52 protein-coding genes (2 of these 52 cut by a window edge) are annotated in these 55127 nt (G+C 66.4%); 26 read left to right on the top strand and 26 right to left on the bottom strand.

What is annotated here, in order from left to right; genetic code table 11:
- On the top strand, nt 1-336 hold the 3' portion of the coding sequence (locus tag AC1RB9_RS27995; protein ID WP_003457889.1) for a LysE family translocator. The gene continues 285 nt to the left of window position 1, outside the view; only the last 336 of its 621 coding nucleotides appear in the window; the start codon falls outside the window, past its left edge; its stop codon occupies nt 334-336.
- A 6-nt stretch (nt 337-342) separates the two neighbouring features.
- Here AC1RB9_RS27995 and AC1RB9_RS27990 read toward each other — a convergent pair whose 3' ends face one another.
- The 6 genes from AC1RB9_RS27990 to AC1RB9_RS27965 all read right to left on the bottom strand — a co-directional run bounded on the left by AC1RB9_RS27990 (nt 343) and on the right by AC1RB9_RS27965 (nt 5630).
- Nucleotides 343-1074 (bottom strand): hypothetical protein, encoded by a 732-nt coding sequence (locus tag AC1RB9_RS27990; protein ID WP_003096611.1) that lies wholly within the window; start codon nt 1072-1074, stop codon nt 343-345.
- Nucleotides 1075-1128: 54 nt separating this feature from the next.
- A complete protein-coding gene (locus AC1RB9_RS27985) occupies nt 1129-1509 on the bottom strand; it encodes a RidA family protein (RefSeq protein ID WP_003096609.1) in 381 nt (126 codons plus the stop codon).
- A gap of 61 nt (nt 1510-1570) precedes the next feature.
- Nucleotides 1571-3676, bottom strand: a complete 2106-nt coding sequence (gene spoT / locus AC1RB9_RS27980) for a bifunctional GTP diphosphokinase/guanosine-3',5'-bis pyrophosphate 3'-pyrophosphohydrolase (RefSeq protein ID WP_003096603.1) — start codon at nt 3674-3676, stop codon at nt 1571-1573.
- 65 nt (nt 3677-3741) lie between these two features.
- Nucleotides 3742-4008: a DNA-directed RNA polymerase subunit omega gene (rpoZ, locus tag AC1RB9_RS27975; RefSeq protein WP_003096602.1), complete on the bottom strand. Its 267-nt coding sequence runs from the start codon at nt 4006-4008 to the stop codon at nt 3742-3744.
- A gap of 88 nt (nt 4009-4096) precedes the next feature.
- Nucleotides 4097-4708 (bottom strand): guanylate kinase, encoded by a 612-nt coding sequence (gmk, locus tag AC1RB9_RS27970; protein ID WP_003098317.1) that lies wholly within the window; start codon nt 4706-4708, stop codon nt 4097-4099.
- Between the two features lie 58 nt (nt 4709-4766).
- Nucleotides 4767-5630 carry a YicC/YloC family endoribonuclease gene (locus AC1RB9_RS27965; protein ID WP_003096599.1) on the bottom strand — a complete coding sequence of 288 codons (864 nt, stop codon included), beginning with the start codon at nt 5628-5630 and terminating at the stop codon, nt 4767-4769.
- Between the two features lie 180 nt (nt 5631-5810).
- Here AC1RB9_RS27965 and rph point away from each other — a divergent pair, with 180 nt between their 5' ends.
- Together rph and AC1RB9_RS27955 are read left to right on the top strand one after the other, a co-directional pair.
- Nucleotides 5811-6530, top strand: a complete 720-nt coding sequence (gene rph / locus AC1RB9_RS27960; protein WP_003096595.1) for a ribonuclease PH — start codon at nt 5811-5813, stop codon at nt 6528-6530.
- Nucleotides 6531-6576: 46 nt separating this feature from the next.
- A complete protein-coding gene (locus AC1RB9_RS27955) occupies nt 6577-6948 on the top strand; it encodes a DUF4870 domain-containing protein (RefSeq protein WP_003096590.1) in 372 nt (123 codons plus the stop codon).
- Nucleotides 6949-7006: 58 nt separating this feature from the next.
- Here the strand turns inward: AC1RB9_RS27955 and AC1RB9_RS27950 are convergent, their stop codons facing one another.
- Nucleotides 7007-7786 (bottom strand): exodeoxyribonuclease III, encoded by a 780-nt coding sequence (locus tag AC1RB9_RS27950; RefSeq protein WP_003098313.1) that lies wholly within the window; start codon nt 7784-7786, stop codon nt 7007-7009.
- Between the two features lie 80 nt (nt 7787-7866).
- On the opposite strand from AC1RB9_RS27950, the gene pyrE reads away from it, so the two are divergent.
- Together pyrE and AC1RB9_RS27940 are read left to right on the top strand one after the other, a co-directional pair.
- Complete coding sequence (gene pyrE / locus AC1RB9_RS27945) at nt 7867-8508, top strand: orotate phosphoribosyltransferase (RefSeq protein WP_003096586.1); 642 nt, start codon at nt 7867-7869, stop codon at nt 8506-8508.
- A 20-nt stretch (nt 8509-8528) separates the two neighbouring features.
- Nucleotides 8529-9146, top strand: coding sequence for a hypothetical protein (locus tag AC1RB9_RS27940; protein WP_003121308.1), 618 nt, complete (start codon nt 8529-8531; stop codon nt 9144-9146).
- Here AC1RB9_RS27940 and AC1RB9_RS27935 read toward each other — a convergent pair.
- Nucleotides 9126-9590 carry an acyl-CoA thioesterase gene (locus tag AC1RB9_RS27935; RefSeq protein ID WP_003098308.1) on the bottom strand — a complete coding sequence of 155 codons (465 nt, stop codon included), beginning with the start codon at nt 9588-9590 and terminating at the stop codon, nt 9126-9128. The genes AC1RB9_RS27940 and AC1RB9_RS27935 overlap by 21 nt on opposite strands.
- A gap of 173 nt (nt 9591-9763) precedes the next feature.
- Here AC1RB9_RS27935 and AC1RB9_RS27930 point away from each other — a divergent pair, with 173 nt between their 5' ends.
- The 3 genes from AC1RB9_RS27930 to AC1RB9_RS27920 all read left to right on the top strand — a co-directional run bounded on the left by AC1RB9_RS27930 (nt 9764) and on the right by AC1RB9_RS27920 (nt 12850).
- Entirely contained in the window at nt 9764-10153 is a 390-nt protein-coding gene (locus tag AC1RB9_RS27930; RefSeq protein ID WP_003457882.1) for a c-type cytochrome, read from the top strand.
- Nucleotides 10154-10230: 77 nt separating this feature from the next.
- Complete coding sequence (locus tag AC1RB9_RS27925) at nt 10231-11559, top strand: D-arabinono-1,4-lactone oxidase (protein ID WP_003457880.1); 1329 nt, start codon at nt 10231-10233, stop codon at nt 11557-11559.
- A gap of 82 nt (nt 11560-11641) precedes the next feature.
- Nucleotides 11642-12850, top strand: coding sequence for a DSD1 family PLP-dependent enzyme (locus tag AC1RB9_RS27920; protein WP_003146627.1), 1209 nt, complete (start codon nt 11642-11644; stop codon nt 12848-12850).
- A 70-nt stretch (nt 12851-12920) separates the two neighbouring features.
- On the opposite strand, the gene AC1RB9_RS27915 is transcribed toward AC1RB9_RS27920, so the two are convergent.
- Entirely contained in the window at nt 12921-13871 is a 951-nt protein-coding gene (locus AC1RB9_RS27915) for a SphA family protein (protein ID WP_003114361.1), read from the bottom strand.
- A 224-nt stretch (nt 13872-14095) separates the two neighbouring features.
- On the opposite strand from AC1RB9_RS27915, the gene sphR reads away from it, so the two are divergent.
- Nucleotides 14096-15166 (top strand): AraC family transcriptional regulator SphR, encoded by a 1071-nt coding sequence (gene sphR, locus AC1RB9_RS27910; RefSeq protein ID WP_003114360.1) that lies wholly within the window; start codon nt 14096-14098, stop codon nt 15164-15166.
- Between the two features lie 44 nt (nt 15167-15210).
- Here sphR and argB read toward each other — a convergent pair whose 3' ends face one another.
- Genes argB through coaBC form a run of 4 tightly spaced genes read right to left on the bottom strand, consistent with a single transcriptional unit; the run spans nt 15211 to nt 20447 of the window.
- Nucleotides 15211-16116, bottom strand: a complete 906-nt coding sequence (gene argB, locus AC1RB9_RS27905) for an acetylglutamate kinase (protein WP_003096572.1) — start codon at nt 16114-16116, stop codon at nt 15211-15213.
- Nucleotides 16117-16132: 16 nt separating this feature from the next.
- Nucleotides 16133-18739, bottom strand: coding sequence for a phosphomannomutase/phosphoglucomutase (locus AC1RB9_RS27900; RefSeq protein WP_003457877.1), 2607 nt, complete (start codon nt 18737-18739; stop codon nt 16133-16135).
- 36 nt (nt 18740-18775) lie between these two features.
- Complete coding sequence (dut, locus tag AC1RB9_RS27895; RefSeq protein ID WP_003098293.1) at nt 18776-19231, bottom strand: dUTP diphosphatase; 456 nt, start codon at nt 19229-19231, stop codon at nt 18776-18778.
- A 7-nt stretch (nt 19232-19238) separates the two neighbouring features.
- Nucleotides 19239-20447, bottom strand: coding sequence for a bifunctional phosphopantothenoylcysteine decarboxylase/phosphopantothenate--cysteine ligase CoaBC (gene coaBC, locus AC1RB9_RS27890; protein WP_003098292.1), 1209 nt, complete (start codon nt 20445-20447; stop codon nt 19239-19241).
- Nucleotides 20448-20586: 139 nt separating this feature from the next.
- Here coaBC and radC point away from each other — a divergent pair, with 139 nt between their 5' ends.
- Entirely contained in the window at nt 20587-21261 is a 675-nt protein-coding gene (radC, locus tag AC1RB9_RS27885) for a RadC family protein (RefSeq protein ID WP_003096559.1), read from the top strand.
- Nucleotides 21262-21277: 16 nt separating this feature from the next.
- Here the strand turns inward: radC and AC1RB9_RS27880 are convergent, their stop codons facing one another.
- On the bottom strand, nt 21278-21826 hold the full coding sequence (locus AC1RB9_RS27880) for a hypothetical protein (RefSeq protein WP_003098290.1): 549 nt from the start codon (nt 21824-21826) through the stop codon (nt 21278-21280).
- A 25-nt stretch (nt 21827-21851) separates the two neighbouring features.
- Nucleotides 21852-23432, bottom strand: a complete 1581-nt coding sequence (locus tag AC1RB9_RS27875; RefSeq protein ID WP_003098288.1) for an ABC transporter substrate-binding protein — start codon at nt 23430-23432, stop codon at nt 21852-21854.
- Between the two features lie 354 nt (nt 23433-23786).
- Here AC1RB9_RS27875 and rpmB point away from each other — a divergent pair, with 354 nt between their 5' ends.
- Nucleotides 23787-24023 (top strand): 50S ribosomal protein L28, encoded by a 237-nt coding sequence (rpmB, locus tag AC1RB9_RS27870; protein WP_003096556.1) that lies wholly within the window; start codon nt 23787-23789, stop codon nt 24021-24023.
- Nucleotides 24024-24034: 11 nt separating this feature from the next.
- Nucleotides 24035-24190 carry a 50S ribosomal protein L33 gene (rpmG, locus tag AC1RB9_RS27865; RefSeq protein ID WP_003096555.1) on the top strand — a complete coding sequence of 52 codons (156 nt, stop codon included), beginning with the start codon at nt 24035-24037 and terminating at the stop codon, nt 24188-24190.
- 133 nt (nt 24191-24323) lie between these two features.
- Here the strand turns inward: rpmG and AC1RB9_RS27860 are convergent, their stop codons facing one another.
- Together AC1RB9_RS27860 and aptA are read right to left on the bottom strand one after the other, a co-directional pair.
- Complete coding sequence (locus AC1RB9_RS27860; RefSeq protein ID WP_003096551.1) at nt 24324-24686, bottom strand: cupin domain-containing protein; 363 nt, start codon at nt 24684-24686, stop codon at nt 24324-24326.
- Nucleotides 24687-24751: 65 nt separating this feature from the next.
- Nucleotides 24752-26086, bottom strand: a complete 1335-nt coding sequence (gene aptA, locus AC1RB9_RS27855) for an omega-aminotransferase AptA (protein WP_033873880.1) — start codon at nt 26084-26086, stop codon at nt 24752-24754.
- 229 nt (nt 26087-26315) lie between these two features.
- On the opposite strand from aptA, the gene AC1RB9_RS27850 reads away from it, so the two are divergent.
- Together AC1RB9_RS27850 and AC1RB9_RS27845 are read left to right on the top strand one after the other, a co-directional pair.
- A complete protein-coding gene (locus AC1RB9_RS27850) occupies nt 26316-27809 on the top strand; it encodes an aldehyde dehydrogenase (protein ID WP_003098285.1) in 1494 nt (497 codons plus the stop codon).
- 146 nt (nt 27810-27955) lie between these two features.
- Complete coding sequence (locus tag AC1RB9_RS27845; protein WP_003114355.1) at nt 27956-29119, top strand: MFS transporter; 1164 nt, start codon at nt 27956-27958, stop codon at nt 29117-29119.
- A 3-nt stretch (nt 29120-29122) separates the two neighbouring features.
- Here the strand turns inward: AC1RB9_RS27845 and AC1RB9_RS27840 are convergent, their stop codons facing one another.
- The 3 genes from AC1RB9_RS27840 to dadR all read right to left on the bottom strand — a co-directional run bounded on the left by AC1RB9_RS27840 (nt 29123) and on the right by dadR (nt 32783).
- Complete coding sequence (locus AC1RB9_RS27840; protein WP_004347289.1) at nt 29123-30712, bottom strand: phospholipase D family protein; 1590 nt, start codon at nt 30710-30712, stop codon at nt 29123-29125.
- An 85-nt stretch (nt 30713-30797) separates the two neighbouring features.
- Entirely contained in the window at nt 30798-32117 is a 1320-nt protein-coding gene (locus AC1RB9_RS27835; RefSeq protein ID WP_003098280.1) for an NAD(P)/FAD-dependent oxidoreductase, read from the bottom strand.
- A 177-nt stretch (nt 32118-32294) separates the two neighbouring features.
- A complete protein-coding gene (dadR, locus tag AC1RB9_RS27830; protein ID WP_003096535.1) occupies nt 32295-32783 on the bottom strand; it encodes a transcriptional regulator DadR in 489 nt (162 codons plus the stop codon).
- 153 nt (nt 32784-32936) lie between these two features.
- Between dadR and AC1RB9_RS27825 the strand changes: the two genes are divergently transcribed.
- From AC1RB9_RS27825 to AC1RB9_RS27785, 9 genes are all read left to right on the top strand, one after another.
- Nucleotides 32937-35504 (top strand): intermembrane phospholipid transport YdbH family protein, encoded by a 2568-nt coding sequence (locus tag AC1RB9_RS27825; protein WP_023085871.1) that lies wholly within the window; start codon nt 32937-32939, stop codon nt 35502-35504.
- A 20-nt stretch (nt 35505-35524) separates the two neighbouring features.
- Nucleotides 35525-35716 (top strand): YnbE family lipoprotein, encoded by a 192-nt coding sequence (locus tag AC1RB9_RS27820; protein ID WP_003096523.1) that lies wholly within the window; start codon nt 35525-35527, stop codon nt 35714-35716.
- 12 nt (nt 35717-35728) lie between these two features.
- Complete coding sequence (locus AC1RB9_RS27815; protein WP_003098276.1) at nt 35729-36073, top strand: YdbL family probable chaperone protein; 345 nt, start codon at nt 35729-35731, stop codon at nt 36071-36073.
- A gap of 356 nt (nt 36074-36429) precedes the next feature.
- Complete coding sequence (gene dadA, locus AC1RB9_RS27810; RefSeq protein WP_003098274.1) at nt 36430-37728, top strand: D-amino acid dehydrogenase; 1299 nt, start codon at nt 36430-36432, stop codon at nt 37726-37728.
- On the top strand, nt 37703-38056 hold the full coding sequence (locus tag AC1RB9_RS27805; protein WP_003098273.1) for a RidA family protein: 354 nt from the start codon (nt 37703-37705) through the stop codon (nt 38054-38056). The genes dadA and AC1RB9_RS27805 overlap by 26 nt, the downstream gene beginning before the upstream one ends.
- A 90-nt stretch (nt 38057-38146) precedes the next feature.
- Nucleotides 38147-39220 carry an alanine racemase gene (gene alr / locus AC1RB9_RS27800; protein ID WP_003114351.1) on the top strand — a complete coding sequence of 358 codons (1074 nt, stop codon included), beginning with the start codon at nt 38147-38149 and terminating at the stop codon, nt 39218-39220.
- Between the two features lie 150 nt (nt 39221-39370).
- A complete protein-coding gene (locus AC1RB9_RS27795) occupies nt 39371-39919 on the top strand; it encodes a cupin domain-containing protein (protein WP_003096513.1) in 549 nt (182 codons plus the stop codon).
- 203 nt (nt 39920-40122) lie between these two features.
- Entirely contained in the window at nt 40123-40551 is a 429-nt protein-coding gene (locus AC1RB9_RS27790) for a c-type cytochrome (RefSeq protein ID WP_003096511.1), read from the top strand.
- 209 nt (nt 40552-40760) lie between these two features.
- Nucleotides 40761-42620, top strand: coding sequence for an acetyl-CoA hydrolase/transferase C-terminal domain-containing protein (locus tag AC1RB9_RS27785; RefSeq protein ID WP_003141992.1), 1860 nt, complete (start codon nt 40761-40763; stop codon nt 42618-42620).
- Between the two features lie 7 nt (nt 42621-42627).
- On the opposite strand, the gene AC1RB9_RS27780 is transcribed toward AC1RB9_RS27785, so the two are convergent.
- From AC1RB9_RS27780 to rep, 3 genes are all read right to left on the bottom strand, one after another.
- Entirely contained in the window at nt 42628-43200 is a 573-nt protein-coding gene (locus tag AC1RB9_RS27780) for a xanthine phosphoribosyltransferase (RefSeq protein ID WP_003096508.1), read from the bottom strand.
- A 163-nt stretch (nt 43201-43363) separates the two neighbouring features.
- Nucleotides 43364-45082, bottom strand: a complete 1719-nt coding sequence (locus AC1RB9_RS27775; protein WP_003098265.1) for a thiamine pyrophosphate-dependent enzyme — start codon at nt 45080-45082, stop codon at nt 43364-43366.
- Between the two features lie 133 nt (nt 45083-45215).
- Nucleotides 45216-47225 carry a DNA helicase Rep gene (gene rep, locus AC1RB9_RS27770; protein WP_003110454.1) on the bottom strand — a complete coding sequence of 670 codons (2010 nt, stop codon included), beginning with the start codon at nt 47223-47225 and terminating at the stop codon, nt 45216-45218.
- A gap of 187 nt (nt 47226-47412) precedes the next feature.
- On the opposite strand from rep, the gene AC1RB9_RS27765 reads away from it, so the two are divergent.
- On the top strand, nt 47413-49089 hold the full coding sequence (locus tag AC1RB9_RS27765; RefSeq protein ID WP_033873879.1) for a putative bifunctional diguanylate cyclase/phosphodiesterase: 1677 nt from the start codon (nt 47413-47415) through the stop codon (nt 49087-49089).
- Here AC1RB9_RS27765 and AC1RB9_RS27760 read toward each other — a convergent pair.
- Nucleotides 49001-50467: a NorM family multidrug efflux MATE transporter gene (locus AC1RB9_RS27760; RefSeq protein WP_003457845.1), complete on the bottom strand. Its 1467-nt coding sequence runs from the start codon at nt 50465-50467 to the stop codon at nt 49001-49003. The genes AC1RB9_RS27765 and AC1RB9_RS27760 overlap by 89 nt on opposite strands.
- 148 nt (nt 50468-50615) lie before the next feature.
- On the opposite strand from AC1RB9_RS27760, the gene AC1RB9_RS27755 reads away from it, so the two are divergent.
- Together AC1RB9_RS27755 and pchP are read left to right on the top strand one after the other, a co-directional pair.
- Nucleotides 50616-51533, top strand: coding sequence for a LysR substrate-binding domain-containing protein (locus tag AC1RB9_RS27755; protein WP_003098255.1), 918 nt, complete (start codon nt 50616-50618; stop codon nt 51531-51533).
- A 150-nt stretch (nt 51534-51683) separates the two neighbouring features.
- Nucleotides 51684-52733: a phosphorylcholine phosphatase gene (pchP, locus tag AC1RB9_RS27750; RefSeq protein WP_003110458.1), complete on the top strand. Its 1050-nt coding sequence runs from the start codon at nt 51684-51686 to the stop codon at nt 52731-52733.
- Between the two features lie 42 nt (nt 52734-52775).
- Here pchP and betT read toward each other — a convergent pair whose 3' ends face one another.
- Complete coding sequence (gene betT / locus AC1RB9_RS27745; RefSeq protein ID WP_003096496.1) at nt 52776-54761, bottom strand: choline BCCT transporter BetT; 1986 nt, start codon at nt 54759-54761, stop codon at nt 52776-52778.
- Nucleotides 54762-54885: 124 nt separating this feature from the next.
- A protein-coding gene (locus tag AC1RB9_RS27740; RefSeq protein WP_003457843.1) for a YifB family Mg chelatase-like AAA ATPase crosses the window boundary here: on the bottom strand, nt 54886-55127 show its 3' portion. It continues 1252 nt past the right edge of the window; 242 of the gene's 1494 nt are visible here — the last part of the coding sequence; the start codon falls outside the window, past its right edge — the gene reads right to left on this strand; it ends in the stop codon at nt 54886-54888.

Raw genomic sequence — 55127 nt, 5'->3', positions numbered from 1 at the left:
CTGGAAATGCCGGCGCAGCGCGACGTCCCGTCCCGCGGCGGCTATCTGCGCGGGCTGCGCGACGGCCTGCTGGCGAGCAGCCTGAATCCCAAGCTGCCGATCTTCTATGCGGGGCTGTTCGGCGTGCTGGCGCGCTTCAGCCTGCCGGGCTGGGCGCTGGCCCTGTGCCTGGCGTGGATGAGCCTGGCGGTGCTGTGCTGGGACATGGCGCTGGTGCGCCTGCTGGACAGGCCGCGCTGGCGCGGCTGGTTGCAACGGCGGGTAGGTGCGCTGGACCGGCTGTGCGGCGTCCTGCTGCTGGCGCTGGGCGGCTGGCTGGTGCTGGCCGCCCTCTGAGAGGCGTCAGCGCTCCAGCAGCCAGACGCGCTTGCCGGGCACGTAGCTGGGCATCTCGTTGGCGCCGGCGGTGTTGACCGCCTCGAACAGTTGCAGCTCGTCGTCGTCGAGGCTGAACAGCAGTTCGCGGCCGCGGTTGCCTTGTTGCAGCCAGATGCTGTCGTTGTCGCCGCTCATCGCCGCGCAATCGCCGGCCAGGCACAACGCGTAGCGTTCGGCGCCGGGCAGACCGCTGACCAGGCCATTGGCCTGGAACTCGACCTTGCCGCCCTGGCCCTGGCCTTCGCGGATCTTCCAGCTGCCCTTCAGATAGCTGCCGTACAAGGCCCGCTCGAAACCGCTGCCGGCAGGGCTGTTGGCCGCGGGTTGCGGGTCGAGACGGCGGAAACGCTGTTCCGGGCCGTTGGCGCTGGCCTGCTGGATCAGCTCCTTGCCGTCCAGTTCGAGGCTCTCCTGGTTGTCGTCGCCATAGAAGGCAACCTTCCAGTGCTCGTCATCGCTCTTGCTCAGGGTCCCTTCGCCCAGTTCGAAGCCGTTGCTGAAGGTGGCTTCGCCTGCCTTGCTGTCGAGCTTCCACTCCAGGTTCGGGCCATAGGCGAGCAGGGCCTCGCGCAGCTTGCCGTCCTTGCTCGCGGCGTCGATGGCGGCCTGGTTGATCCAGGTGCCGGACGGATCGGCCGTGCCGGCGCAGCCGGCCAGCAGGGTGGCGGCTGCGGCGAGGAAAATCACGCGGCGCATCGTGCTACTCCATGCAGAGCGACGGGGCCTTGGGCCCCGTCGCGAACATCCGGCTTATTCGAGGACGACGATGGCGTCCATTTCCACCTGTGCGCCCTTCGGCAGGGCGGCTACGCCGATAGCGGCGCGCGCCGGGTAGGGCTGGGTGAAGTAGCGGCCCATGATCTCGTTGACCTTGGCGAAGTGCGACAGGTCGGTGAGGAAGATGTTCAGCTTGGCGACGTCGTGCAGGTAGCCGCCGGAAGCCTCGATCACCGCCTTGAGGTTCTCGAACACCTGGACGGTCTGCTCCTCGAAGCCCTCCACCAGTTCCATGGTCTTCGGGTCCAGCGGGATCTGCCCGGACACGTAGACGGTATTGCCGGCCTTGATGGCCTGGGAGTAGGTGCCGATGGCGGCCGGGGCGTTGTCGGTGTGGATAACGGTCTTGGTCATGGGAACTCCTTGCTGAAATCGAGTGGGCGCGGGGGCGCCGGATGACACAGGAAAAAGCGGGTCAGCTACGCAGGCGGGTGATCCGGATCACTCCCTTGAGGGCGCGCAGCTTCTTGATGACGCGGGCCAGGTGGACGCGATCGTGCACGCTGACGACCAGCTGGACCACGCTGATGCGACCGTCGCGCTCGTCCATGCTGATCTTCTCGATGTTGCCGTCGGCCGCGTTGACGCTGGTGGCGAGCAGGGCGATCAGGCCACGCTGGTGCTCCAGCTCGACGCGCAGTTCGACATTGAATTCGCCGGTGACATCCTTGGCCCAGCTGAGCTGGATGCATTTTTCCGGGTTGTGGCGTACTTCGCTGATGTTCTTGCAGCTTTCCAGGTGCACCACCATGCCCTTGCCGGCGGACAGGTGGCCGACGATCGGGTCGCCGGGAATCGGCGTGCAGCACTTGGCGTAGCTCAGGACCAGGCCTTCGGTGCCGCGGATCGCCAGCGGACCCTCGGCGCTCGGCGCTTCCTCGCCCTCGCTGGACAGCAGGCGGCGGGCGACCACGTAGGCCATGCGGTTGCCCAGGCCGATCTCTTCCAGCAGGTCCTCGAAGACTTCCATGCGGTACTCGGCGAGCACGGCCTGGATGCGTTCCTGGGGAATCTTCTCGAGGTGGCTGTCGAAGCCGGTGAGGGTCTTGTTCAGCAGGCGCTCGCCGAGGTTGATCGACTCGGAGCGGCGTTGCAGCTTGAGCGCATGGCGGATATGGGTGCGCGCCTTGCCGGTGACCACGAAGCTCAGCCAGGCCGGGTTCGGCCGGGCGCCCGGGGCGGTGACGATTTCCACCGTCTGGCCGCTCTGCAACGGCTCGGAGAGCGGCGCCAGGCGGCGGTTGATGCGGCAGGCGATGCAACTGTTGCCGACGTCGGTGTGCACCGCGTAGGCGAAGTCGACCGCGGTGGAACCCTTGGGCAGTTCCATGATGCGGCCCTTGGGCGTGAACACGTAGACCTCGTCCGGGAACAGGTCGATCTTCACGTTCTCGATGAATTCCAGCGAGTTGCCGGCGCGCTGCTGCAGTTCCAGCACGCCCTTCACCCATTGCCGGGCGCGGGCATGGGTGCCCTTGGGCGTCTCGTCGTTGGACTTGTACAGCCAGTGCGCGGCGATCCCGTGGTTGGCCATCTCCTCCATCTCGCGGGTACGGATCTGGATCTCGATGGGCACCCCGTGCATGCCGAACAGGGTGGTATGCAGCGACTGGTAGCCGTTGGCCTTGGGAATCGCGATGTAGTCCTTGAAGCGTCCGGGGAACGGCTTGTACAGGCTGTGCACGGCGCCCAGTACGCGATAGCAGGTATCGACCTTGTCGACGATGATGCGGAAGGCGTAGACGTCCATGATCTCGTTGAACGCCTTACGCTTGCCGCGCATCTTCTGGTAGATGCTGTAGAGATGCTTCTCGCGGCCGATCACCTGGCCTTCCATGCCTTCGCGGGCGAGGCAGTTGACCAGCGACTCCTGGATCTTGCCGACGATCTCGCGGCGGTTGCCGCGGGCCTTCTTCACCGCCTGGCGGATGCGCTCGGCGCGCATCGGGTGCATGGCCTTGAAACCGAGGTCCTCGAACTCCACGCGCATGGTGTGCATGCCCAGGCGGTTGGCGATGGGCGCGTAGATTTCCAGGGTTTCCTTGGCGATGCGCCGGCGCTTCTCGCCGGACAGCACCTCGAGGGTGCGCATGTTGTGCAGGCGGTCGGCCAGCTTGACCAGGATCACGCGGATATCGCGGGCCATGGCCATGGCCATCTTCTGGAAGTTCTCGGCCTGGGCCTCGGCCTTGGTCTCGAAGTTCATCTGGGTCAGCTTGCTGACCCCGTCGACCAGTTCCGAAACCGTCTCGCCGAACTGCGCGGTGAGCGCTTCCTTGGCGATGCCGGTGTCCTCGATCACGTCGTGCAGCATCGCGGCCATCAGGCTCTGATGGTCCATGTGCATGTCGGCGAGGATGTTGGAGACCGCCAGCGGGTGGGTCACGTACGGCTCGCCGCTGCGGCGGCGTTGCCCGTCGTGGGCCTGCTCGGCGTAGTAGTAGGCGCGGCGGACCAGGTTGACCTGGTCCGGTCCGAGGTAGCTCGACAGTCTGTCGGCGAAGGCGTCTATGCCCGGCAAGGGTTCACCCCCTGCCCGTAGGCGGGTTGCGGCGCTCGCAGGCGACGTCGAGCCGAGGCCATGGCTTACAGGGCCTCGGTGTTGGCCTCGTCGTCGAACGCTGCGAACAGCGGTTCGTCCTCGACGATGTCTTCCTGCTGGACGACGTTCTCATCGACCAGGCCGGAAGCGATCTCGCGCAGGGCGACGACGGTCGGCTTGTCGTTTTCCCAGGCCACTTTCGGCTCCTTGCCGCCGGTAGCCAGCTGACGGGCGCGCTTGGTGGCGAGCATGACCAGCTCGAAACGGTTATCGACGTTGTCCAGGCAGTCTTCAACGGTGACGCGGGCCATGGTGTTCCTCGTAACGAAAAGTGAGCCCGACGTTTGCCGGGCGGACTGAATAGTCTAAAAAATCGCCAATCTTTATGGAAGAGCCGATTTAGGCGAGCAGACGACCGAGCAGTTCGGCGTGGCGTTGCTGCTGGGCGTCCTGGCGCAACTGGCGGGCGCGGAAGATCGCCTTGAGGTCGTCCAGGGCGTGGGCGAAATCGTCGTTGATCACCAGGTGATCGTACTCCACGTAGTGGCTCATTTCGCTGACGGCTTCGCGCATGCGCCGCTCGATCACCTCGTCGCTGTCCTGGCCGCGGTTGGTCAGGCGCTGGCGCAGGGCTTCCTGGCTCGGCGGGAGGATGAAGATCGATTGGGCCTCGGGCATCAGCCGGCGCACCTGCTGGGCGCCCTGCCAGTCGATCTCGAGGATCAGGTCGAGGCCTTCGGCGAGGGTTTTCTCGACCCAGCGCTGCGAGGTGCCGTAGAGGTTGCCGAAGACTTCGGCATGCTCGAGGAACTCGTTGCGCTCGAGCATGGCGAGGAATTCCTCGCGGCTGGTGAAGTGGTAGTTGACCCCGTCCACCTCGCCCGGACGCATGCCGCGGGTGGTATGGGAGACGGACACGCGGACCTCGGGGGCGGCGTCGAGCAGGGCCTTCACCAGGCTGGTCTTGCCGGCGCCGGAGGGAGCGGAAACGATGTACAGGGTGCCGGACATGAGGTGTTCCTGGTGCTTCGTACGGGTTGGAAAGAGATCGGGCGGAGGCGCCCGCGGGTCATTCGATGTTCTGGACCTGCTCGCGCATCTGCTCGATCAGGACCTTGAGGTTGACCGCCGCCTGGGTCGAGCGCGGGTCGAACGCCTTGGAGCCTAGAGTGTTGGCTTCCCGGTTGAGTTCCTGCATCAGGAAGTCCAGGCGCCGACCGGCGGCGCCGCCGGCCTTGAGGACCCGGCGGACCTCGCCGACGTGGGTGGCGAGGCGGTCCAGCTCCTCGGCGACATCGCTCTTCTGCGCCAGCAGGACCAGTTCCTGCTCCAGGCGCTGCGGATCGAGTTCGGCCTTGAGTTCGGCGAAGCGGTCGAGGATCTTCTGCCGCTGGTTGGCCAGCATGGTCGGCACCAGTTCGCGCAGGTTGCCGACTTCCACCAGCATCGCGTCGAGCCGATCGTTGAGCAGCTTCGCCAGCTCCTGGCCTTCGCGCGAGCGGCCGGCCTTGAGTTGCTCCAGGGCCTGGCCGAAGGCTTCCAGGGCGGCGGCGTTGAGTGCCTGCGGATCGGCCGAGTCGGCCACCAGTACGCCGGGCCAGGCCAGCACGGCGAGCGGATCGAGCGGCGCCGGCTGGCGGATCAGGGCGGCTACGCCTTCGGCGGCGGCGACCAGTTGGCGGGCGCGCTCCTGGTCGACCTGCAGGCTCTTGCCGGCGGTTTCCTCGGCGAAGCGCAGGGTGCATTCCACCTTGCCACGCGACAGGCCCTGGCGCAGCGCCTCGCGCACCGCGCCTTCGAGGTCGCGGAAGGCGTCGGGCAGGCGCAGGTGGGGCTCCAGGTAACGGTGGTTGACCGAGCGCAGCTCCCAGCTCAGGGTGCCGTGGGTACCGGCCTGCTCGACGCGGGCGAAGGCGGTCATGCTGTGCACCATGGGTCTACCTCGATAGTCGTGTGGGGAGTGCGTTCGGCGCCGGACGCGCGCGGCTGCCGTGATTCGAGCCGGGCATTGTAACCCACGTCCGGCGGGGCCCGCACGCCGACGGTGGTTGAGAGCCCGGGCTGGCCTCTATAATGGCGGCCAATTCCGCTTTCTCAGTACAGGATATCCACGATGAATCGTCCCAGTGGCCGTGCCGCCGACCAGCTGCGCCCGATCCGCATCACCCGCCATTACACCAAGCACGCAGAAGGTTCGGTGCTGGTCGAGTTCGGCGATACCAAGGTGATCTGCACCGTCAGCGCCGAGTCCGGGGTGCCGCGCTTCCTCAAGGGCCAGGGCCAGGGTTGGTTGACCGCCGAGTACGGCATGCTGCCGCGCTCCACCGGCGAGCGTAACCAGCGCGAGGCCAGCCGCGGCAAGCAGGGCGGTCGTACCCTGGAGATCCAGCGCCTGATCGGCCGCTCCCTGCGAGCGGCGCTGGACCTCAGCAAGCTCGGCGAGAACACCCTGTACATCGACTGCGACGTGATCCAGGCCGACGGCGGCACCCGCACCGCCTCGATCACCGGCGCCACCGTGGCGCTGATCGACGCCCTGGCGGTGCTGAAGAAGCGTGGCGCGCTCAAGGGCAATCCGCTGAAGCAAATGGTCGCCGCCGTTTCCGTGGGCATCTACCAGGGCGTGCCGGTCCTCGACCTGGACTACCTGGAGGATTCCGCCGCGGAAACCGACCTGAACGTAGTGATGACCGATGCCGGCGGCTTCATCGAGGTGCAGGGAACTGCCGAAGGCGCGCCGTTCCGTCCCGCCGAGCTGAACGCCATGCTCGAACTGGCCCAGCAGGGCATGCAGGAGCTGTTCGAACTTCAGCGCGCCGCGCTGGCCGAATGAGCAGACGCCCGGCACTGCCTGCCGGGCCCCGGAGAAGGAGCGCTACATGAACGATGTATCCGAAGAGGTCGCCGCGACCCCCGGCCAGGAAGCCCGGCAATGGGCGATGTTCTGCCATTTCGCGGCGTTCATCGGCCTGGTGTTTCCCTTCGGCAGCCTGCTCGGGCCGCTGATCGTCTGGCAACTCAAGCGCGAGAGCGATCCGTTCGTCGACGCCCAGGGCAAGGAAGCGCTGAACTTCCAGATCACCGTGGCGCTGGCGATGTTCGTCAGCTTCCTGCTGATGCTGGTGGTGATCGGCTTCTTCCTGCTCGGCCTGGTCTGCCTGGCGGCGCTGGTGTTGACCATCATCGCCGGCATCAAGGCCAACGAAGGCAAGGCCTATCGCTATCCGTTCTGCCTGCGGCTGATCAAGTAGGCCGCACGGGAAATAGAAAAGCCGGCGCATGCGCCGGCTTTTTCGTGTCTGACAGGGCTCAGATGCTCAACTGCCAGTCGTAGTCGACGATCAGCGGCGCATGCTGGGAGAAGCGCGGCTGGCGCGGCAGCTTGGCGTTGCGCACGAAGCGGCGCAGGCCGGGGGTCAGCACCTGGTAGTCGAAGCGCCAGCCGAGGTTGAGCATCTCGGCCTGTTCGCTGTCCGGCCACCAACTGAACTGGTCGCCTTCGCGGCTGACTTCGCGCAGGGCGTCGGCATAGCCGAGGTTGCCGAACACTTCGTCCAGCCAGGCCCGTTCGGGCGCGAGGAAGCCCGGCATCTGCTGACATTCGCGCCAGTTCTTCACATCCATCTTCTGATGGGCGACGTACAGCGAGCCGCAGTAGATGTATTCGCGGCGCTTGCGACGCTGCTTGCTCAAGTAATGGGTGAAGTCGTCCATGAACTTGAATTTCTGGTTCAAGCTCTCGTCTCCGCTCTGCCCGGAAGGCAGCAGCAGGGTGGCGATACTCACCTTGTCGAAGTCGGCTTGCAGGTAGCGCCCGTAACGATCGGCCGTTTCGAAACCTAAGCCGCTGATCACAGCTTTGGGCTGCAAACGGCTGTAGAGTGCGACACCGCCCTGTTCGGGTAGCTCGGCATCGCAGGCATAAAGGAAGTAGCCGTCCAGTTGGAAGGACGGGTCATCCAGATCGAAGGCGGAGGCTCGGGTGTCCTGCAAGCAGATCACGTCGGCATTCTGTGCTTGCAGCCAACTGAGCAAACCGCGCTCGGCCGCAGCCTGAATACCATTCACGTTCACACTGATGATCCGCATAAATGGCCCCCAAAATCACGTGCGTGTATGATACCCGAGCTCAAACGGTTTAGCTAAATTCATGCGGCTTGGTGTCATTCATGCAGGCGTATCAGCGCGATTTCATTCGTTTCGCCATCGAGCGCGGGGTTCTGCGCTTCGGTGAGTTCACCCTCAAGTCCGGGCGCACCAGCCCCTATTTCTTCAATGCCGGCCTGTTCGACAGCGGCCTGGCGCTGGCCCGCCTGGGACGCTTCTACGCCGAGGCGGTGATCGACAGCGGAATCGACTTCGACGTCCTGTTCGGCCCGGCCTACAAGGGCATTCCCCTGGCCGCCACCACCGCGGTGGCCCTCGCCGAGCAGCACCAACGCGACCTGCCCTGGTGCTTCAACCGCAAGGAAGCCAAGGACCACGGCGAAGGCGGCACGCTGGTCGGCGCGCCGCTGAGCGGCCGGGTGCTGATCATCGACGACGTGATCACCGCCGGCACCGCGATCCGCGAAGTGATGCAGATCATCGACGCCCAGGGCGCCAGGGCGGCGGGCGTGCTGATCGCGCTGAACCGCCAGGAGCGCGGCAAGGGCGAGCTGTCGGCGATCCAGGAGGTCGAGCGCGACTTCGGCATGCCGGTGGTGAGCATCGTTTCCCTGGAGCAGGTGCTGGAATATCTTGCCGAAGATGCTGAACTGAAGAAGCATCTGCCGGCGGTAGAGGCCTATCGCGCCCAATACGGTATCTGAACCTTTCACAAGGGACTGGCATGGTCGGACAGGATGTAATGCGTTGCCTGATGGCCCTGGGGCTGGTGCTCCAGGGGATTTCCTTCGGCGCCCAGGCGGCGCCGGGCGGAGCGGTGGAGCTGTACCGCTACGTCAACGACAAGGGCGTGGTGGTGCTCGACCGCCAGGGTGTGCCGCCGCAGTACATCGGCAAGGGCTACCAGGTCCTCAACGACCAGGGCCGGGTTATCCGCACCGTACCGCCGGCGCCGACCGCCGAGGAACTGCGGCAGCGCAAGGCGGCCCAAGCCCAGGCCAGCTCCGATGCGCAGCTGCTGCGCCTGTATTCCAGCCTCGAGGACGTCGACCGCGCTCGCGAACGGCGCCTGGCGGAACTGGACGGGCTGAGCAGCGTAGCGCGCGGCAACCTGCAGTCGCTCAAGCTGCAACAGGCCAACCTGCAAGGCCAGGCGGCCAACCAGGAGCGTGCCGGACGTCCGGTGGCGCAGGCGCTGGTGGACCAGTTGGACGATCTCAAGCAGGAGGAAAAGCGCCTGCAGGGCGAGATCGGGCGTTTCCAGAAGGCCCGCGAAGACGCGGAAAGAACCTATGCCGCCGACCGCGCGCGGCTCTCCCAGCTACTCGGCGTGAGTCCCTGATTCCACTGGCGACTGTCGCTCGAACGCCCTGATCTTCTCGCGCAGCCAGTCCGGCAGGGGCTGGCTCTGTCGCTCGTTCGCATCCGCATAGACGTAGACCAGCTCGCCGACGGTGAGCAACTGCTCGTCGCGCCAGATGCCCAGCTCGAAAACCAGGCTGCTGCGCCCCAGCCGCGCCACGCGGGTGCCGATGTCCAGCCAGTCGTCGAAATGCGCCGGGGCGCGGTATTCCAGGGTGCTCTTCACCGCGAACAGGTCGCCTCCGCCGCGCAGCAGGTCGGCCGGGTAGGACATGCCGAGCTGGCGGTAGTACTCGGTGGTGGCGACGTCGAGATAGGTCAGGTAGTTGCCGTTGAAGACGATGCCCTGCGGATCGACCTCCGCCCAGCGAACCCGCAGGGAATGGAAGAAGGTGTAGTTCTGGCGCTGTGCTGCGCTGCTCATGCCGGCTCCTCGACGCTGCTGCAGACATCGACTCTAGACCGCCATCGCGCGGTGCGAAAGGGCTGGCCGCAGAACCCCCCGTCGCTGGCCCGCATTGCCCTCATCCTCGGGGCGTCGCGGCCTTAGTGTTGTTCGACGAGAACGCACGCCGTGCGCAACGAGAGAGGAACACCATGTCGTCCACGCTCCGCCCCGGACCGGACAACTCGCGCCTTTGCCGCCCGGGGTTGCTGCTTGCCCTGGGCCTGATGCTGGTGGCCTGCGGAGAATCCACGGAGCCACCGGCGCGGGCCGCCGATTCCCAGCATGTCCCTGCGGACCCTGCGTTGGCGCAGGTGTATTCCGCCAGTTGCAAGCTCTGTCACGCCAATCCCGCCTCCGGCGCGCCGCTGACCGGCGATGCCGCTGCCTGGGCGCCACGCCTGGCGCAGGGCATCGACACCCTGCTGGACCACAGCATCAACGGCTACAAGGGCATGCCGCCCATGGGCATGTGCATGCAGTGCTCGGAAGAGCAGTTCCGGGCTTTGATCGATTTCATGTCCGCAGCGCAGGACCGATAGGGGATACCGGCATGCCAAGTCATCTGTCGCGACGCCAGCTCCTGCAACGGGCGGGAGCGCTCGGTGCGTTCGCCGCCATGGTGGGAAACCCCGCGCTGGCGGAGTTGCTCCGCGCACCGCGCCTGATTCCCTGGCGCAACTGGTCCGGCGCGCAAAGCTGCCTGCCCCTGGCGCGGGAGGCACCGAAAGACCTCGACGAACTGGTCCGGGTCATCCGCCAGGCGTCCGGCAGGATCCGCCCGGTGGGCTCCGGCCATTCGTTCAGCGCGTTGGTCCCGACCGACGGCACCCTGCTCTCGCTCGCCTACTTCAGCGGCTTGCTCAGCCACGACAGTGCGACCCTCCAGGCCGAGTTCGGCGGCGGCACGCCGATGTCGCAGATGGGCGCTCCGCTCAAGGAGATCGGCCAGGCGCTGGTGAACATGGCCGACATCGATTACCAGACCCTGGCCGGCGCCATCGCTACTTCCACCCATGGCACCGGGGTCGGCTTCGGTTCCTATTCCGCCCAGGTTCGCGGTCTGCAACTGGTCACCGCGAGCGGCGAGGTGCTCGAGTGCGACGCCAAGCGCAACGTGGAGGTGTTCGATGCCGCGCGGGTCTCGCTGGGGGCGCTGGGCGTCGTGACCCGGGTGCGCCTGCAGAACCGCGCGGCCTACCGCCTGCGTGAACGGCAGTGGATCGCCCGGACCGAGGAATTGCTGGAAGACGTGGAGAAGAATACGCGCGAGAACCAGCACTGGGAGATGCTGGTGGTGACCCATTCCGACTACGCCCTGTCGATCGCCCTCAACGAGACCGACGAGCCGAAGACCCCGCCCCTGGACCCGGCGAAGGAAGGCGGCAACGAGTTCGTCGGCCTGATCGAAGGTCTCGACAAGTACCTCAGCGACTTCCCGGAGACCCGCCGCACCCTGCTCAACAGCCTGCGCCATTTCGCCCGCTTCGACGAGCGGGTCGACGATTCCTATGCGGTCTACGCCAACGTGCGCAACGTGCGCTTCAACGAGATGGAGTATTCGGTCCCCGCCGAGCATGGTCCCGCCTGCCTGCGGGAGATCCTCGCGCTGATCCGCGACAAGGACCTGCGCACCTGGTTTCCCATCGAGTACCGCTACGTGAAGGCCGACGACATTCCCCTGAGCATGTTCGAGGGCCGCGACAGTTGTTCCATTTCCGTGCATCAGCACTACAGCATGGACCACCACAACTTCTTCGCCGCGGTGGAACCGATCTTCTGGAAATACGCCGGGCGTCCGCACTGGGGCAAGCTGCATGGCCTCAACGCGCACCAGTTACAGGAACTCTATCCGCGCTGGAAGGCGTTCGCCGAGGTGCGCCAGGCGCTGGATCCTCGCGGGCGTTTCCTCAATGCGCACCTCTCTTCCATCCTGGGCGTGACCTGAAAGGAGCGACGCCGTGAATCGACGCAAGTTCATGTTCGCCGGCCTCGGGGCCGGCGCGCTGCTGGCGGGAACTGCCGCCTGGATGCGTCCCGCCGACCGTGGCGGGCCGTACGACGACTATTTCCGCGCGCTGAACCGCGAACTCAAGGCCAATGGCCCGATGTGCCCGGTGCTGCTCATCGACCTCGATCGCCTGGACCACAACATCGATGTGGTGATGCGTTCGGTCCGCCGCGGCGGCAAGCATCTGCGGCTGGTGGAGAAATCGCTGCCTTCGCCCGGCCTGCTGGCGTACATCGCCAGGCGCGCCGGCACCCGGCGGCTGATGTCCTTCCACCAACCGTTCCTCAACCACGACGCGGTCGCTTTTGCGGATGCCGACATCCTCCTCGGCAAGCCGTTGCCGGTGCGTTCGGCGGAACTGTTCTACCGCGAGCACAAGGGTGCGTTCGACCCGGCGCGGCAGCTGCAATGGCTGATCGATACGCCGCAGCGCTTGCGTCAGTACCTGGCGCTGGCCCAGGGGCTGGGTACCCGGATGCGCGTCAACATCGAACTGGACGTCGGCCTGCATCGCGGCGGGGTGGCCGACCAGGCCGCGCTGGGCGAATTGCTGGCGCTGATCGCGGCGCATCCGCAGTACCTGGAGTTCGCTGGCTTCATGGGCTACGACCCCTTCGTCGGAATGGGGGTGCCGGGCATCCTCGGTTCGCCCGAGGAGCTGTTCGCCAAGGTCATGGCGCTCTACCAGGGACATGTCGACTTCGCCCGCCAGCGCTTCGCCGCGCTGTGGACACCACAGCTGACCCTGAATACCGCCGGCAGCCCCAGCTATCGCATGCACGAGAAGGAAACGCTGAGCAGCGAGGTCTCGGTGGGCACCGCCATGCTCAAGCCGAGCCACTACGACCTGGCGTCCCTGGCCGAGCATGTGCCGGCCGTCTACATCGCCACGCCGGTACTCAAGAGCACCGGCGCGGTGCAGATCCCGGCGCTGGACGGCAAGTCCCGGCTGTTTTCCTGGTGGGACCCCAACCAGCGCGGCACCTTCTTCATCTACGGCGGCAACTGGATGGCCGACTTCGCCTCGCCCGAGGGACTGCGCAGCAACGGCATCTACGGGCGCAGCTCGAACCAGGAAATGGTCAACGGCTCGCCTTCGGTGGGCCTGGAGGTGGACGACCAGGTCTTCCTGCGGCCGACCCAGAGCGAGTCGGTGCTGCTGCAATTCGGCGACCTGCTGGCGCTGCGCGGCGGGCGGATCGTCGAGCGCTGGCCGGTTTACGCCTAGGACGCCTGGCGCTTTTCCTCGTCGATGGCGGCAGCCCGCGGATACCGGGCTGCCGCTTCGTTCCGATGCCTCAGAGTTCGAACGGAATGGTCAGCTTGGCCCAGAGCATGTCGCCCTCGGGGCGGTTCTCCACGTCGAATTCCTTGGCCCAGCGGATCTCCGCGCTGGCGTACTTGAGGAAGGTCAGGTGCACGGCCGGGCCGATGGCGAAGACCTGGCCGCGTACGCCGTCGTCGACTTCCTCGCCGAAACCGAACACCCGTACGGTCTCGCCGTTCTGTTTGTCGTCGGTGGTCTGCTTGAGGTAGTAGCCGTTCAGGCCGAGGCGCAGGTTGTCGGTCACCCGGTAGCTGGCGGAATAGTCGAAATGGAAGATCTGCCCCGAGCGATAGTCGGTGTCGTGGTTTTCCATGTTGAAGCTGTAGGTGGCCTTCAGCGACAGCTCGGTGCGTTCGGTGGGCAGCCAGGTGAAGGAGAACAGCGGCTTGTAGGTGTAGAAGTTGTTGCTGGTGTTGGCCAGCCGCTCGGCATCGTACTTGCCGGTGGGCACGGTGACCTCCACGGCGGCGGCCAGGGTCAGGTCCTTGCCCATGTCCCAGAGGATGATTGGCGCGAAGGTGGTGTCGCCCATGCTTTCCCGTTCGTCGCTCAGGCCGAACGCGGCCACCCGTTGGCGGAGATAGGGCTGGGCGATGTAGCCGCCCAGGCGCCCGCCGAAGATCCGCAGCGGGCTCAGGTAGTCCAGGCGAGGGATGATCGCATCCGAGCTGATCTTCACGTCGGACACCTTGCCGCCGAAGGAGCTGATGTTCAGCTTCCTGGCTTCGTAGTGGTTGTAGTAGACGTTGAAGGCGAACATGTGGTCGGGGAGGTTGTCGACGTCCAGTGGCAGGGTGAAGAAACCGTCGGTTCCTGGACCAATGTTGTCCACGCCGCCTTCGCTGGCGTGGGTGCAGCAGCTGACGGCGAGGGTGACGCAGGCGGCCAGGCGCAGGGGCCTGTGGGGGCGGATCGGGTTCATGGGCGGGCTCTTATTATTGTTGGCGTGGCTCGGGGCACGGCATAGGAATAAGCCCTAACGGCAGGCCGAGGCAGGGCATTGACGGTCAGCGAGGGGGGGATTTGCGGACACTGCGCAATGCTTTGTTACATCTGTGCGGAACGCTATATGATGGGACGCTCATCCCATGTCGCGATCCACCGCCAGAACAAGAACGAAGCCGAGACCGGCTCAGGATTTCGCCCATGCACAACAATGCCGCCGATGCGCGCTACGAACTCGCCCAGGTATCCACCTTCCTGCTGCAGACGCTGGCCGAGGTGGTCGAAGGCCATGGTGTCGATCCCGCGCGGCTGTGCCGGGGCCTGGGCTTCACCGTCGAAGACCTGCAGGACCCTACCCAGCGCATCTCCTACCGCCAGGCCGTGAGCATGATCCAGCGTGCCCTCCAGGCCCTGCCGGAGCGGGGACTGGGGCTGTGGGTCGGACACCAGAACGTGCTCGGCACCCTTGGCCTGCTGGGCCATGTGCTGTCGCTGTGCCGGACCCTGCGCGACGCGTTCGACATCGGCGTGCGCTACCAGCACAGCTCGGGCGGTATCGTCACCTCCAGCGTCTACCAGCAGGGCGACACCTTCTTCGTCGAGGTTGAATGCCACCTGCCCAGCAGCGAGGTGCAGGTGTTCGCCATCGAGGAGTTCTTCGCCAGCCTGCTGGTGTATGGGCGTGCCCTGGTCAGCCCGGCGTTCGAACCGCTGGGCATCGAACTCATCCATGCCGCTCCGCCCTACGCGGGCGAATACCTGCGCCTGCTGGGGCCCCAGGTACGCTTCGGCTGCCTGCACAACCGCATGGCGATCGCCAGCCACTGGCTGGACATGCGCCTGCCCAACCACAACCTGCCGGCGTTGCGCCAGGCGCTGGCCCTGCTGGAGCAGGAAAGCACCCAGGTGCACCGGAAACTCGACTTGGTCCAGGCGGTGGAACGGGCCATCGCCCGCGACCTAAGCCTGGGCAGCCAGATCGAAAGGATTTCCGCCGAACTGAACATGAGCAGCCGCACCCTGCGGCGCCGGCTGGCCGAACACGGGCTGACCTTCGAGGCGTTGCTGGAACAGGTGCGACGAGGGCGGGCGATGAGCCTGCTGGGCAACCCCGGGATGTCCATCGAACGCATCACCGAGGAAGTGGGATACCGTGACATCCGCAGTTTCAGGCGCGCGTTCAAGCGCTGGACGGGAGTGAGCCCGGCGACCTTCCGTAGCGAGGGCACGAGCCCGTTGGACCAGGTCTTCACGCTGGCCGCGCGACGCTAATGGAGGAACCGCCATGGCGCGCCGGAGCGCGCCGTGGCGGGCGATCAGTGACGCTTGCGGTTGCTGATCAGGGTGCCGACGCCGCTGTCGGTGAAGATTTCCAGCAGCACGGCATTCGGTACCCGGCCATCGATGATGTGCGCGCTGGTCACGCCGCCCTGCACCGCTTCCAGGGCGCAGCGGATCTTCGGCAGCATGCCGCCGTAGATGGTGCCGTCGGCGATCAGCTCGTTGACCTGTTCGGTGGACAGCCCGGTCAGCACCTGGCCCTGCTTGTCCATCAGGCCGGCGATGTTGGTCAGCAGCATCAGTTTCTCGGCCTTCAGCGCTTCCGCCACCTTGCCGGCCACCAGGTCGGCATTGATGTTGTAGGACTCGCCGTTGCTGCCCACGCCGATCGGCGCGATCACCGGAATGAAGTCGCCCTTGACCAGCATGTTCAGCAGCCCGACGTTGACCCCGGTGACTTCGCCCACATGGCCGATGTCGATGATCTCCGGCTTGGTCATCTCCGGGGTCTGGCGGGTCACGGTGAGCTTCTTCGCGCGGATCAGCTCGGCGTCCTTGCCGGTCAGGCCGATGGCGCTGCCGCCGTGGCGGTTGATCAGGTTGACGATGTCCTTGTTCACCTGGCCGCCGAGGACCATCTCCACCACGTCCATGGTCGCCGCGTCGGTGACGCGCATGCCGTCGATGAAGTGGCTCTCGATCGACAGGCGCTTGAGCAGGTCGCCGATCTGCGGGCCGCCGCCATGCACCACCACCGGGTTGATGCCGACCGCTTTCATCAGCACCACGTCGCGGGCGAAGCCGGCCTTCAGCTCCTCGCTCTCCATGGCGTTGCCGCCGTACTTGATCACCAGCGTCTTGCCGACGAAGCGGCGGATGTAGGGCAGGGCCTCGGAAAGGACCTTGGCAACCTGGGCGGCGTCATCGCGACTCAGGGTCATGGGGAGCTCCGACATGTCAGAAGGGCACGGGCAGCGAGGAATCCACTGCCTTCAGTTGGTTACGGAAGACGGTCTTGATGCGCTCCAGCTCTTCCTCGGTGTCCGCTTCGAAGCGCAGGACCAGCACGGGAGTGGTGTTGGAGGCGCGTACCAGGCCCCAGCCTTTGGGGTAGTCGACCCGCACGCCGTCGAGGGTGGTGATGTTGCCTTCGCCCCATTGGGCGTCGCGTTGCAGCGCCTCGATGATGGCGAACTTGCTGTCCTCGGTGACGGTGATGTTGATTTCCGGGGTGGAAATGTCGCTCGGGAAGGCCGAGAACACGTGCTCGCTGTCACGCTGGTCCTGGCTGAGGATTTCCAGCAGGCGGGCGGCGCTGTAGATGCCATCGTCGAAGCCGAACCAGCGCTCCTTGAAGAACACGTGGCCGCTCATCTCGCCAGCCAGCAGGGCGCCGGTTTCCTTCATCTTCTTCTTGATCAGCGAGTGGCCGGTCTTCCACATCACCGGACGGCCGCCGTAGCCGCTGATCAGGGCGATCAGACGGCGGGTGCACTTGACGTCGAAGATGATGTCGGCCCCCGGGTTGCGCGAGACCACGTCCTTGGCGAACAGCATCAGCAGACGGTCCGGATAGATGATGGTACCGGTATTGGTGACCACGCCGACGCGATCGCCGTCGCCGTCGAAGGCCAGGCCCAGGTCGGCGTTCTCGGCCTTGACCTTGGCGATCAGGTCCTTCAGGTTCTCCGGCTTGCCCGGGTCCGGATGGTGGTTCGGGAAGTTGCCGTCGACCTCGCAGTACAGCGGGATCACGCTGCAGCCCAGGGCCTCGATCAACTGCGGGGCGATCACCCCGGCCACGCCGTTGCCGCAGTCGACCACCACCTTCATCGGCTTGGCCATGGCGATGTCGTCGCGGATCTGCTTGAAGTAGCGCGGCAGGATGTCGACCTGCTCTACGCTGCCGACGCCGGATGCCAGGTCGTTTTTCTCGATGCGCTCGCGCAGGGCCTGGATCTGCTCGTTGGCCAGGGTCTCGCCGGCGACCACGATCTTGAAGCCGTTGTAGTCCGGCGGGTTGTGGCTGCCGGTCAGCATCACCCCGGACTTGCCCTCGAGCACGTTGGCCGCGTAGTACAGCACCGGGGTAGGCACCATGCCCACGTCGCTGACCTGGCAACCGCAGTCCACCAGGCCCTGGATCAGCTGCTTGACCAGCTCGGGACCGGACAGGCGGCCATCGCGGCCGACAGCGACGCACGGTTCGCCGCGGGCGAGGCTTTCCGAGCCGATGGCGCGACCGATCCAGTAGGCGGTCTCGGCGGTGAGGGTATCGCCTACCACGCCACGGATGTCGTAGGCGCGGAAGATGCTGGCGGGCAGCGTCGGTGCTTTTGCAGTGCTCATGATGGGGGTTTGCTCCAATCCCAGGAGGTCCTGGTCTTCATCGAGAATGTCGATATCCAGAATGTCGGTGTTCTGGAACAACGGATCTGCCAATGCCGGCTCCTCGCGAGGAGGCGCTTTCGCCACCGCCACCGGCGCCACCGGCGCTGCCTTGGCAGGGCTGGGCACGCTGGTCGGCTCCGGCTTGCGCCGCGGCTGGCGGGCCAATGCCTGGATCAGCGGGGCGAAGCCCGGCAGGCTAGGCACAGGGGGTTTGGCAGTGCGTTGCCCGCCGAGTTCCTGAAGATACTGACCGAGGGTCAGGACATCCTGATGCAGGCGGCGCAACAGCGACGAACGGGTGAGGTAGGTGCCGAGGATGCCGCCGAGCAGCGCCAGCAGCGCCGCGAGTGCCAGCAGCAGCGGCGAGGCCTGGGTCGAAGCGACGCTGCCGGGCGTGTAGTTCAGTTTCCAGTTCGGATTGCCGCTGTCCAGCGCTTGCGCACCCTTGCCCGGCGCCGGCGTACCGCGTTGCAGCAGCACCTGGGCCGGTGCGCCGGAGAACTGCTGGACCAGTTGTACCTGGCCGGCATCGCCCGGCAAGGGCGGCAGGGCGCGCAGCAGCCGTTGCAGGTCGACCGCCAGCAGCAGCGTGCCTTGCAGGCTCTGGTCGGCGCCGCGCACCGGCGCGGCGCTGTACAGCAGCCAGCGCTGGCCGACCTTGTAGGCTTCGGCGGCGACGTTCTGGCCACTTTCCACCCGGTGCAGGATATCCAGGGCGGCGAAGCTGACCGGGCCGGGGCTGTCGTTGTCCTGGGTGGCCTGGCCGGGCGCGTTCAGGTGGGCATCGACCACGCCGTCCCAGGCCAGCAGGCTGCGCTGGGCGGCCTCGATGCGGGTGGCGTCGCCGCTTTGCAGGGCTTCGAGGGCGAGGGGGCTGGCCGCGGCGGCGCGGGTGTCGGCGGCGAGTTGCTGCAAGGCCTGGCGCAAGGCGCCGGCCTGGCCTTCGGCCCAGGCCGCGTCCAACTGGCGCTGCTGCGCCTCACCGGCGCCGCCGAAGACGCCGAACCAGAGCAGGGCGCCGGCGGCCGCCACGCCCAGTAGGCTGGCGCCTATACCGGGCAGCAGGTCCTTGCCGTCAGCGCGTTCGGACGCTGCCTTGCGCGGCTTCTTTTCCGGTTCGAGCAGGTCGCCCAACTCGTTCCCATCCTTGGCGGTGCGCTGGAAAAGCTTCATGCCGCGTCTCCTCGGCGTCTCGTCCTGTGTTCGGGGTCAGTGGCTGCCGGAATGGCCGAAGCCGCCGGCGCCGCGCTGGCTTTCGTCGAACGCTTCGACCAGCTCGAAATGCGCCTGCACCACCGGCACCAGTACCAACTGCGCGATGCGCTCGCCGACGGCGATGGTGAACGGCGACTCGCCGCGGTTCCAGCACGACACCATCAGCTCGCCCTGGTAGTCCGAGTCGATCAGGCCGACCAGGTTGCCCAGCACGATGCCGTGCTTGTGCCCCAGGCCGGAGCGCGGCAGGACCAGGGCGGCGAGGCCGGGATCGGCGATGTAGATGGACAGGCCGGTGGGAATCAGCAGGGTCTGGCCCGGGCCGAGGACGCTGTCTTCCTTGAGCATGGCGCGCAGGTCCAGGCCGGCCGAGCCCGGCGTGGCGTACTGCGGGAGCGGGAAGTCGGAGCCCAGGCGGGGGTCGAGGATCTTGGCTTGGAGAGAGTGCATCAGTAACTCATTGCTGGTTGAGGCGGTCGGCGATGAAGGCGATCAGCTGGCGAGCGATCTTGCCCTTGCTGGTCTGGGCGAAGGTGCTCGGATGCAGGTCGCGGTCGATCACCGTGATCGCGTTCTCGTCGCTGTTGAAGCCGATCGAGGGGTTGGCCACGTCGTTGGCGACGATCAGGTCGAGGTTCTTGTCCTTCAGCTTGCGTGCAGCATAGTCCAGCAGGTTTTCGGTTTCTGCGGCGAAGCCCACGCTGAAGGGACGATCCTCGCGCTGTGCGAGGGTGGCGAGAATGTCGGGATTGCGCACCAGCTGCAAGAGCAAGCCCTCGCCGCTGGTAGGGTCTTTCTTCAGTTTGTGCGCGGCGACCACTTCCGGGCGGTAGTCGGCGACCGCCGCGGAGGCGATCAGCAGGTCGCAGGGCATCGCCGCCTCGCAGGCGGCCAGCATGTCGCGGGCGCTGACCACGTCGACGCGCTGCACCCGGTCGGGCGTGGGCAGGTGCACCGGGCCGGTGACCAGGGTCACCCGTGCGCCGGCTTCCACCGCCGCCTCGGCGAGGGCGAAGCCCATCTTTCCGGAACTGTGGTTGGTGATGTAGCGCACCGGGTCGATGTTTTCCTGGGTCGGGCCGGCGGTGATCAGCACATGCACGCCGGTCAGCGCCTGGCGCTGGAAGCAGTCGGCGGCGCGCTGCGCCAGTTCCTCGGCTTCGAGCATGCGTCCGAGGCCGACGTCGCCGCAGGCCTGGCTGCCCGCTGCCGGACCGAACAGGTGGAAGCCGCGCTGGCGCAGCAGCTCGGCGTTGGCCTGGGTCGCGGTGTCGCGCCACATGGCCTGGTTCATCGCCGGTGCCAGGGCGATTTGCGCGTCGGTGGCCAGCACCAGGGTGGTCAGCAGGTCGTTGGCCACGCCCTGGACCAGGCGCGCCATGAGGTCGGCGGTAGCCGGTGCGATCAGCACCAGATCGGCCCAGCGGGCCAGTTCGATGTGGCCCATCGCGGCTTCCGCCGCCGGGTCCAGCAGATCGGTATGCACCGGATGGCCGGACAACGCCTGGAGGGTCAGGGGCGTGATGAACTCGCGGCCGCCCTGGGTCATCACCACTCGGACTTCAGCGCCCTGGTCGCGCAGGCGGCGGACCAGTTCGGCGCTCTTGTAGGCGGCAATGCCGCCGCCCACGCCGAGGACGATGCGTTTCCGATAGAGCCGCTGCATAGGCTTGCCTTAATAAGGAAATGGATGACATGCGCTTCGGCAAACGCGCCTCCCCAGGTCGTCTGCCGCGCAAAAAGGATGGGCTAAGATAGCACAGCGTCCGCACGGGAACAGCGGGCGGGCTCGATGGGGAAAGCGAATGAGCATCCGCGATTGGCCCGAAGCCGAACGGCCTCGGGAGAAGCTTCTGGAGCAGGGCGCGGCGGCCCTTTCCGATGCCGAGCTGTTGGCGATCTTCCTGCGCACGGGAGTGACCGGTTGTAGTGCGGTCGAGCTGTCGCGGCGGCTGTTGAGCGAGTTCGGCGGGCTGCGTGCCCTGCTCGAGGCGGACCTCGCCTCGTTCTGCGGCCATCTCGGGCTCGGCGTGGCCAAGTATGCGCAATTGCAGGCCGTGCTGGAGATGGGCCGGCGCCACCTGGCCGAGCGCCTGCGTCGCGATTCGATACTGGAGAGCCCGCAGGCGGTGCGCGACTATCTCAAGGCGCGCCTGCGCCACGAGCAGCACGAGGTGTTCGCCTGCCTGTTCCTCGACACGAGGCACCGGGTCCTGGCGTTCGAGGTGCTGTTCCAGGGCAGCATCGATGGCGCCAGCGTCTACCCGCGCCAGGTGGTCAAGCGCACCCTGGCGCACAACGCGGCGGCGCTGATCCTGACCCATAACCACCCCTCCGGCGACGCCCGTCCGAGTCTCGCCGACCGCCAGCTCACTGCGCGCCTCAAGGAAGCCTTGGCGCTCATCGACGTGCGGGTGCTCGACCACTTCATCATCGGCGACGGCGAGCCGCTGTCGCTGGCCGAATACGGTTGGCTGTGAGCGTTCGACGAAGGGCTCAGCCCAGGCGCCGCTCGATGCCCGCCAGCAGGCGCCGGCGGATCAGCCCGCTGACCGGGCGGATCGCCAACCAGTAGGGGGTGAAGCGCAGGCGGCTGGCGCGATCGGGGCAGAACACCCGGGTTTCCGTGTGCAGCAGGGTACCGCTGGCGCTGGGCGTGCAACGGAAACACAGCACGAGCTTGGCCACTCCGGGCTGGTCGTAGCAGCGGAAATGCTCGCCGTCCGCGATGCGTTCCAGGGCGAAGTCGGCGCGCCAGAAGCGGCCGACCAGGCCGTAGGCGATGGCCTGGTCGGCGCGGCGCTCCAGGCGGGTGAACTCATGCAGGCCGAAGCGTGGGCGGCCGGCCAGGTCGTTGCGCCGGCCCAGCAGGCCGGCCAGCCTTCCCGGCGCTTCGCGCAGGACGAGGAAGGCGCGCACCAGCGGGTCGTCGAAGCGCAGCAGGTCTTCCACCGCGTCGAGTACCGCTGCGGCCGGCGCGTCGATCAGCCGCTGGTGGTGTTCGCTGAACTGCCAATGCGGCAGGTAGAGACGGTCGAGATCCATCGCTGGGTTCTCCCGGGCGTGGCCTTCAGCGTTTCACGGCGACCCGAGAGAAATCCTGGCGACCGAACGGATTGACCTGGTAGCCCTGCACCTCCTGGCGGGTAAGGGCGAAGGCGGTCGGGTGGGCCAGGGGCAGCCAGAGCGCCTGTTCGTGGATCAGTTTCTGCGCCTGGTGGTACAGGCCGGTGCGTTGTTCCTGGCTGCTGGCGGCCTTGCCGTCGGCAATCAGCTTGTCCAGGCCGGGGTCGCAATAGCGCGCGAAGTTGAGCCCCGACTTGACGCTGGCGCAGCTGAATTGCGGAGTGAGGAAGTTGTCCGGATCGCCGTTGTCGCCTGCCCAACCCATGAACAGCAGGTCGTGTTCGCCGTTCTTGGCGCGACGGATCAACTCGCCCCATTCGATGACGCGGATGTTGGCCTTGATCCCGGCCTCCGCCAGGTCGGCCTGGAGCAGTTGGGCGCCGAGGCTCGGGTTGGGGTTGAGCAGGCTGCCGGACGGGCGGGTCCAGATGTTCAGCTCGGGAAGCTGCTTGCCGGCCAGCAGCTTGCGCGCCTGTTCGGGGGCGTGCGGGTAGGCGGGAATATCCCTGGCATAGCTCCAGGTGTTCGGCGGATAGATGCCGGTGGCGGCACTGGCGCTGCCTTCGAATACCGCCTGCAGGTAGCTGGTGCGGTCGAAGGCCAGGTTGATCGCCTGGCGCACCTTGGGATCGTCCAGCGGCGGATGCTGGGTATTGAGGGCGACGAAGGCGGTCATGAAGGCCGGCGTCTGCTCGACCTTCAGGCTGGCGTCCTTGCGCGCGCTCTCCACGTCCAGCGGCTTCGGCGACAGGGCGATCTGGCATTCGCCGCGGCGCAACTTCTGCAGGCGCACGTTGGCGTCCGGGGTGATGGCGAAGATCAGCGCGTCGACCGCCGGCTTGCCGGCGAAGTACTCGGGGTTGGCGGCGTAGCGCACCACCGCGTCCTTCTGGAAGCGCTTGAACACGAACGGGCCGCTGCCGATCGGCTCGGCGTTGAGCTTTTCCGGGGTTCCGGCCTTCATCAACTGGTCGGCGTATTCCGCCGAATAGATGGAGGCGAAGCCCATGCTCAGCATCGGCAGGAAGGTCGCGTCGGGGTGGTCGAGAACGAACAGCACCTGGTGGTCGCCGCTTTTCTCCACCCGCTTGATCAGCTCCGGCAGTTGCATCGACTGGGCGTGCGGGAAGCCGTTCTGCGCCACCTTGTGCCAGGGATTGGCCGGATCGAGCATGCGCTGGAAGCTGAACACCACGTCGTCGGCGTCGAGCGTACGGCTCGGCTTGAAGTAGGCGGTGCTGTGGAAGTGCACACCCTGGCGCAGGTCGAAGCGATAGCTCAGGCCGTCGTCGGACACCGACCAGCGCTCGGCCAGCGAGGGCACCACCGTCCCCTTGCCGGCGTCGAACTCGACCAGGCGATTCATCAGCACATCGGCCGAGGCGTTGGTGGTGGTCAGCGAGTTGTACTGGACCACGTCGAAGCCCTCGGGGCTGGCTTCGGTGCACACGCTCAAGGCGGCAGCGGCGGCGGGCTGGGCGAGCAGCAGGGGGGCGAGGAACAGGGAGAAAGCGGCGAGGCGCATGACGGGCTCCATTCGAACGGTTAACATGCCCATCCGCAGCGGTTGGGCGCAGTCATGCAAGGCCGTTGGCGACCTTGAATCGCTACCCTAGACCATGCGGCGGGCAGCGACAACGAGGCAAGGCGACGAACGGCCGCGGTGCGAAGCCCGCAGTGAGGCGGGCCGCGGCTGCGCCATGGTCTTCACCCTTGCGGCGCGGGGCGCCTTTCTGATATAAAGCTGCGCTCTTTTCTGGGGCCACGCTCTCCTTCGTCGGGATGCAGCGGGTAAGACCCCGGTGAAACTGAGTATCGAACTTGAGTTAAAGCAGCCAACCCATGCCGGGTTGGGCATGAGGTTATAGAGGGCTGAGGCATGTCTAGAGTCTGTCAAGTAACCGGTAAGGGTCCGGTTACCGGGAATAACATTTCCCACGCACACAACAAAACCCGCCGCCGTTTCCTGCCGAACCTGCAGCACCACCGTTTCTGGGTCGAGTCCGAGAAGCGCTTCGTACGTCTGCGCGTTTCCGCCAAGGGCATGCGTATCATCGACAAGCGTGGCATCGAGGCCGTCCTGGCTGACCTGCGTGCCCGCGGCGAAAAATTCTAAGGAGCTGAATCATGCGTGAATTGATTCGTCTGGTGTCCAGCGCCGGTACCGGCCACTTCTACACCACCGACAAGAACAAGCGTACCAAGCCTGAGAAGATCGAGATCAAGAAGTACGATCCGGTTGTTCGTCAGCACGTGATCTACAAGGAAGCCAAGATCAAGTAATTGATCCGGCACCTTGCGAAAAGCCCGCCCCTGGCGGGCTTTTTCATTTCCGGCGTACGAACCCCGGGCCGCGCACAAAAAAGCCCGCCAGGTGGCGGGCAAGGGTAACAAGCATTCTGGATGAAGCCGGGGCTCAGGCCTTGGCTTCGAAGATCACATACACCTTGCGACAGGCTTCGAGCACTTCCCAGGTGCCCTGGAAGCCGGCAGGGATCACGAAGCGGTCGCCGGCGCGCACGGTCTTGGCGTTGCCGTGCCGGTCGCGCAGCACCGAGACGCCCTGGATGATCTCGCAGTACTCGTGTTCGGTGTAGTTCACCGTCCACTGGCCCACGGCGCCTTCCCAGATACCGGCGTTGAACTGCCCGCAGGGGCTGCCATAGTGGTTGCGCACGCTCTGTTTCGGGTCGCCCTTGAGGATTTTCTCCGGCGCCGGGCTGTAGTGCTCCGGGGCGCTGTTGGCCTGGGCGAAGTCGACGATCTGTTCGATGTTCATGCTGACTCTCGGTTCTTGTGGTTCTGGCCAGTTGGGGGCAGGGCGGCGCCAGCCGCCCGCCTGGATCAGACGCTGGCGCGGATGGCCTGGGCCAGGCGCTCGACGATCTGGTCGATGTGGGGCTTGTCGATGATCAGCGGCGGCGACATGGCGATGATGTCGCCGGTCACCCGGACCATCAGGTCGTGCTCCCAGAAGCAGCGCTCGAAGACGTCGTAGCCGCGCTTGCCGGGGCCGTCCGCGTGCGGCGCCAGTTGCACGCCGCCGACCAGGCCGATGGCGCGGATGTCGACCACGTTGGGCAGGTCGCGCAGGCTGAACAGCGCGTCCTGCCAGTAGCCTTCCAGTTCGACGGCCCGCTGGAACAGGTCGTCGTGACGGTAGATGTCCAGGGTCGCCAGGGCGGCGGCGCAGGCTACCGGATGGCCGGAATAGGTATAGCCGTGGAAGAACTCGATGGCGCCCTGCGGGCCTTGCATGAAGGCAGCGTGGATCTTCTCGTCGACGAATACGGCGCCCATCGGGATGCTGCCGTTGGTCAGCCCCTTGGCGCAGGTCAGCAGGTCCGGGACGACGCCCCAGCGCTGCGCGGCGAAGGCTTCGCCGACGCGGCCGAAACCGGTGATCACTTCGTCGAAGATCAGCAGGATGCCATGCTTGCGGGTTATCTCGCGCAGCCGCTGAAGGTAGCCCTTGGGCGGCAGCACCACGCCGGCCGAGCCGGACATCGGCTCGACGATCACCGCGGCGATATTCTCGGCGCCGTGCAGGGTCACCAGGCGTTCCAGCTCCTCGGCCTTTTCCACGCCATGCTCGGGCAGGCCGACGGTGAAGGCGTTGCGGGCGACGTCCAGGGTGTGCGGCAGGTGGTCGACCCCCGGCAGCAGGTTGGCGGAGAAGGCCTTGCGGTTGTTGACCATACCGCCTACCGACAGGCCGCCGAAGCCGACCCCGTGGTAGCCCAGTTCGCGGCCGATCAGGCGGGTGCGGGTGCCCTGGCCGATGGCGCGCTGGTAGGCAAGGGCGATCTTCAGCGCGGTGTCCGCCGATTCCGAGCCGGAGTTGGTGAAGAATACTTTGTTCAGGCCCGGCGGGGCGATTTCCGTCAGCCGCGCGGCGAGTTCGAACGGCAGCGGGTGACCCATCTGGAACGGCGGGGCGTAGTCGAGGGTGGCGATCTGCCGGGCCACCGCTTCGCTGATCTCGCGCCGGCCGTGGCCGGCATTGCAGCACCAGAGGCCGGCGGTGCCGTCGAGGATGCGGCGCCCGCCCTGGGCGATATAGTGGATGCCTTCGGCGCTTTCCAGCAGGCGCGGCCGCGCCTTGAACTGGCGGTTGGCGGTGAAGGGCATCCAGAAGTTGTCGAGGCTGCTCGACTGCGGCTCGTTATTCATTGTCATAGGGCCACCCAGGTTGCACGCGAGGGATGAAGACGCTAGTCCGGGCGAGTCTATGTTTAAAATAATGAACGTGACAAGGGAGTTAGAGGGGTTCCTGTCAAATATATTGAAAACAGGCGCTGCTCTGGTTTAGGGTGGCGGACACCACGGGCCGCGCGCCCGCCTTGCAGAATCTGACAGCGCGCCTGTCTCCCAGGCGCCCAGAACACCAATAAGAGGACACGTTGTCATGACCACCCTGACCCGCGCCGACTGGGAAGCCCGCGCCAAAGACCTGAAGATCGAAGGCCGTGCCTTCGTCAACGGCGAATACAGCAACGCCGCCTCCGGCGAGACCTTCGATTGCCTGAGCCCGGTGGATGGCCGCTTCCTGGCCAAGGTCGCCAGTTGCGACCTGGCCGATGCCGAGCAGGCGGTCAAGGTCGCCCGCAATGCCTTCGATTCCGGCGCCTGGTCGCGCCTGGCGCCGGCCAAGCGCAAGCAGACGATGATCCGCTTCGCCGATCTGCTGCTGGAGAACGCCGAGGAGCTGGCACTGCTGGAAACCCTGGACATGGGTAAGCCGATCAGCGACTCGCTGCACATCGACGTCGCCAGCGCCGCCAACAGCCTGCGCTGGAGCGCCGAGGCGATCGACAAGATCTATGACGAAGTCGCCGCCACTCCCCATGCCGAGCTGGGCCTGGTGACCCGCGAGCCGGTCGGCGTGGTCGCCGCCATCGTGCCGTGGAACTTCCCGCTGCTGATGTCCTGCTGGAAACTCGGTCCGGCCCTGGCCACCGGCAACTCGGTGATCCTCAAGCCCTCCGAGAAGTCGCCGCTGACCGCCATCCGCATCGCCCAGTTGGCCGTCGAGGCCGGCATTCCGAAAGGCGTGTTCAACGTGCTGCCGGGCTATGGCCACACGGTAGGCAAGGCGCTGGCATTGCACATGGATGTCGACACCCTGGTGTTCACCGGTTCGACCAAGATCGCCAAGCAACTGATGGTCTATGCCGGCGAGTCGAACATGAAGCGCGTCTGGCTGGAGGCCGGCGGCAAGAGCCCGAACATCGTCTTCGCCGACGCCCCGGACCTGAAGGCCGCCGCCGAAGCCGCTGCCGGCGCCATCGCCTTCAACCAGGGCGAAGTCTGCACCGCCGGTTCGCGCCTGCTGGTGGAGCGCTCCATCAAGGACAAGTTCCTGCCCCTGGTGATTGAGGCCCTCAAGGGCTGGAAGCCGGGCAACCCGCTGGATCCGGAAACCAACGTCGGCGCGCTGGTGGACACCCAGCAGATGAACACCGTGCTGTCCTACATCGAGGCCGGTCACAACGACGGCGCCAAGCTGGTCGCCGGCGGCAAGCGGACCCTGGAAGAAACTGGTGGCACCTACGTCGAGCCGACCATCTTCGACGGCGTGACCAATGCGATGAAGATCGCCCGCGAGGAAATCTTCGGCCCGGTGCTCTCGGTGATCGAGTTCGAGGATGCCGAGGAAGCCGTGCGCATCGCCAACGACACGCCCTATGGGCTGGCGGCGGCGGTCTGGACCAGCAACCTGTCCAAGGCGCACCTGACTGCCAAGGCCCTGCGCGCCGGCAGCGTCTGGGTCAACCAGTACGACGGCGGCGACATGACCGCTCCGTTCGGCGGCTTCAAGCAGTCGGGCAACGGTCGCGACAAGTCGCTGCACGCCTTCGACAAGTACACCGAGCTGAAGGCGACCTGGATCAAGCTCTGATCGCCTAGGTCGGCCCTTCCGGGCCGGCTCTCTCGAGCCACACCCGCGGCCGGGTTTCCTTCTGGAAGCCCGGCCGCTGTGCTTCGTGCGCCGGATATATCCGCTCGCCCCGGCAAGGCTTCCGGGGTGCCAACGGGAGAATCGCAATGCGTTGGGGAAGCTATTTCGCCGTCTGTTCCGCAGTCATCAGCATCGGCCTCGCCCTTGGCCTGACCATGCCGCTGGTCTCGTTGCGCCTGGAGAGCTGGGGCTACGGCAGTTTCGCCATCGGCGTGATGGCCAGCACGCCGGCAGTGGGCGTGCTGCTCGGCGCGATGATCGCCGGGCGCCTCGCCGCGCGCGTCGGCACGCCGCGGCTGATGCAGTTGTGCCTGCTCACCGGGGCAGCCTCCGTCGGCCTGCTGGCGCTGCTGCAGAGCTACCCGGTATGGCTGTTGCTGCGCCTGCTGATCGGCGTGCAGCTCACCGTGGTGTTCATCCTCGGGGAAAGCTGGATCAACCAGTTGGCAGTGGAGAAGTGGCGTGGCCGGCTGGTCGCGCTGTACGGCACCGGCTACGCCCTCAGCCAACTGTCCGGGCCGGTACTGCTGACCTTCATCGGTACCGCCGACGACCGTGGCTTCTGGTTCGGCGTCTGCCTGCTGATTGCTGGCTCGTTGCTGCTGCTGGGCCGCAGCGGTGCGCCCAGGGTCGATCCGCACAGTGCCTCCGGGCGCGGTTTGTGGGCCTTCTGCCGGGGCCTGCCGGCGATCGCCTGGGCGGTGGTGTTGTTCGCTGCCTTCGAGGCGATGATCCTCACCCTGCTGCCGGTATACGGGTTGCGCCAGGGCTTTCCGCAAGCGGTGGCGCTGGCCATGGTCAGTACCGTGGTGGTGGGCGATGCATTGTTGCAGCTGCCGATCGGCTGGCTCGCCGACCGGGTCTCGCGCAGCGGCCTGTTCGGCGGCTGCGGCCTGGTGCTGCTGCTGAGCAGCCTGGCGATTCCCCTGCTGCTGCAGACGCCGTTGATCTGGCCGCTGCTGGTGCTGTTCGGGGCCAGCGCCGGCGGGTTGTTCACCCTGGCGCTGATCCTGATCGGCGAGCGCTACCGAGACGATGCCCTGGTCCGGGCCAATGCCCATGTCGCGCAGCTATGGGGCATCGGCTGCCTGCTCGGCCCGCTGGCCACCGGCGCCGCCAGCCAGTGGATCAGCGGTCACGCCCTGCCGTTGATGATGGCGCTCGGCGCGGCGGGCTTCGTGGTGCTGGTGCGGCTGCGCGGGGCGATTCCGGCGGACGACGAGGCGACCGGCCTGGAAGCCTCCGAGTGACCCTCAGAGCATCTTTTCCAGTCCGATCATTCCCGCGACCCAGGCGTTCAGGCGTCGCCACAGGCTACCCGGCTCGTGGCGCAGGACCTGAGGCCGGCCGTCGCGCTCATCGATCCAGACCAGCTTCGGCCGGCTACCGCTGCGGTCGATGCGCACCTGATAGCTGACGCTCGGCGCCATGCCCTCCAGCGCCAGTTGGCGGACCTGCTCGGCCAGCAGCGGACTGTCGACGATGACCCCGACTTCGGTGTTCCACAGGATCGAGCGCGGATCGAAGTTGAACGAACCGATGAATACCTTGCGCCGGTCGAAGACCATCGCCTTGCTGTGCAGGCTGGCGCTGCTCGATCCGTGCAGGCGCCAGGGCGCGCCGCTCAGCGGCTGGTCGGGATTGGCGCGCAGCTCGTAGAGCTTAACGCCATGCTCAAGCAGCGCCATCCGATAGGGCGCGTAGCCGGCATGCACGGCGGGCACGTCGGTGGCTTCCAGGGAGTTGGTCAGCAGGCGCACGCGGACGCCGCTGTCGGCCTTGCCGGTGAGGTAGTTGAGACCGTCCTTGGCCGGAACGAAATACGCCGAGACCAGGATCAGTTCCTTCTGCACGCCCTTGAACAGGCCCGCCAGGTGCGGACTGAGCAATAGGTGCGGGTCGGGCTCGCCGCGGCTCAATACCTTCAGCGGCGCATCCCAGATCGCCTCGGCGCGGGCCCAGGTGAGATTCTCCAGCCAGTTGCCCAGGCGTGGCTGGTCGCCGCGGTCGAACAGGTGGCGGATGTAGCCGGACTCCTTCACCGACTCCTTGCGCAGGTAGCGCTGCAACTTGCGTCGGGCCGACTCCAGTTCGCCGGGATAGGGCGCGCGCCAGAGGAAATCCTCGATCGGCCGGCTGATGGCGCTGTTCCAGTACTGGTCGAAGCTGTGCGAGAGCTGGTTGGCGATGGGGCCGACGCCGAGCAGGTCGAGGTCGGTGAAGTTCATCTCCGGCTTGGCGTTGAAATACTCGTCGCCGAGGTTGCGTCCGCCGACGATGGCCGCCGTGCCGTCGGCCAGCCACAGCTTGTTGTGCATGCGCCGGTGTTGCTGGGACAGGTTGAACAGGCGGCCGACGCCTCGCGTGATGCCGGTGGCGCGGCCCAGGTGCAACGGGTTGAACAGGCGCACCTGGATGTTCGGATGGGCGGAGAGCACACCGATCTCGTAGTCCCAGCCATCGCTGGCGGTGTCGTCGATGAGGATGCGTACCCGCACGCCACGGTCGGCTGCCTTGAGCAACTCGTAGGCGAGGGCGCGCGTGGTCAGTCCGTCGTGGACGATGTAGTACTGGATGTCGAGGCTGCGCTGGGCTGCGCGAATCAGCGCCGCGCGGGCGACGAAGGCATCCTCGCTGGCGCCCAGGAGGTGGAAGCCGGACTGGCCGGGGTGGTCGCGTCCCTGGATTTCGGCCTGCCTGGCCAGCCAGGTACCCTCGGCGGGCAGTGCCGACGACGGTTGCGGCGGAGGAGTGCTGGCGCAGCCGGAGAGGGCCAGGAGGGCCAGCAGGAGGAATCGGCGAAGCAAGGATATCTCCCGTGGAAACTCGAACGACCGGCTCATCCCGGTCGTGCGAATTCTAGGAGTTTTCCTCGGAAGAGCGATGCCCCGCCTGATTTTTTCAGAATCCACCGAGCCTCGGATGGGCTCAGCTACCGAGTTTTTCCTTCAGCCGGTACCAGGCCATGCCCAGCGCCAGCAGTGGCGAGCGCAGCAACTTGCCGCCGGGGAAGGTGATGTGCGGCACCTTGGCGAACAGGTCGAAGCCGTCGCTCTGCTGGCCGCCGATGGCTTCGGCGAGCAACTGCCCGGCGAGGTGCGTGGCGTTCACCCCGTGTCCGGAATAGGCCTGGGCGAAGTACACGTTGGGCTGCCCCGGCAGGCGGCCGATCTGTGGCAGGCGATTGGCGCCGATGCCGATCATGCCGCCCCATTGGTAGTCGATGCGGACGTTCGCCAGTTGCGGGAATACCTCCAGCATCTTCGGCCGCATGTAGGCGGCGATGTCGCTGGGGTCGCGGCCGGAATAATGGCAGGCGCCACCGAACAGCAGGCGGTTGTCGGCGGAGAGCCGGTAGTAGTCGAGGGCCACGCGCTGGTCGCACACCGCCATGTTCTGCGGCAGCAGTTGGCGGGCCAGTTTCTCGTCCAGCGGTTCGGTGGCGATCACGTAGCTGCCGGCCGGCAGTACCTTGCCGCCGAGCAGCGGGTTGAGGTCGTTCATGTAGGCGTTGCAGCCCAGCACCAGGGTCTTCGCCCGCACTTTGCCGGTGGCGGTATGCACCTGGACTTCCGTGCCGTAGTCGATCCGCGTCACCGGCGAGCGCTCGAACAGGCGGACGCCCAGCGACTGGGCAGCGGCGGCTTCGCCGAGGACCAGGTTGAGCGGGTGCAGGTGGCCGGAGCCCATGTCCACCAGGCCGCCGACGTAGCGATCGGAGCCGACCACGCTGCGCATCTCCGCGGCCGGCACCAGGCGCATCTCGTGGCGATAGCCGAGGGCCTGGAGTTCCTCCATGTCCTCGCGGAAGCCCTGGTAGTCGCCGGGCTTGTTCGCCAGGTCGCAGTAGCCCCAGCGCAGATCGCAGTCGATGGCGTACTGCTCGACCCGGCGACGGACGATCTCCACCGCCTCCAGGCCCATCAGCTTGAGTGCCTTCACGCCGTCGGCGCCGATCACCGGGAGGAACTGCTCGACGTCATGGCCGACGCCGCGGATCAACTGGCCGCCATTGCGCCCACTGGCGCCCCAGCCGATCCGGTGCGCTTCCAGCAGGACCACGGAGAAGCCGCGCTGGGCCAGTTCCAACGCCGTGTTCACTCCCGAGAAGCCGCCGCCGACGACGCACACGTCGGCCTGTTCTTCGCCGGCCAGGGGAGGGCACTCGATGCGTCGGTTGAGCGTGGCGGCGTAGTAGGAGGGGGCGTGTTGGGCGGTATGCACCGGCTGGTGAACGCGGGCGTTCATGTGTGAAATCCTGATTATTATGTGTGGAAAATTTGACGGAGCATAAACGTCAGTCGAGGCGCTCGCCAAGGGCGAAAAAGGAAAAAACTGCGAGGTGTTGCGGGGATCGTGTACAGAAAAGACGGTGTTTCCCGTCTATGCCGGGAGTCCTGGCGGACTCCCGGAGCGCGTCATGGGTCAATCCGGAACCGGTAGGTCGAGCGATTCCTTGACCTCTTCCATGACGATATAGCTCTTCGACTCGCGTACGTGCGGCAGTTTCAGCAGGATGTCGCCGAGCAGCTTGCGGTAGGACGCCATTTCCGAGATGCGAGCCTTCACCAGGTAGTCGAAGTGGCCGGACACCAGGTGGCATTCCAGCACATGGGGCAGCTTGAGCACCGCCCGGCGAAACTCTTCGAAGGTATCGCCGGACTTGTAGTCCAGGCTGATCTCGACGAACACCAGCAGGCTGGCCTTCAGATGCTGCGGATTGAGCCGGGCGTGATAGCCCATGATCAGGCCTTCGCGCTCCAGGCGGCGCACGCGTTCGGTGCAGGGTGTGGTCGAGAGGCCGACGCGTTCGCCCAGCTCGGTGAAGGAAATGCGACCTTCCTCCTGCAGGATGCGGAGGATGTTGCGGTCGATCTTGTCCAGCTCGCGCTTGCTCTGATGCTGGGTACGCATGGATGGAGGCTCCCCGTCTGGCTCGGAAAATCCGGAAATTTTCCGCCAATATAACGTCGAAAGCAGGGAAAAACACTGGCCAGGGAAAACGCCTTGATCTTGCACGAGGGCCCCGCCACCCTTGGCCGGGTCGGCAACGGACAGAGGTAGGACATGCGTTTGCGCAGAAGGACGACGTTGCTGCTGGTATTTGCAGTGCTGTTGCTGCTGGCGTTCGGCTACGGCTGGCATGCCTGGCGCAGCCTGTTGCGCGAGCAGGGTGTCGAGCGCCTGGAGTGGCAAGGCCTGGGCCTGTCCGCCGAAGGCATCGGGCTGCGACGGCTGGCGCTGGAGCGGCGCGGCGCGGATGGCGCCAGCTTGCGACTGGACGTGGAACACGCGCTGCTGCGCTGGCCCGGGCTGTCGGGTTGGCGTCCGCGTCTACCCGGCCTGCGCGTGGAGCAAGTGGCGCTCGCCTGGCAACCGGCTGCCGCGAGTTCCGACGACGACTCCGCTGCGCTGGACTGGACGTCCCTGCGCGAGACCCTCGCCTGGCTGCCGGAACAGATCCACCTCGAACGCTTCCATCTCGACCTGCCTTGTCCCGCCGGCCGCTGCGAGCAGGACGGCGGGCTGGACATCGGCCGCCCGTCGGGAGCGCTGTTTCCGCTGGCTGCGCAACTGCGCCTGCAACAGGAGGCGCAGCAGGCCCAGCTCGACGCCCAGCTCTTCGAGGAGCCTACCGGTTGGCGCCTGCGGACGCGCGCGCAACTCGACCGGCAGGCGCTGCTGACGCTGGACAGCCAGCTCGCGCCGTCCGATGGCGACGGCCTCTGGCAGGGGCGCCTGGAGGCGCCCGGCCTGCCGGACACCCGTGGCCTGGTGGTCTGGCTCAATCGCTGGTTGCCGGAAGCCCAGCGCCTGCCCGACGCACCGCAAGCCCTGCGTCTGCAAGCGGACTGGACGATCCGCCTGGCGCCTGGCAGCGACTGGCTGGAGCCGCGCCGGGTGCTCGACGGCGGTGGCTCGGCGGCGCTGCTGGTGCAGGCTCCGCAAGCCTGGCCGCTGCCCGGTCTGGGTAATGTACAGGGCGAACTGCAAGTTCAACTGGATGGAGACGAGGGCGCCTGGTTGCCACGCCAGCTGCGCAGCGACTTGCGCCTGAGCCAGTTGCACGGCGAGTGGTTGCAGGCGCTGCCGGCCGAGTTGCGGCCGAGCGCGCTGGGCTTGCGCAGCGAGCCGCTGGAGCGCGATGCCGATAGCGTCACCGCGTTGCGCCTGGCGTTCACCAGCGAGGGCGCGAGTACGCTGAAGCTGGAGACGCGGCTCGACCTGCTGGGCATCTCGCCGTGGGCCGCCAGGCTGGTGGAGGGTCGCTTGCAGGTGGACGCGCCGCGCCTGCAATACCTGGGCTGGAAAGCCGAGCGACTGGTCGCGGAGATTCCCCTGGAGGGCCGGCTGGACGGGCAGCGCGCCAACCTCTCCTTCGGCAGGGGCGCGCGGTTGCAGGCGGCGTCCCTGGCCGAGCCGTCGACGCTGCACCTTGGCCAGCCCCGCCTCGACCTCGCCGGGGCCGCTCTCGAACTGGCCTACCAGCCGCTGGCGCTGCATTTCGCCGGGCCGCTGCAGGCGCAGGTCGGACAACTCCGCCAGGCCAACCTCAAACCGTTGGCCTGGACCTTCGAGGGGCCGCTCGACACCACCCTCGAGCGCACCAGCCTGAAGGGACGGCTGAGCAACGGCGCGGGGTTGGCGGCGGACATCCAGCTGCAGCGCGACGCGAAGACGCCCCTGGCGCTCTCCGCCAGGCTGGCCGAGGTGTTCTTCCGTACCGGCAATCCGCTGGCCGCGACCCTCGCCGACTGGCCGGGGCTGCTCGAACTGGGCAATGGGCGAGCGACCGCCGCGGCCGGCTGGAAGCTCGATGCGGCGGGCGCCTCGTCCCTCGACCTGGACCTGACCCTGAAAGGCCTCGACGGTATCTACGACCGCAGCGAGCTGAAGGGGCTGGGCGGCAGCCTGGCCTTGCGCCTGCGTGGCGGTCAGTTGAGCCTGGACAGCCCCGGCCTGAGCCTGGCCGAGGCCAATCCCGGCCTGCCGCTGGGGCCGGTGAGTTTCCGCGGGCGCTATGAGGCCCCGCTTTCCGCGCCGGGCAGCGGCCGTTTGAGCTGGCAGACGTTGCAGAGCGGCCTGTTCGGCGGGCAGGCCTCGGTCCCCGCGGGGAGCATCCGCCTGGGTCAGGCTGAGCAGAAGTTCGCCTTGCGTATCCAGGGCATACAACTCGGCGAGATTTTCCGGGTCTATCCGGCGGAGGGCCTGGCCGGCGAAGGCGCCCTGGACGGCGAGCTGCCGCTGATGCTGAACCGCTGGAAGCCCAGCGTCTCCGGCGGCCAGGTCAAGGCCCGCGAGCCCGGCTACCTGCGCTTCCGCTCGGCGAAGATCGAGGCGCTGGGGCGCAGCAACCCGGGGATGAAGCTGGTCGCCGATGCCCTCGACGATTTCCACTACGACGTCCTGCAAAGCAGCGTCGATTATCATGAGAACGGCAAGCTGTTGCTCGGCCTGCGCTTGCAGGGCAGCAACCCGGACCTGGAGAAGGGGCGCCCGGTCAACCTCAACGTCAATCTGGAGGAGGATATCCCGGCACTGCTGACCAGCCTGCAACTGAGCGACCGGGTCAGCGAAACCATTCGCCAACGTGTGCAGGAGCGCATGCAGAAACGCAAGGCTTCGGCGCCATGAGCCATACAGGAGAACCCCCGATGCGCCTCTGCGCTCTATTCGCTGTCCTGCTGCTGGGCAGCCTGACGATGGCCTGCACGCCCACCGTGCAGCTGGCGGCTCCCAGCGAGCCGATCAACATCAATCTCAACGTGAAAATCGAGCACGAGATCTACATCAAGGTCGACAAGGCTCTGGACGGCATCATCAACGAGAACAGCGGCCTGTTCTAAAGGAGCGGATCCATGACAACCCGTAGCAAACTCGGTATCGCCCTGCTGGCCCTCGGCATCAGCCTTTCCGCCATGGCGATGGACCTCGGCCAGGCCATGTCGGCCCTTGGCGGCGCCAAGGCCCAGGGCCTGGTCGGCGAGCAGGCGGACGGCTACCTTGGCGTGGTCAGCAACAGCGGCCAGGCGGCGGACATCGCCGCGCAGATCAATGCCGCGCGGCGTGCCGAATACCAGAAGGTGGCCAACAGCAGCGGCGCTTCGCTGGCCGACGTGGAGGCCATGGCCGGCAAGAAGGCGATGGAGAGAACCCCTGCCGGGCAGTACGTCCAGGTCGGCGGCAAGTGGGTGAAGAAATAGCGCGAAGGCTCCGCGAGCGCTCTGGGACGCTGCTCCGGTCGCAAGGGCCGGGCAGTGTCCGCGGAATTTTTCCTGTCGCGAGCGGTTCCTTCAGGGACTCCTGCCGTTTTCCATGGCTTCTGCGACAGGCTTTCCCGAAAAAGCGGCTCCCAGCCTGAGTTCGATCATTTAAATATGCGGTATTTTTCCAGTTTTATGGTGGATGCGCCTCGGTAAAACCCCTAATTGTCCGGTTTTTTACCTGAGTAACCGCCTAAAATTGGTGATTATTTCTGCCTGCCTCTTCCTATACTGCGCGCATCTACACGCTCAAAATAACAAACGTCCGCGGTTCCTCCGCGACGTGGGAGGCGACAATGCGAGTTCTGGTCCTTGGCAGCGGTGTCATCGGTACCGCCAGTGCGTATTACCTGGCCCGTGCCGGGTTCGAGGTGGTGGTGGTCGACCGTCAGGACGGTCCCGCGCTGGAAACCAGCTTCGCCAACGCCGGCCAGGTGTCTCCCGGCTACGCTTCGCCCTGGGCAGCCCCGGGCATTCCCCTGAAGGCCATGAAGTGGCTGCTGGAAAAGCACGCGCCGCTGGCCATCAAGCTCACCTCCGATCCCAGCCAGTACGCCTGGATGCTGCAGATGCTGCGCAACTGCACCGCCGAGCGCTACGCCGTGAACAAGGAGCGCATGGTCCGCCTGTCCGAGTACAGCCGCGATTGCCTCGACGAACTGCGCGCCGAGACCGGCATCGCCTACGAGGGCCGCACCCTCGGCACCACCCAACTGTTCCGCACCCAGGCGCAGCTGGACGCCGCCGGCAAGGACATCGCCGTGCTCGAGCGCTCCGGCGTGCCCTACGAGGTTCTCGACCGCGATGGCATCGCCCGCGTAGAGCCGGCCTTGGCCAAGGTCGCCGACAAGCTGGTCGGCGCCTTGCGCCTGCCCAACGACCAGACCGGCGACTGCCAGCTGTTCACCACCCGCCTGGCGGAAATGGCCAAGGGCCTGGGCGTGGAGTTCCGCTTCGGCCAGAACATCGAGCGCCTGGACTTCGCCGGCGACCGCATCAACGGCGTGCTGGTCAACGGCGAATTGCTCACCGCCGACCACTACGTGCTGGCCCTGGGCAGCTACTCGCCGCAACTGCTCAAGCCGCTGGGTATCAAGGCTCCGGTCTATCCGCTGAAGGGTTATTCGCTGACCGTGCCGATCACCAACCCGGAGATGGCGCCGACCTCGACCATCCTCGACGAGACCTACAAGGTGGCGATCACCCGCTTCGACCAGCGCATCCGCGTCGGCGGCATGGCGGAAATCGCCGGCTTCGACCTGTCGCTGAACCCGCGCCGCCGCGAGACCCTGGAAATGATCACCACCGACCTCTATCCCGAGGGCGGCGACATCAGCCAGGCGACCTTCTGGACCGGCCTGCGCCCGGCGACCCCGGATGGCACCCCGATCGTCGGCGCCACCCGCTACCGCAACCTGTTCCTCAATACCGGCCACGGCACCCTGGGTTGGACCATGGCCTGCGGGTCGGGTCGCTACCTGGCCGACCTGATGGCGAAGAAGCGCCCGCAGATCAGTACCGAAGGCCTGGATATTTCCCGCTACAGCAATTCCCCGGAGAACGCCAAGAATGCCCATCCAGCGCCAGCACACTAACGAGCGTATGAGCCAGATCGTCGTCCACAACGGCACCGTCTACCTGGCGGGCCAGGTGGGCGAGGACATGTCCGCGGGCGTCGAGCAGCAGACCCGCGAGACCCTGGCGGCCATCGAGCGTCTGCTGGAAGAGGCCGGCACCGACAAGACTCGGATCCTCTCGGTGACCATCTACCTGAAGGACATCGACGCCGACTTCGAAGGCATGAACCGCGTCTGGGACCAGTGGCTGCCGCGCGGCGTCGCGCCGGCGCGCGCCACCGTCGAAGCCAAGCTCTGCGAGCCGGAGATCCTGGTAGAGATGTCGGTGGTCGCTGCGCTGCCCTGAGTTTTGTCTGGCCCGGCCGGAGAGCCGGGCTTTTTTTCGCCTGATGAAAGGTGCGCGATGCCGCACCTCGCTGAAGAGAGACCCGTCGCCATGCGCCCCGCCCGTGCCCTGATCGACCTGCAAGCCCTTCGTCACAACTATCGGCTGGCCCGCGAAGCCACCGGCGCCCGTGCGCTCGCGGTGATCAAGGCGGACGCATACGGCCACGGCGCGGTGCGCTGTGCCGAAGCGCTGGCGGCCGAGGCCGATGGCTTCGCCGTGGCCTGCATCGAGGAGGGCCTGGAGCTGCGCGAGGCCGGTATCCGCCAGCCGATCCTGCTGCTGGAGGGCTTCTTCGAGGCGTCCGAGCTGGAGCTGATCGTCGCCCACGACTTCTGGTGCGTGGTGCATTGCGCCTGGCAATTGGAGGCGATCGAACGCGCCAGCCTGGCCCGCCCGCTGAACGTCTGGCTGAAGATGGATTCGGGCATGCACCGCGTCGGCTTCTTCCCCGAGGACTTCAGCGCCGCCCACGAGCGCCTGCGGGCCAGCGGCAAGGTGGCGAAGATCGTGATGATGAGTCACTTCTCCCGCGCCGACGAACTGGATTGCCCGCGCACCGAGGAACAGCTCGCCGCCTTCGCGGCCGCTAGCCAGGGCCTGGAAGGCGAGATCAGCCTGCGCAATTCGCCAGCCGTGCTCGGCTGGCCGAAGGTGCCCAGCGATTGGGTACGTCCGGGCATCCTGCTCTACGGAGCCACGCCGTTCGAGCGCGCACATCCGCTGGCCGATCGCTTGCGCCCGGTGATGACCCTGGAATCGAAGGTGATCAGCGTCCGCGACCTGCCGGCCGGCGAACCGGTCGGCTACGGCGCGCGCTACAGCACCGAGCGTAGCCAGCGCATCGGCGTGGTCGCCATGGGCTACGCCGATGGCTATCCGCGCCACGCCGCCGACGGCACCCTGGTGTTCATCGACGGCAAGCCGGGGCGCCTGGTTGGCCGGGTATCGATGGACATGCTCACCGTCGACCTTACCGACCATCCCCAGGCCGGGCTGGGCAGCCGGGTCGAACTATGGGGCCCGAACGTGCCGGTCGGCGCCCTGGCGGCGCAGTTCGGCAGCATTCCCTACCAGCTGCTGTGCAACCTGAAAAGGGTGCCGCGCGTCTATTCCGGGGCTTGAGAAAAACTTTCCGAATTCTTTGCGCAGGCATGTCGACCGATCTGTTGTAAATACTGAACAGTGTTGCCATGATACGGCCGACTTGGGGTCGCCAGCCGTGTGCGGCCTCGTTTTGCCTTGCCTGCCAGAAGAATAAGGAGGACTCCACCCTTGGACGTCGGTGCTCGTCTGCAAACCATCCGAAAGCTCAAAGGTCTTTCCCAGCGCGAACTCGCCAAACGGGCGGGTGTCACCAACAGCACTATCTCGATGATCGAGAAAAACAGCGTGAGCCCTTCCATCAGTTCGCTGAAGAAGGTGCTGGGCGGTATCCCCATGTCCCTGGTGGAGTTCTTCTCCCTGGACCTGGAGCAGGACAGCCATACCCAGGTTGTCTACAAGGCAGACGAACTGATCGACATTTCCAGCGGCGCGGTGTCCATGCGCCTGGTGGGCAAGGCGCACCCGAGCCGGGCGATCGCCTTCCTCGACGAAACCTACCCGCCGGGCTCCGACACCGGCGAGGAAATGCTCAACCACGAAGGCGAGGAGGCCGGCGTGCTGGTCGACGGGCGCCTGGAACTGACCGTCGGCAGCGAGACCTATGTGCTCGAGCGCGGCGACAGCTACTATTTCGAGAGCAACAAGCCGCACCGTTTTCGCAATCCCTACGATGTGCCGGCACGCTTGATCAGCGCCACCACGCCCGCAAATTTCTGACCTGAAGCACAAGACCCCGCCGGGCCCGAAGGGCGCCGGCCGACAAGGGGCATGCGGGGCTGCGACCTAATGCCGCAAGGCTTTGCGAGGGTGTGCAATTGTTTCTGCCGGGCTTTCTTTGCCGTTATACTTGCGCCCGCCCGCGCGGCCCGCAGTGATCGGTATCGTGCCCGGGTGTGATAAGCCACGATGAGGGTGTAAGGGTGAACCTGATTAAAAAAATGCTGGCGGCCCAAGCTGCCGTGTTGGCCCTGTGGGCTGTAAGCGCTCAGGCTACGACCACTGACGATGCGATCGCCAAGCGCCTCGAGCCGGTAGGCAAGGTCTGCGTACAAGGCAAGGAATGCGAAGGCGTCGGCGCCGTCGCGGCAGCCGCCGGTGGCGGCGGTGCGCGTTCCGGCGAAGACATCGTCGGCAAGACCTGCAACACCTGCCACGGCACCGGCCTGCTGGGCGCGCCGAAGGTTGGCGACAAGGCCGAGTGGGGCAAGCGCGCCAAGGAGCAGGGCGGCCTCGATGGCCTGCTGGCCAAGGCGATTTCCGGTATCAACGCCATGCCGCCGAAAGGCACCTGCGCCGATTGCTCGGACGACGAGCTGAAAGCCGCGATCAAGCATATGTCCGGTCTGTAACAACGCCGGGACAGTGTCGCGAAAAGCCGCCTCCTGGCGGCTTTTTCGTATCCGCGGTGCGGGTTTTTCCCGCTGGCGGATCGTCCCGCCGGCAAACAGGGTCCAAACTTCCGGCTACCCATTCGCCGGAGGGCATCGTCTTGAGCCGAACCTGTTCCATCGACGCCGCAGTCGATCACTTGCTGCAGACCATCGAGGGCCCGATTCGCATGGGCCTGCCCCTCGGGCTGGGCAAGCCCAACCGACTGGTCAATGCGTTGTACCAGCGCCTGCGGACCCTGCCGGAGCGCCAGCTGACGCTGTATACCGCGCTTTCCCTGGGGCGTCCCGCCGCTGGCGGCGACCTGCAGCGGCGTTTCCTCGAGCCTTTCGCCGAACGGGTCTTCGCCGACTACCCGGAGCTGGATTACCTGCACGCCCTGCGCCGCGACGAACTGCCGGCGAACATCCGCGTCGAGGAGTTCTACCTGCAGCCCGGCAGCCTGCTGGACAGCGCGCCGGCGCAGCAGCACTACATCAGTTGCAACTACAGCCACGTCGCCCGTGACATCAACGCCAAGGGCGTCAACGCGGTGGCCCAACTGGTGGCGCGGCATCCCGAGCGGCCGGGCAAGCTGAGCCTGGCCTGCAACCCGGATATCACCCTGGACCTCCTGCCGATGCTGGAGAAGCGTCGCGCCGCCGGCGAGACCATCGTCGCCATCGGCGTGGTCCACGATGACCTGCCCTACCTGCCGGGCGACGCCGAGGTCGAGGAGTCGGTATTCGACCTGCTGATCGACGCGCCGGCGGAAAGCAGCCGGCTGTTCTCCACGCCGAACATGCCGGTCAACCTGCAGGACCACTGCATCGGCCTCCACGCCAGCGCGCTGGTGCGCGACGGCGGGACCCTGCAGATCGGCATCGGCTCGATGGGCGACGCGCTGACCGCCGCCTTGCTGCTGCGCCAGCGCGACAACGCCACCTACCGGGCGTTGATCGACGAGCTGGGGGTGCGTGCGCGCTGGGCCGAGACGGTCGAGCGCGACGGCGGTCTGGAGCCGTTCCGCCGGGGGCTCTACGGTTGCAGCGAGATGTTCGTGCCGGGTCTGCTGGCGCTGGCCGAGGCCGGCGTGCTGAGCCGCCGGGTCTACCCCGACGAAGCGCGACAGCGTGCTGCCGAGCGCGGCGAGGCGCCGGAGGAGGGTGGGGTGTGGCTGCACGGCGGCTTCTTCCTCGGTCCGTTGGCGTTCTACCGGCGCCTGCGCGAGATGTCGCTGGAAGAGCGCGCCGGGATCGGCATGACCGGCATCGGTTTCGTCAACAACCTGTACCGCCAGGAAGAGCTGAAGCGCCTGCAGCGGCGCGACGCGCGCTTCATCAACAGCGCCTTCACCGTGACCCTGCTCGGCGCCGGGGTCGCCGACCAGCTGGAGGACGGCCGGGTGCTCAGTGGCGTCGGCGGGCAGTACAACTTCGTCGCCCAGGCCCACGAGCTGGAGGGCGCACGTTCGATCCTGATGCTGCGTAGCTGGCGCGAATCCGGCGGGGAGGTCAGTTCGAACATCGTCTGGCAGTACGCCCACACCACCATTCCCCGGCACTTGCGTGACATGGTGGTGACCGAGTACGGGATCGCCGACCTGCGCGGCAAGAATGACGCGGAAGTGATCGCCGCGCTGCTGGCCATCGCCGACTCGCGCTTCCAGCAGGCGCTGGCCGAGCAGGCCCAGTCGGCCGGCAAGCTGCCGAAGGATTTCGTCCTGCCCGAACGCTATCGCAACAATACCCCGGAGCGCCTGCAGGCCTTGCACCAGGCCCACGCAGCGGCGCTGCCGGAGTTTCCCCTGGGCAGCGATTTCGACGAGGTCGAGCAGGACCTGCTGCGGGCGCTGGGTTGGCTCAAGCGCAAGCTGAAGCTGAGCGAGATCCTCGAACTGGGCAAGGCGACCCTGGATGCGCCGGAGCCAGAAGCCTACCCGGCGCATCTGCGGCGCATGGACCTGGACGATCCGCAGGGGCTTCGCGAGGAACTCTACCAGCGCTTGCTGCTGGCCGGCCTGCGAGCCAGCCAGGAAGAGCGGGGCTGAGTGGCGCTCAGTCGAGGAACTCGACCTGACCGCCGGCCAGCGATTTCACCCGGGCCAGGGACTCGACCCGGTAGCCTTCGCTTTCCAGCAGGGCGCGGCCATCCTGGAAGGATTTCTCGATGACGATGCCGAGCCCGGCGATGCTCGCGCCGGCCTGGCCGATCAGGTCGATCAGCGCCTTGGCGGCATGGCCGTTGGCGAGGAAGTCGTCGATCACCAGCACGTGGTCGTGGGCGTTCAGGTGCTTGGCCGAGATGGCGATGGTGCTCTCGGTCTGCTTGGTGAAGGAGAACACCTTGGAGATGTACAGGTTGTCCTTCAGGGTCAGCGACTGGTACTTGCGGGCGAAGATCACCGGGACGCCCAGCTCCAGGCCGGCCATGACCGCCGGGGCGATGCCGGAAGCCTCGATGGTGACGATCTTGGTGATGCCCTGGTCGCGGAAGCGCATGGCGAACGCGTGACCGACCTGCTGCATCAGCTGCGGGTCGATCTGGTGGTTGAGAAAGGCGTCGACCTTGAGTACGTGCTCGGAAAGGACGATGCCTTCCGAGCGGATTTTGTCTTTGAGAATGTCCACGGGTGGCTTCCTGCGAAGCGGCTGTCGCTGATGAAGCGCGGCATTGTACCGCCAGCCGGCGCCGCGCGCGACGTTCTCTCGGACGAGCGAACATGATCGAGCGGTCAGGAATCCGCGCCTGCCCGGCGCGGCCCCGTGGCAGGCGGGCCGCGCCGCTGCCGGCTCATTTCAGCAGGTTGTTCACCAGTAGCGTCTCGACGTCCTTGAAGCGCCCGCTGAGCACGGCCTTGGCGGCGTAGAGCGCGGTGTCGGCGACCTGGCCGAACTCGATCTTCGGCGGCATCACCAGCTCCGCAGGGTTGGTATGCACGTCCAGCAGCGCCGGACCGGGCTGGGCGAGGAACTCCTGCACCGCCGCCTCGAGCTCCTCGGAGCGCGTCACCTTGCGTCCGTGGAAGCCGATCACTTCGGCGAGACGGGCGAAGTCCGGGTTGAGCAGGTCGGTGTAGTTGTCCAGCAGGCCCTCGACCTTCTGTTCCAGCTCGACGAAGTTCAGCGAGGCATTGTTCAGCACCACTACCTTGATCGGTAGTTTTTCCTGGATGGCCGTCAGCAGGTCGCCGAGCAGCATGGCCAGGCCGCCGTCGCCGGAGATCGAGATCACCTGGCGCTCGGGGTAGGCCTTCTTCAGTCCCAGCGCCTGGGGCATGGCGTTGGCCATGGTGCCGTGGACCAGGCTGGTGAGGGTGCGGCGCTTGCCGTTGCTGTGGATGTGACGCAACAGCCAGACCATCGCCGAGCCGCCGTCGGCGGTGAACAGGGCGTCCTCGCTGGCGTGCTGGTCGAGCAGGCTGACCAGGTGCTGCGGATGGATCAGCTCGCCCTTGCCGGCTTGCTCCTCTTTTTCCAGCGTCCGCAGCGAGCGCTCGCGGTGCTCCAGGCATTCGTCGAGGAAGCTGCGCTCCTCGCGGGCTTCGAGCAACGGCAAGAGCGCCTCGAGGGTGGGGATCACGTCGCCGACCACGCCGAGATCGATGGGGTGGCGGCGGCCCAGGTGGCTGCCATCGCGGTCGACCTGGATCAGGGTGGCCTTCTGCGGATAGAACTGCGCCCAGGCGAAGTCGGCGCCGAGCAGCAGGAGGGTGTCGCACTCGGTCATCATGTGGAAGCCGGACTCGATCCCGAGCATACCGGTCATGCCCATGTTGAAGGGGTTGTCGTACTCGACGAAGTCCTTGGCCCGCGACGTGTGCGCGATGGGCGCCTTGAGGCGGTCGGCGAGGGCCACCAGCAGGTCGTGGGCGCCCTGGCAGCCGGAGCCGGCGTAGATGCCGATCTTCTTGCCGTGGGCCAGCAGGCGGGCGACGTCCTGCAGTTCGGCGTCGCTGGGGCGCAGCACCGGTTGCGGGAAATGCACCGAGAACGGCAGGTCGTCCTTCACCGTGGCCTGGCTGATGTCGGCCGGCAGGATCACCACCGCTACGCCGCGCCGGTTGAGCGCCGCCTGGCAGGCCAGGGCCACCACCCGGCGCGCCTGTTCCGGGCTGTGCACCTGCTCGCAGAACACCGAGCAGCTGGCGTAGACCGCCTTGAAGTCGACCTCCTGGGGAAACTCCATGCCCAGTTGCGGGGTAACGATCTGGCTGGCGATCAGGACCATCGGCGCGCGGTTGCGCTGGGCCTCGTAGACGCCGTTGATGAAGTGCAGGCTGCCCGGTCCGCAGGAGCCGGCGCAGGCGGTCAGGCGTCCGCTGATGTAGGACTCGGCGCCCGCGGCGAAGGCCGCCGCTTCTTCGTGGCGCACGTGGACCCACTGGATCTGGCTGCGATGGATGGCGTCGGTGACATGGTTGAGGGTGTCGCCGACGATGCCATAGCAATGGCGGACGCCGGCGGCTTCCAGGGTTTCCACGACGATCTCGGCGACTTTCTTGCTCGACATGAAGCTGTCCTCGAATGGAATTCGTTAGCTAGCTAATTTTGGTCGCGCGTGGAGCGGCAAAAGTTCCTCGCCCGAGGCTAGGCATCGGGCAAGACACTTTTGTGAAAATCGAGACAGTCGAGGCGCGGCGGGCTCAGCGCTTGAGCATGGCGCGGATGTCGGCGAGGGCGGCGTTGCCCTTGGCCGCCTTGACCTCTTGCGGGGCGTCTTCCATGCCTTCCCATTCGAGGTCTTCGGGGGGCAGTTCGTCGAGGAAGCGGCTCGGCGAGCAGTCGATGATCTCGCCGTATTGCTTGCGCTTGGCGGCGAAGGTCATCGCCAGGTTCTGCCGCGCGCGGGTGATGCCGACGTAGGCCAGGCGGCGCTCCTCTTCCACCGTGTCGGCCTCGATGCTGGAACGGTGGGGCAGGATCTCTTCCTCCATGCCCATGATGAACACGTAGGGGAACTCCAGCCCCTTCGACGCGTGCAGGGTCATCATCTGCACGCCTTCGGCGCCTTCCTCTTCTTCCTGCTGGCGCTCCAGCATGTCGCGCAGGACCAGCTTGGCGATGGCCTGCTCGATGGTCATGTCGCCTTCCTCGTCGCGCTCGAGGGTGTTCTTCAGTGCCTCGATGAGGAACCAGACGTTGCTCATGCGGAATTCGGCGACCTTGTCGCTGGAGGCGTTCTGCCGCAGCCAGTTCTCGTAGTCGATGTCCATCACCATGCTGCGCAGCACGGCGATCGGCTCGTTCTCCGCGCACTGTCGGCGGATACCGTCCATCCAGCGCTTGAAGCGTTGCAGGCGTTCGTGGAAACGGCTGTCGAGGTGCTCGGCCAGGCCCATCTCGTCGCAGGCGGCGTACATCGAGATCTTGCGCTGGGTGGCGTAGTTGCCGAGCTTCTCCAGGGTCGCCGAACCGATTTCCCGGCGCGGCACGTTGATCACCCTGAGGAAGGCGTTGTCGTCGTCGGGGTTCACCAGCAGGCGGAAGTAGGACATCAGGTCCTTCACTTCCTGGCGCCCGAAGAAGCTGGTGCCGCCAGAGAGCCGATAGGGAATCTGGTGGTGCTGGAGCTTCAGCTCCATCAGCTTGGCCTGGTGGTTGCCACGGTAGAGGATGGCGAACTCGCTGTACGGCCGCTCGGTGCGCAGGTGCAGGGTGAGGATCTCCATGGCGATGCGCTCGGCTTCGGCGTCCTCGTTGCGGCAGCGGATCACCCGGATCGGATCGCCGTGGCCCATCTCGCTCCACAACTGCTTCTCGAATACGTGCGGGTTGTTGGCGATGAGGACGTTCGCGCACTTGAGGATGCGGCTGGTGGAGCGGTAGTTCTGCTCCAGCATCACCACCTTCAGCGAAGGGAAGTCTTCCTTCAGCTGCATGAGGTTTTCCGGGCGCGCGCCGCGCCAGGCGTAGATCGACTGGTCGTCGTCGCCGACCACGGTGAACTGGGCGCGGTCCTTCACCAGCAGCTTGACCAGCAGGTACTGGCTGGCGTTGGTGTCCTGGTACTCGTCCACCAGCATGTAGCGCACCTTGTTCTGCCACTTCTGGAGGACGTCCGGATGTTCCTGGAACAGCTTCACCGGTTGCAGGATCAGGTCGTCGAAGTCCACCGCGTTGTAGGCGCGCAGGGTGCGCTGGTAATGCAGGTAGACGATCGCGGCGGTCTGCTCCTTGGGATTGCGGGCCTTTTCCAGCGCCTCCTCCGGAAGGATCAGGTCGTTCTTCCAGGCACCGATGTAGTTCTTGATCTCGTCGACGCCGTCGTCCCCGGAATACTCCTTCTGCATGATGTCGGTCAGCAGCGCCTTGATGTCCGACTCGTCGAAGATCGAGAAACCGGGCTTGTAGCCGAGCCGTTCGTGTTCCTTGCGGATGATGTTCAGGCCGAGGTTGTGGAAGGTCGAGACGGTCAGGCCCTTGCCCTCGCCGCCGCGCAGCAGGGTGCCGACGCGCTCCTTCATCTCCCGCGCGGCCTTGTTGGTGAAGGTCACGGCGACGATGTACTGGGCGCGGATACCGCACTGCTGGACGAGATAGGCGATCTTGCGGGTGATCACGCTGGTCTTGCCGGAGCCGGCGCCAGCCAGGACCAGCAGGGGACCGCCGACGTAGTTCACGGCTTCTTGCTGCCGGGGATTGAGTCGGGACATAGGAACAGGCCGGAAGAGAGGGTTGAAGCGGGGGCGTATTCTAACAGGCTGGCTGGCATCCGCGAGAATTAGCGTGCAAGCTGTGACCGATCCCGAGATCGTTCACGCCATTTTGCTGTAGATTCCCTACCGCATTAGGATGATGCCGTTCGTTCTTTACGAAGATTCTTAAAACTTTGGAGGTTGCTTGTCAGCGCCCGCAGAACCCTTGCGCCTGCTCCTTCTGGCGGATACGCCGGACTGGGCGCCACTGCTAGGTGAACGCCTGAGAGCGTTGGGGCCTGCCTTTTCGCTGAGCATCGTCACCACCTGGGAGGGCGCGGCCACCCTGTTCGCCGCCGAGCCCCGCGGGCTGCTCCTGGCCACGCCGGCCTGCCTGCCGCTGGGGACTCCCTGCCCCTGGCCGGTGATCCTGCTGTTGCAGCAGGAGCCGGCGCAGGCGCCGGTCGGGGTGGTCGACTGGCTGGCCGCCGAACAGCTTTCCGAGGACAGCCTGCGCCGCTGCCTGCGCTACGCGCGCGAGCGCCTGGGCTTGCAGGCGACCCTGCAACTGCTCGCCGAGCAGGATCCGCTGACCGGCATCGCCAACCGCCAGGGCTTCCAGACCCTGCTCGCGGCGCGCCTCAGCGAATTCGACGGGCGTGGCCTGGTGCTCGGCCACCTCGACCTGGACAACTTCCGTCACGTCAACGATTCCCTCGGCCACCAGGGCGGCGACCGCCTGATCCTGCAGGTGGTCAACCGCCTGCGCGGCTTCATGGAGAACGGTGACAGCCTGGCGCGCCTGGGCAGCGACGAGTTCGCCCTGCTGCTGGACACCCGTCGCGATCCGCAACGCGTCGAGCGGGTCGCCGAACGCATCGTCGAATGCCTCGGCGAGCCCTACTGGATCGATGGCGAGAGCCTGTTGCTGGGTTGCAGCCTGGGCCTCGCCCACGCCCGTGCCGACGAAGGCGCCGACCCGCTGATGTGGCATGCGCACATCGCCATGCAGCAGGCCAAGAGCCGCCAGGGTTGCACCTTCCATGTCTTCGACGAACGCATCAACCGTGGCGTGCGCAGCCTCGCCGACCTCGAAGCCGAACTGCGCCGGGCGCTGCGTCGCGACGAGCTGGAGCTGCACTACCAGCCGCGACTGTGCCTGGACAGCGGGCGCATCGTCGGCCTGGAGGCGCTGGTGCGCTGGCGCCACGGCGAGCGGGGCCTGCTCACGCCCAGCGAGTTCGTCCCGCTGGCCGAGGAAAGCGGGCTGATCGTGCCGCTCGGCTACTGGGTCATCGCCCGCGCCCTGCGCGACATGCAGTGGCTCAACGGGCGCGGCCTGGAGCCGTTGCACATGGCGGTGAACCTGTCGTTCCGCCAGTTCCAGGACAGCCAGTTGCTGCCGACCCTGCAACGGTTGATCGAAGAGCACGGCGTCGACGCGCGCTGGCTCGAGTTCGAACTGACCGAGACCGCCGTGATGCGGCGTAGCGACCAGGTGCTGCAGACCATGCAGGCGCTCGGCCAACTGGGCGTGCGCTTTTCGCTGGACGACTTCGGCACCGGTTTCTCGTCCTTCGTCCACCTCAATAGCCTGCCGATCACCCTGTTGAAGATCGACCGCAGCTTCGTCGGCGGCATGGACCAGCGGGCGGAAAACTTCCAACTGGTGCGGGCGATGATCAACCTGGCGCACAACCTCAACCTGGAAGTGGTTGCCGAAGGCGTGGAGACCCTGCGCCAGCAGGAGCAGTTGCGCGATTTCGGTTGCGACCAGGTGCAGGGCTACTGGATCAGTCCGCCGCTGCCGCTGGCGGAACTGGCGCGTTTCCTGGGCATCGGCGAGCGCTCGGCGCACCGCGGCCAGCCGCTCGGCAATTGAGCGCCGACGTCTCGCTGGCCGTGGCTTTCGGCAGCAACCGCGCGGTCTTCCACTCGAAGGCCAGGGTCAGGCCGATGGCTGCGCAGGCCAGGCCGCCGGCCAGCCCCCACCAGACGCCCGCGGCGCCCCAGCCGGCCGCGAACGCCAGCAGGCAGGCCAGCGGCACGCCGACCAGCCAGTAGCAGGCCAGGCCGACCAGGAAGGTGGTGCGGGCGTCCTTGAGACCGCGGATCGCGCCCATGGCGACGTTCTGGGTGCCGTCGAACAGCTCGAACCAGGCGGCGATCGCCAGCAGCGAGACGGCCATCGCGGCCACCTCCCGGTTGGCCGGGGCGTCGCGGTCGAGGAACAGGCCGATGATGGCCTCCGGCATCCACCAGAAGAGCCCGGCGAAGAGCAGCATGCACAGCGCGCCGAAGCCGATGCCGACACGCCCGGCGCGGCGTGCTTCGAGCAGGCGGCCGGCGCCGAAATGCTGGCCGATGCGGTAGGTGGTGGCGTACGACAACCCCACCGGCACCATGAACGCCACGTATACCGCCTGGATGGCGATCTGGTGCGCGGCCAGGGCGTGATCGCCGATGATGCCCATGCACAGGGTGGCGACCGTGAACATCCCCGACTCCACCGCGTAGGTGCCACCGATGGGCAGCCCCAGGCGCAGTATCTCCTCGACCATCGCCCGCTGCGGCCGTCCCAGTCCGCGCAGCAGCGAGTACTCGGCATAGGCCGGCTGCAGGCGGATATACAGGGCCAGCAGCAGCGGCATGCAGTTCATGACGAGGGCGGTGACCAGGCCGATACCGGCCAGGCCCAGGCGCGGCAGGCCGAACAGGCCTTCTATGAAGGAATAGTTGAGAGCCAGGTTGGCCAGCGCGCCGAGCACGCTGATCGCCATCACCGGGCCGGCGCGGTCGATGGCGCTGGTGAAGCCGCGCAGGACCATGAAGGCCATGTAGCCGGGCAGGGCGAATGTCAGGCTGTGGAGGAACTGCATGGCGCCGTCCACCGTCTGCGGCGCCTGGCCGAAGACCAGGAGCAGCGGCCGCAGGTTCCATAGCAGCAGGCCGGCGGCCAGGGCCAGCGCGGCGCCGACCCAGAGTCCGGAGCGAGCGGCCGCGGCGGCGCCAGCGGCGTCGTCGCAGCCGTGACGGATCGCCACCAGGTTGCCGACCGCTGCCACCACGCCGACACAGAACGTCGAGACGAAGGCGTAGCTGACCGCGCCCAGGCCGCCGGCGGCCAGCGCGTCGGGGCCGAGCTTGCCCATCATCACGGTGTCGGTGAAGACCATGGCGACATAGGCCAGCTGGGCGGCGATCAACGGGCCCGCCAGGCGCAGGATGGCTTTGAGTTCGACGAGGGATGGCGAGGACATGGATGAGTAAGGCTCAGGAGGAGATGGTTGCCGCGATGGCCTGTCGGCGTTGAGAATGCGGCTATTCTCGGTGCGACTGGCATGGCTCCACAAAAGGAAAAACAAGATGCCAGGCATGAGTAAAAGTCATGAAAGAGGTAATTCCCCAATGACCCGTCGCCTGCCCCCGCTGTATGCCCTGCGCGCCTTCGAGGCTGCCGCCCGGCACGCCTCTTTCACCCGCGCCGGCGAGGAACTGGCGATAACCCAGAGCGCGGTGAGCCGGCACATCCGTACCCTGGAGGAGCACTTCGGTTGTCGTCTGTTCGAGCGCCATGGCCGCCAGTTGCAGCTGACCGAGCCGGCACGCCTGCTGCTGCCCGGGCTGCGCGACGGCTTCGATGCGCTGGAACGGGCCTGCACCGCCCTGCGTGTGGACGACGCCACCCTGCGCCTGAAGGCGCCTTCCACCCTTACCCTGCGCTGGCTGCTACCGCGCCTGAGCCGCTTCCGCCACCTGAACCCGGATATCGAGGTGCAGCTCACCAGTGCCTGGATGGATGTGGACTCGGTGGACTTCCAGCGCGAGCCTTTCGACTGCGCGGTGTTGCTGGGCAGCGGCCAGTTCAGCCCGGAATGGGAAACGGCAGCGCTGTTCGCCGAATGGCTGGTGCCGGTCTGCGATCCCGACGAGGCCGTGGAGCCCTGGACCCTCCAACGCCTGCGTGACAGCGAGTTGCTGCACCCCACGCCGGATCGTCGCGACTGGCGACGCTGGCTGCAACGGACCGGGCTGGGGGAGGAGGTGTCGCTCAAGGGCGGCCAGGTGTTCGACACGCTGGAACTGGGCATCGTCGCCGCCGCGCGAGGCTATGGCGTGTCCATCGGCGACCTGGTGATGGTCGCCGAGGATGTCGCCCAGGGCCGCATCGGCCTGCCCTGGCCGGTGGCGGTGGCCAGCGGCGAAAGCTATCACCTGGTCTGGCCTCGTGCCCGCAGGGGACAGGAACGCTTCCAGCGATTGCGCGACTTCCTCCTCGCGGAGGTGGCGGCGATGCGTCTGCCCGTCGTCGAGCGGCTGGCGTGACGCCGCCGGACAACTCCTGGCGCTGACGCGACGTTACAGGTCGCTGCCGTCGCTGGGCCGGGCGCAGGGTTTGCGCTAGGGTCGTTGGTCGTTGCCTGTCGGGAGCGGCAGGGGACGGAGCTTCCTTCCAACCGCCCAAAGGAACCCGCCATGACCTTCGCCAAAGGAATACTCGCCGCGCTGGCGCTCGCCGCCGCAGTCGGCCAGGCCAGCGCCACCGAACTCGAGCACTGGCCGGCCCCCGCCGCCAGGCAACTGAATGCACTGATCGAGGCCAACGCGAACAAGGGCGCCTATGCCGTGTTCGACATGGACAACACCAGCTATCGCTACGACCTGGAAGAATCGCTGCTGCCCTATCTGGAAATGAAGGGCGTGCTGACCCGCGACAGGCTCGACCCTTCGCTGAAACTGATCCCGTTCAAGGACCAGGCCGGGCACAAGGAGAGCCTGTTCAGCTACTACTACCGGCTTTGCGAGATCGACGACATGGTCTGCTATCCCTGGGTCGCCCAAGTGTTCTCAGGCTTCACCCTCAGGGAACTGAAGGGCTATGTCGACGAACTGATGGCCTACGGCAAGCCGATCCCCGCCACCTATTACGACGGCGACAAGCTCGCCACGCTCGACGTCGAGCCGCCGCGCGTGTTCAGCGGCCAGCGCGAGCTGTACAACAAGCTGATGGAAAACGGCATCGAGGTCTACGTGATCAGCGCGGCCCATGAGGAACTGGTGCGGATGGTCGCGGCGGACCCCAGGTATGGCTACAACGCCAAGCCGGAGAACGTCATCGGCGTCACCACCCTGCTGAAGAACCGCAAGACCGGCGAGCTGACCACTGCGCGCAAGCAGATCGCCGAGGGCAAGTACGATCCCAAGGCCAACCTCGACCTGGAGGTGACCCCCTACCTGTGGACCCCGGCGACCTGGATGGCCGGCAAGCAGGCTGCGATCCTCACCTACATCGACCGTTGGAAGCGGCCGATCCTGGTCGCCGGCGATACCCCGGACAGCGACGGTTACATGCTGTTCAACGGCACCGCGGAAAACGGCGTGCACCTGTGGGTCAACCGCAAGGCCAAGTACATGGAGCAGATCAACGGCATGATCAAGCAGCATTCCGCCGCACAGGCCAAGGCCGGCCTGCCGGTGACGGCGGACAGGAACTGGGTGATCGTCACTCCGGAGCAGATCCAGTAGGCGAAACGGCGAGGGGCCGGCATTGGCCGGCCCCCGCATCCCTCAGCGCACCACGTGCAGGAAGTGCATGTGCCGCTCGTACTGGTCGAGGATGTCGCCGATCACGCCGTCGCGGCTCCAGCCCATGATGTCGTAGTCCTGGCCGCCTTCCTGGAGATGGACCTCGGCGCGGAAATACTTGCGCGACTCGCTGCTGTCCTCGGTGTCGCGCATCACGAAGCTCGGCGTGGTGAAGGCGCGCGGACGCACCTCGTAGATGAAATCGACCTCGCCGCCGTGGCTGACTTCCAGCCGAACCCGGCCGTCCTCGCCGTCCTGCACCTGGACTTCGTAGCCCTGCTTGCGCAGTTCGGCGGCGACGTCCTCGCAGGCCGGTCGCGCCACATCGGTGATGAAGCGGTTGACGTGGCTGCGCCTTGGGAACATGGCGATGTTGCGCAGGCGGCGCTGCCAACCGTCGCCCTCGCTTGCGCCGCTGCGCGTGGTGGGGCGGGAGAAGGTCAGCGCCTGGTAGCGGATGCCGCGCTTGGTGGCATCCAGGTGCAGCGCCTTGAACAGGCCCCAGATCGACGCCAGGAGCACGATGGAGAATGGCAGCGCGCTGGCGATGGTCGCGGTTTGCAGCGCCTTGAGGCCATCGGCGAGGAGCAGGGCGATGGCCACCACGCCCATCAGCACCGACCAGAATATCCGCTGCCAGAGCGGCGAGTGGTCCTTGCCGCTGGAGGCTAGCATGTCCACCACCAGCGCGCCGGAGTCGGCCGAGGTGACGAAGAACACCACCACCATCAGCACCGCCACCAGCGAGATCACGCTGCCCAGCGGGAAGTGCTCGAGGAAGGCGAACAGCGCCACCGAACTGTCCTGGTTGACCACTTCGGCCAACTGGGTGAAGCCCTCCTGCAGGACCATGTGGATGGCGGTATCGCCGAACACCGTCATCCACAGCAGGGTGAAGCCGGCCGGGACGAACAGCACGCCGCAGACGAACTCGCGGATGGTGCGGCCGCGCGAGATACGGGCGATGAACAGGCCGACGAAGGGCGACCAGGACAGCCACCAGCCCCAGTACAGCAGGGTCCAGCCGCCGATCCAGTCGGTGGGCTCGTAGGCGTACAGGTTGAAGGTCTTGTTGACGATGTCGGACAGGTAGGCCCCGGTGTTCTGCACGTAGGTCTGCAGGAGGAACACGGTCGGCCCGAGGACCAGCACGAAGAGCAGCAGGATCACCGCCAGGCTCAGGTTCAGCTCGGACAGGATGCGGATGCCGCGGTCCAGTCCGCTGGCCACCGAGAGCGTGGCGAGGCCGCAGGTGGCGGCGATCAGGGCGATCTGCACGGTCTGGTTCACCGGCCAGCCGAACAGGTGGTGCAGGCCGCTGTTGATCTGCAGCACGCCGTAGCCGAGCGAAGTCGCCACGCCGAACACGGTGCCGATGATCGCGAAGATATCCACCGCGTGGCCGATGGGGCCGTAGATACGTTCGCCGATCAGCGGATACAGCGCCGAGCGCAGGGTCAGCGGCAGGCCGTGGCGATAGCTGAAGAAGGCCAGGATCAGCGCGACGATGGCGTAGATCGCCCAGGCATGCAGGCCCCAGTGGAAGAAGGTCAGCTTCATCGCTTCCTTCGCCGCCTGCACGGTGTTCGGCTCGCCTACCGGTGGGGTGGTGAAGTGCATCACCGGTTCGGCAACGCCGAAGAACATCAGACCGATGCCCATGCCGGCGGAGAACAGCATGGCGAACCAGGTGGTGTTGCGGTAGTCGGGACGACTGTGGTCGGGGCCGAGCTTGATGTCGCCGTAGCGGCTGACGGCGAGGAACACCACGCTGATCAGGATCAGCGCCACGGCCAGTACGTAGAACCAGCTGGCGTTGGTGATGATCCATTGCTGGACGTGGTTGAACAGCGATTGCGCTTCTTCCTGGAGGAGCACGGTGAACAGCACCAGGGCCAGGATCAGGGCGGCGGAGGTATAGAAGACCGGAGGATTCAGGGTGCTCCGGGGGGTAGTGGGTGTCTCCATGTAAGCTAGCTCTCCTTGTGATCGGATTGCCCGCCGAAGGCGGAAGACGAAACAGCCTAACACATCGTGATAGCTAATTTGATTCGGAAAGCCTTAATCGATAGCTTTGCTGAATTATTACGCTTCACGTGGAGGTCGTTGCCCGATACTGCAGGGCTTCCGCCAGGTGCCGGCGTTCGATGGCATCGATGCGCTCCAGGTCGGCCAGCGTCCGGGCCACCTTGAGTATGCGATGCAAGGCGCGCAAGGAAAGTTCCAGGCGCTCTCCGGCAGCCTCCAGCCAGCGGCGGTCCGCTTCGGCGAGTGCACAATTGCGGTGCATCGCCTGGAGGTCGAGATGGGCATTGGCGCAGCCCTGGCGGGCCA

It is taken from the genome of Pseudomonas sp. 20-5, from assembly GCF_056782835.1.
The sequence above is the reverse complement of the archived record's forward strand: the minus strand, read 5'-3'. Positions and strand labels throughout refer to the sequence as shown.

Excerpts from the sequence above, each read along its gene's own strand:
- AC1RB9_RS27850 (WP_003098285.1), top strand. The coding sequence starts at position 26,316 with ATGACCACCCTGACCCGCGCCGACTGGGAAGCCCGCGCCAAAGACCTG.
- AC1RB9_RS27950 (WP_003098313.1), bottom strand. The coding sequence starts at position 7,786 with ATGCGGATCATCAGTGTGAACGTGAATGGTATTCAGGCTGCGGCCGAG.
- betT (WP_003096496.1), bottom strand. The coding sequence starts at position 54,761 with ATGGAGACACCCACTACCCCCCGGAGCACCCTGAATCCTCCGGTCTTC.
- AC1RB9_RS27820 (WP_003096523.1), top strand. The coding sequence starts at position 35,525 with ATGCGCCTCTGCGCTCTATTCGCTGTCCTGCTGCTGGGCAGCCTGACG.
- AC1RB9_RS27930 (WP_003457882.1), top strand. The coding sequence starts at position 9,764 with ATGTCGTCCACGCTCCGCCCCGGACCGGACAACTCGCGCCTTTGCCGC.
- AC1RB9_RS27805 (WP_003098273.1), top strand. The coding sequence starts at position 37,703 with ATGCCCATCCAGCGCCAGCACACTAACGAGCGTATGAGCCAGATCGTC.
- pyrE (WP_003096586.1), top strand. The coding sequence starts at position 7,867 with ATGCAGGCGTATCAGCGCGATTTCATTCGTTTCGCCATCGAGCGCGGG.
- dadA (WP_003098274.1), top strand. The coding sequence starts at position 36,430 with ATGCGAGTTCTGGTCCTTGGCAGCGGTGTCATCGGTACCGCCAGTGCG.
- AC1RB9_RS27985 (WP_003096609.1), bottom strand. The coding sequence starts at position 1,509 with ATGACCAAGACCGTTATCCACACCGACAACGCCCCGGCCGCCATCGGC.
- rpmG (WP_003096555.1), top strand. The coding sequence starts at position 24,035 with ATGCGTGAATTGATTCGTCTGGTGTCCAGCGCCGGTACCGGCCACTTC.
- radC (WP_003096559.1), top strand. The coding sequence starts at position 20,587 with ATGAGCATCCGCGATTGGCCCGAAGCCGAACGGCCTCGGGAGAAGCTT.
- AC1RB9_RS27990 (WP_003096611.1), bottom strand. The coding sequence starts at position 1,074 with ATGCGCCGCGTGATTTTCCTCGCCGCAGCCGCCACCCTGCTGGCCGGC.
- AC1RB9_RS27755 (WP_003098255.1), top strand. The coding sequence starts at position 50,616 with ATGACCCGTCGCCTGCCCCCGCTGTATGCCCTGCGCGCCTTCGAGGCT.
- AC1RB9_RS27875 (WP_003098288.1), bottom strand. The coding sequence starts at position 23,432 with ATGCGCCTCGCCGCTTTCTCCCTGTTCCTCGCCCCCCTGCTGCTCGCC.
- AC1RB9_RS27915 (WP_003114361.1), bottom strand. The coding sequence starts at position 13,871 with ATGAACCCGATCCGCCCCCACAGGCCCCTGCGCCTGGCCGCCTGCGTC.
- AC1RB9_RS27815 (WP_003098276.1), top strand. The coding sequence starts at position 35,729 with ATGACAACCCGTAGCAAACTCGGTATCGCCCTGCTGGCCCTCGGCATC.
- rpmB (WP_003096556.1), top strand. The coding sequence starts at position 23,787 with ATGTCTAGAGTCTGTCAAGTAACCGGTAAGGGTCCGGTTACCGGGAAT.
- aptA (WP_033873880.1), bottom strand. The coding sequence starts at position 26,086 with ATGACAATGAATAACGAGCCGCAGTCGAGCAGCCTCGACAACTTCTGG.
- argB (WP_003096572.1), bottom strand. The coding sequence starts at position 16,116 with ATGACCCTGAGTCGCGATGACGCCGCCCAGGTTGCCAAGGTCCTTTCC.
- AC1RB9_RS27785 (WP_003141992.1), top strand. The coding sequence starts at position 40,761 with ATGGGCCTGCCCCTCGGGCTGGGCAAGCCCAACCGACTGGTCAATGCG.
- AC1RB9_RS27925 (WP_003457880.1), top strand. The coding sequence starts at position 10,231 with ATGGTGGGAAACCCCGCGCTGGCGGAGTTGCTCCGCGCACCGCGCCTG.
- rep (WP_003110454.1), bottom strand. The coding sequence starts at position 47,225 with ATGTCCCGACTCAATCCCCGGCAGCAAGAAGCCGTGAACTACGTCGGC.
- AC1RB9_RS27920 (WP_003146627.1), top strand. The coding sequence starts at position 11,642 with ATGCGTCCCGCCGACCGTGGCGGGCCGTACGACGACTATTTCCGCGCG.
- dut (WP_003098293.1), bottom strand. The coding sequence starts at position 19,231 with ATGCACTCTCTCCAAGCCAAGATCCTCGACCCCCGCCTGGGCTCCGAC.
- AC1RB9_RS27825 (WP_023085871.1), top strand. The coding sequence starts at position 32,937 with ATGCGTTTGCGCAGAAGGACGACGTTGCTGCTGGTATTTGCAGTGCTG.
- dadR (WP_003096535.1), bottom strand. The coding sequence starts at position 32,783 with ATGCGTACCCAGCATCAGAGCAAGCGCGAGCTGGACAAGATCGACCGC.
- AC1RB9_RS27965 (WP_003096599.1), bottom strand. The coding sequence starts at position 5,630 with ATGGTGCACAGCATGACCGCCTTCGCCCGCGTCGAGCAGGCCGGTACC.
- sphR (WP_003114360.1), top strand. The coding sequence starts at position 14,096 with ATGCACAACAATGCCGCCGATGCGCGCTACGAACTCGCCCAGGTATCC.
- AC1RB9_RS27845 (WP_003114355.1), top strand. The coding sequence starts at position 27,956 with ATGCGTTGGGGAAGCTATTTCGCCGTCTGTTCCGCAGTCATCAGCATC.
- alr (WP_003114351.1), top strand. The coding sequence starts at position 38,147 with ATGCGCCCCGCCCGTGCCCTGATCGACCTGCAAGCCCTTCGTCACAAC.
- AC1RB9_RS27775 (WP_003098265.1), bottom strand. The coding sequence starts at position 45,082 with ATGTCGAGCAAGAAAGTCGCCGAGATCGTCGTGGAAACCCTGGAAGCC.
- AC1RB9_RS27760 (WP_003457845.1), bottom strand. The coding sequence starts at position 50,467 with ATGTCCTCGCCATCCCTCGTCGAACTCAAAGCCATCCTGCGCCTGGCG.
- AC1RB9_RS27940 (WP_003121308.1), top strand. The coding sequence starts at position 8,529 with ATGGTCGGACAGGATGTAATGCGTTGCCTGATGGCCCTGGGGCTGGTG.
- AC1RB9_RS27955 (WP_003096590.1), top strand. The coding sequence starts at position 6,577 with ATGAACGATGTATCCGAAGAGGTCGCCGCGACCCCCGGCCAGGAAGCC.
- rpoZ (WP_003096602.1), bottom strand. The coding sequence starts at position 4,008 with ATGGCCCGCGTCACCGTTGAAGACTGCCTGGACAACGTCGATAACCGT.
- AC1RB9_RS27900 (WP_003457877.1), bottom strand. The coding sequence starts at position 18,739 with ATGAAGCTTTTCCAGCGCACCGCCAAGGATGGGAACGAGTTGGGCGAC.
- gmk (WP_003098317.1), bottom strand. The coding sequence starts at position 4,708 with ATGTCCGGCACCCTGTACATCGTTTCCGCTCCCTCCGGCGCCGGCAAG.
- coaBC (WP_003098292.1), bottom strand. The coding sequence starts at position 20,447 with ATGCAGCGGCTCTATCGGAAACGCATCGTCCTCGGCGTGGGCGGCGGC.
- AC1RB9_RS27860 (WP_003096551.1), bottom strand. The coding sequence starts at position 24,686 with ATGAACATCGAACAGATCGTCGACTTCGCCCAGGCCAACAGCGCCCCG.
- AC1RB9_RS27835 (WP_003098280.1), bottom strand. The coding sequence starts at position 32,117 with ATGAACGCCCGCGTTCACCAGCCGGTGCATACCGCCCAACACGCCCCC.
- AC1RB9_RS27880 (WP_003098290.1), bottom strand. The coding sequence starts at position 21,826 with ATGGATCTCGACCGTCTCTACCTGCCGCATTGGCAGTTCAGCGAACAC.
- AC1RB9_RS27840 (WP_004347289.1), bottom strand. The coding sequence starts at position 30,712 with ATGAGCCGGTCGTTCGAGTTTCCACGGGAGATATCCTTGCTTCGCCGA.
- rph (WP_003096595.1), top strand. The coding sequence starts at position 5,811 with ATGAATCGTCCCAGTGGCCGTGCCGCCGACCAGCTGCGCCCGATCCGC.
- AC1RB9_RS27935 (WP_003098308.1), bottom strand. The coding sequence starts at position 9,590 with ATGAGCAGCGCAGCACAGCGCCAGAACTACACCTTCTTCCATTCCCTG.
- pchP (WP_003110458.1), top strand. The coding sequence starts at position 51,684 with ATGACCTTCGCCAAAGGAATACTCGCCGCGCTGGCGCTCGCCGCCGCA.